The organism is Streptomyces sp. NPDC001502 (assembly GCF_042894785.1).
GTDB lineage: Bacteria > Actinomycetota > Actinomycetes > Streptomycetales > Streptomycetaceae > Streptomyces > Streptomyces kutzneri.
This window is the reverse complement of the sequence record NZ_JBIAVW010000029.1, coordinates 56,441-102,292: the sequence shown is the minus strand read 5'-3', so window position 1 is coordinate 102,292 and position 45,852 is coordinate 56,441. Positions and strand designations below refer to the sequence as shown.

Here is a 45,852-nt window from a genome sequence, read left to right as displayed (position 1 = left end):
GGTGAACGTCCTGTGGGCACTCATACGTGACGGACGGTGCTTCCAACGCGAACTCCGTGTCACAGTCGCAGCTTGACAACGTCATTAGGAGGTGGTGCTTGTCGACCAGGCGTGGGTTTCTAGGATCACAGGCGTGCGTCATTCCTTCCTTCACCGCGGCCGTCGTTTGTCCTACCTCGATTTCGGTGGGCCCGGCCGGCCCCTGCTCGCTCTGCACGGGCACTACAACGAGGCCACCGCGTTCGCTCCCCTGGCCGCCGCACTCTCCCCGGACTGGCGGGTGTTGGCGCTGGACCAGCGCGGGCACGGGGAATCCGACCGCGCCGACTCCTACGGCCGGGAAGACTACGTCGAGGACGTGGCCGCCTTCCACGACCACCTCGGGCTCGGCCCGCTGCCGGTGGTGGGACACTCCCTCGGCGGGGTCAACGCCTATCAGTACGCCGCCCGCCACCCCGAGCGCGTCACCCTCCTGGCCGTCGAGGACATCGGCGCCGTCGTCGACATCGACACCGCCTTCACCCGCCGCCTGCCCGGACCGCAGCCCACCCGGGAAGCCCTGACCCAAGCACTCGGAACCGCCGCCCCCTACCTGGAGTGTTCCTTCCGCAAGAAGGACGACGGGTGGGGATTCTCCTTCGACGCCGACGACACCATCGCCTCCCAACACGCCCTCACCGGCGACCACTGGGCCGACTGGACCAGCCTGACTTGTCCGACTCTCCTCGTCCACGGAACCGACAGCGACGAAATCACCCCCGACCACGCCCGCGAGATGCACGCCCGACATCCAGGCCCCGTCCACCGCGTCGAACTCGCGGCCGGACACGTCGTCCACCACGACGCCCCGGACGACTTCGCAAACGCCCTCCGCTCCTTCCTCACCACCTGACGCCCGTGCACGGCACCTGGGGTCGATGACAAGGACGAGGAATCCCGGCTGTCCCCGCTCAAGCACAAGAACGTGAACGTCCTGGGCCGCTACAACTTCACCGCCTCCCAGCCGGTCGACGGGCTGCGGCCGCTGCGTGACCCGGCCGCCGTCGACTCGACGATGACGACGGCGGCCGGGAGAGTGAGCCGGGCCCGGACAAGGCGGTGCCGGGGCCGAGTGCGGACACCCCAACGCCGGGTCAGGTGACGGGAATGACGTAGGCGCGGGCGAAGTGGGTGCCGATGACCGCCTCGTGGAGGTGTCCGGCGATGGAGCGGTCGCCTTCGACGCCCATGACGACGTGGAGGTGGACGGAGCCGTTGCGGATTTCTCCCGTGCCGGTCATCTCGCCGGGCAGGTCGTACTTGGTGATGGTGTCCTTGAGCGCGTCGCCTTCGGGCATGGTGGAGACGGTGAAGGAGTCGGCGGCCCCGATCAGGGAGACGACCGCCGCGTCGGTGATGCCGGCCTCGGCGGCCTGGCGGTTCAGCTCGTCGACGAGCTCACCCTGGAGGACTTCAAAGACGATCATGCGGGACTCCGTCCGATCATGGGGCTCAGCTCCCGCAGCATGACCGAGGAGCACCAGCGTGCGCCAGAGTCCTGGGGAGCGAGGGCCTGCTTGGCGAAGCGGGTGGCGAGGAAGTGATGGTTGCGATAGGTACGCCCTCGCTCATGGCGGTTGCCTTCGGAGGCGGGTGTCGCCGTCGAGGCCGGGATGGCCGCGCTGTTCCGGCCCGGCGAAGCAGCCGCGAAGGGCTTCCGCGACCGCTCGGGCGGCTTCCGGGGTGTGCGCGATGATCCGGACCTCGGCGTGCCCGAGCGACGGCAGTGTCTGGGTCTCGATGTACTTCACGTAGGCGTGTTCCCTTTCGGAGTGGGCGAGCGGCCGCGGAGCGGGGCGCCGTGGCGCCCCGCCCGCTGCCCCGGTCGGAGGAAGGTCTCTGTTCCTCACCGGCCGGCACCCGTGTGGTGGGCTCGACGACCGGTGTCGTCCGGTAGACGTGGAGGCCTCGGCAGGGGGTCACTGAAGCGGTAGGCCTCGATCCGCGCATCGTGCTGGGCGTTCAGCAGGTGGATCCAGCGCATTCCGATACCGGTTGCCAGGATGATCAGCGCGACGAGGACGACGGTCTCCATGTCGCTCGCCTCCAGCCGTTTCCGGGCAGCGGCAGGGCGGATCGGCCCATCGGCTCCCCGAAGGTGGGCATGCAGGCCCCGCCCTCGTCCTCCCAGGTGGCTTCCCGGCGGCGGGCGTCGCGGATGCCGCGCCCGATGACCATTTCGTTGGCCATCAGGACGCCTGCGGCCAGGACGCTGCCCGGGATCGCGGCGGCGGCCATCAGGCGGGCCGCGGCTGCGGGCTCGGTCTCGGGCGGGATCACCAGGAGGTCCCAGCGGCCGACGGTGTAGGAGAGCAGGATCAGCTTGTCGGGGTCCTGTTCGGTGAACCAGCCCACGTGGAGCACGCGCCCGGCCACGGCAACCGTGCGCGGGACGACCGGCCAGCGGCTGGGGTTCACGCTGACGCGCGTGATGCGCCCCCAGGTCTCGTCCAGAGCGGCGGCGAGAGCGGGGAGTCGGCTTCGAGGTCACGCGAGTAGGGCCACCAGGCACCGTCCAGCAGGCCGGCAAGGTTGCTCTTGGGGGAAGGGACAAGCGTGCCGGGAGCTCTGCGGCGAGGTCGCGGGGCGCGGTCCCCCGTGGGGGGTGTCCGGGTCCAGCCGGGTGCTCGGCGTGAACGGTTCAGCCCTGGAGGGCGGTGAGCCAGTCGGTCAGCAGGCGGTTGACCTCGTCGGGGCGTTCCTGCTGGATCCAGTGGCCGCAGCCTTCCAGCAGGTGGGAGGCGGACAGGGCCGGGAGGGTGGAGGGGTAGGCGTCGATGGCGTCGGCCATCCAGGTGGTGGAGGCGTCCAGGGTGCCGCCGATGAACAGGGACGGCTGCTTGATCGGGGCTCCGCGGTGGGGGGCGAGGTCCTGCCAGTCACGGTCCATGTTGCGGTAGCGGTTGAGGGCGCCGGTCAGGCCGGTGCGCTCGAACTCCGCGGCGTAGACGCCGAGGTCGTCCTCGCTCAGCCAGGAGGGGAGCTTGCCTGCGGGGAAGCGGTCGCGCAGTCGGCCGCCGTGGGCGACGAAGTGCGGGTCGGGCTCGCCCTGGGCGGGCATGGTGTCGGCGGACAGCGCCGCGTAGAAGCCGGCGAGCCAGCCCCGGACGTCGGGCTCGATCTCCGCTTCTGCGCGGCCGGGCTGCTGGAAGTAGGAGATGTAGAACTCCTGCTCAGGGCCGCCGATCTGACCGAAGACGTCGGTGGGGCGGGGGCCGCCGGGCGGCGCGTAGGGGACGCTCAGCAGTCCGACGGCGCGGAAGACCTCCGGATGGAGCAGGGCGGAGGAGGCGGCGATGCTGGATCCCCAGTCGTGGCCGACGACCACCGCGCTCTCCTCGCCGAGGGCGCGCACCGCGGCGACGTTGTCCTCCACCAGGTCGAGCATCCGGTAGGCGTCGGTCGCGGCGGGCTTGGAGGAGCGGCCGTAGCCGCGTACGTCGATCGCCACCGCCCGGTAGCCGGCGGCGGCGAGGGCGGGGAGCTGGCGGCGCCAGGAGTACCAGGACTCGGGGAAGCCGTGCACGAGCAGGACGAGCGGGCCGGTGCCCTGCTCGACCAGGTGCAGGCGCCCGGCCGGGGTCTCGATGGTGCGGTGGCGGAGCTCGGCGGTCGGCTCGGGTTGCATGGGCTTCTCCTCGGTTCGCGGGCGGACGCGGGTACCCGTCGATCATGCGGCGCGGCGGCCGCCCGACGCGATCAGCGTTGCCATTCTGGCAAGCTCGCAGGACAGGGCGGTGGATTGGTGCGTGTGGAAGGAGCGGGAACGGTGACAGGCGACGACCTGGACGGCACGCCGGCGGCGATGGGGCCCAGGCTGCGAGCAGCGCGCGAGCAACACGGCGCCACGCTCGCCGGTATCAGCTGTGCGACCGGCATCTCGCCGAGCACGCTGTCTCGGATCGAGACCGGTCGGCGCAAGCCCACCCTGGAAGTGGTACTGCAGCTGGCGAAGGAGTACGGCATCTCCCTGGACGAGCTGGCCGGTATCGCACCCGCCCCGGTGGCCGAGCCGCGCGCCTCGGCGCCGTTGAGCTTCGGCGACGACAAGGCGGTGCTGCCGCTCACCCGGTACGTCGGCGGCCTGCACGCCCACAAGCACGTACTGCCCGCCGTCGAGGATCCGCCCGCGCGGCCCCGGCAGGTCTCCCACGAGGGATACGAGTGGCTGTGCGTGCTGTACGGGCGGCTGTGGCTCGCGCTGGGCAGCCAGGATCTTGTCCTGGCCGCCGGGGATGTCGCCGAGTTCGACACCCGCACCCCGCACGGGGTGGCGAACGCCGGCCCAGGCGGGCCGGTCGAGTACCTGATCCTGTTCGGGCCGCAGGGCGAACGACTGCGGCCCCGGACCAAGCCGGCTCCCGGTCGCGAAACCCGGTAGCCCCCAGCCCCCGTGACCGATCCAGACCCGGTGCCGGCCGCACCCTCGCCGCACGGACAGCTCGGCGACGGCAGCACCACCAGCCCGTCAGCCCGTCAGCCCGTCAGCCACCACAGCCCTGCCGCCCGGCAGCGGCATCACCTTCGTAGCCGCAGCCGACCGCAGCAGCTACGACTGCCGACAGCACAGGCAAGGAGCCTCCCTCGGAAGACGGCCGGGCGGTCGCGCCCACCCGGAGCAGGCGTACCGCTCCCGGAAACGGCGGCGGCGGTCACCATTCCGGTGACCGCCGCCGTTCCCCGTCCGGGCTCCGGTCAGGCGGCCCGTTCGAGGGCGAGGTTCGCGTGCGGACAGCCGGCCGCGTACGACAGCGGCGCCTCCCGCTCGGCCTGATCCACCGCCAGACCCCACCGGTGCTTGGTCGCCACCCACTCACCGAGGTACCGGCAGTGCACCGCCGGCGCCGGCATCCGCGTCGCCGGGTCCTGGTCACTCATCTGACGGTTCGAGCGTGCCGTTGCGCCGACGAGGGTGACGTCCGAAGCCAGGTCGTTCGCGCACCGGCGACGCCGCTCCGTCGCCCAGCCGTAGCCACCAGAGTCGCGGACGCGAGGAATCCGAAGAAGCCGTCGCATCACTTCGGCTCGCACTGCGAAAGGCCATCCGCTCAGTCCCCCGTTCGTGATCAGCGTGCCGCGCTCGCCGGGCGCCGGTTGCACGAGTCCGACCAGGACCGCAAGGACAACACGCTGGACGTGTGGCTGCGCGAGGGGCCGTGGAAGCCCGATGTGGTGATCTCGCTGTCCCATCTCCACTCGGTCCGCCCTTGGGAACCCGGACTGGGCGTCTCCTTCATCGACGGGATCTCCCTCGTCCACCTGCCGAAGCTGCCGTTGCCTTGGCCCGCCGAGGCGGTTGGCCGACTCGATCGCTCCGAGGACCTGCCCGAACTGGTCTGGCTGAGGATCACTGGACCGATCGAAGTCGACGCTGTGGCCGCGATCGTGACCGTCTACCTGGCCCAGAGCGACGATGCAGCCTCCGTGCTCCGGTGACAGCCTGACCCGCTCGACAGCTCAGACCGTGGCCAAACATTCGATGAGACGGGTCAACATTCGGTGAGACGGGTCAGAAGCCCAGGCCCAGGCTCTCCGGCACCTCCACGACCCAGTCCATCACCAGAACACGATCTACTCGGCAACAGTGCCCGCAGCCCTGCATGCCGGAGCGATCCTCAGCGCCCCACGCACCGACACTGGCCTTCACAGCGACGAACACGGCCCGACGTATCCGCTGCGGGCATCCCTCCTGGAGTGGTTGGGGTCGATTGCCACCGAGGTCGGCACCGACGCGGAGGCGATGATGGCCCGACTGGGGCTCTCCCTGGAGGAGCACCGCGATTCCGTCGAGATGCCGTTGTCCAAGCAGCGGCCGTCGCCGCTGGGGTCACCCTCCTGGATGCACCAGAACTGCTCCGATACCGGGCCGACCGCGCCGGCCGCGCGGTGTGTCCCGCGACCGCGGCAGGCTCCGGCGCTGTTGAATCGAAGCATGACCAAGCGCGACGACTCGGCTCTGTTCGGCAACCGATTCCTGACGGTGCCCGCTCCCTCGGAGACCTTCCCCGAAGTAGGCATGGCCGCGACGGACGCGATGAGGCTCGTAGATGTGGATCTCGCCATGGAGGGCGACCCGCAGCGCAACCTCGCCACGTTTGTCACCACGTGGATGGAGCCGGAGGCTCAACGGCTGATCGCCGAGAACCTTCACCGCAATTTCATCGACCATGCGGAGTACCCGATTTCCGCCGAGATCGAGCAGCGCTGCGTGCGCATGCTCGCGGACCTCTTCCACGCGCCCGGCAGGACGACCGGATGCCGGACCCAGGGCTCGTCCGAGGCGATCATGCTCGGCGCGCTGTCGTTGAAGTGGAAGTGGCGCGAGCGCCGCCAGGCAGCCGGCCTTTCGATCGACCGGCCCAACCTGGTTTTCGGGGGTGACGTCCACGTCGTGTGGGAGAAGTTCTGCCGCTACTTCGACGTGGAGCCGCGGATCGTGCCGCTTGCCGAGGACAAGTACACGATCGGCCCGGAGGACGTGGAGCCCCACCTCGACGAGAACACGATCGGCGTCGTCGCCGTCCTCGGCACCACGTTCACCGGCCACAAGGACGATGTCGTCGGGATCGACAAGCTCCTGCGGGACGTTCGCAAAAAGCGGGACCTCGACATTCCGATCCATGTCGACGGCGCCAGCGGCGCGTTCGTCTGGCCCTTCCTCTACCCGGACTCGAAATGGGACTTCCGGCTTGAGCAGGTCCGTTCGATCAACGTCTCGGGACACAAATACGGACTGGTCTACCCCGGCATCGGATGGCTGGTCTTCCGCGAAGAGGCCGACCTCGCCAAGGACCTCGTCTTCTACGAGAACTACCTGGGCAAGACCGACGCGACGTTCACGCTGAACTTCTCCACCGGTGCGTCGATGGTGCTCGCGCAGTACTACAACTTCGTGCGGCTCGGTCGCCAGGGCTACACCTACGTCATGAAGGCGATGCAGGAGAACGCCCGCGCACTGGCGGACAACCTGCGCAGCAGCGGCCGCTTCGAAGTGATCGGGAGCGACCTTGAGCAGCTGCCGCTGGTCGCGTTCCGTCTCGCCGGCAAGCACGCCTACGACGAGTCCGACATCGCCTGGCAGCTCTCGGCCGAGCGGGGCTGGATGGTGCCGGCATACACCCTCCCGCCCAACGCGGAAGGGGTGAAGATCCTGCGCGCCCTGGTCAAGGAGACCCTGAGCCGCGAACAGATCGACCGCCTGACCCAGGACATCGCCGACGCGTGTCGCACGCTGGACGACAAGGGAGCGACCCACAGCATCGAGCGGACCCAGGTCAAGCGCGGCACCGGCTACTGACGCACTGTGCCGGAGTGGTCTTCCGAGCGACCGGCAATCGGCGACCCGGGCCGTTACCTGCCCTGCGCGGTCAGGGGCAGGACCAGGGCCTTGAAGCGGATGGTCCGGAGCGCGGTGGCCGGCGTATCGGCGGACATGCCGGCGGCGCGCGGCGCGGCCAGCGGTACGGGCAGCGGCGCGGGCAGCGGTACGGGCAGCGGCGCGGGCGGCGGCACGGCCGCATCGCGGACGACGGACAGGTGCGCCGTCCAGTCCGCGAGCGGTCCGGTGAGGCCGGCGTCCGCCTCGTGCGGAGGTTGGTCGCCGATCGTGTCCCAGTCCAGGCGGTACCGGGTGGCGGTGCGCCATCCGCACCGGCACTCGACGAAGGCGCCCGCCCGGTCCGTCGCCGTCCCCGCAGTGACCCGGCACGGCGAGGACGTCGGAAGGTGGTTCGCCGCCCAACCACGGGACTGGGGCCGGCTGAACGAGGAGCAGCAGCACCGGGCTCGGCGAACTCGGCCTGGAATGGGCCCAGTAGAAGGGCTGGTGCTGCGCGAGCTGGCGTCTGCGCAGTCGGCCGGCACGAGGAGCTGCGGTCTACCGACGGAACACCGCCCGTATGGCGAGGGCCCTTACAGGGCCGTCACTCTCAGATGTGGCGCAGTGCCAAGCACGCCCAGAGGATGGTGGCCACCGCCGTCACGACGGCCACCGTGCCGAGGGCGATCCCGGCCCGCGCCCGGATACGACTGGCTCCCTCGTCGCCGCGCACACGTCGCAGGGCGATGCCTCCCGAGACGACCGCCCAGATCCCCAAGGGCAGGATGAAGTAGACAGGGAGGTAGCGGAGCAGGTTCGGAACGAATCCCGGAAGCAGGGGGCAGCCGATGGCCGCGACAGCGGCGGTGCCCAGTATGAGGGACCAGGTTCCCGTCGGCTGCGGGAGAGCCTCTTCCCCGAACGAATCGATCTGCTGTACGGAACTCATGATCCGAAGGCTAGGGCGTGTTGTGAAAGTGCTGGTCACAACCACTCGTTGATGGCTGCGATCGGTACTGTCGCTTCGTAGCGGACGGCGAGTTTGTCGTATCGCGTTGCGACTGCACGGTGGCGCTTGAGGCGGTTGATCCCGCACCCCACAGCGTGGCGTTCGCGATAGTCGGTCTTGTCGAACTTTGGAGGCCGGCCACCATGGGAGCCGAGCTTCTGGCGGTTGCGAACGCGGTCCGCAGGAACCGGGATCGTTGCCTTGATTCCGCGTCTGCGCAGGTAGGCGCGGTTCCTGCGGGAGTCGTACGCCTTGTCGGCCCGTACCCGGTCCGGGCGCTTGCGCGGTCGGCCGAGTCCGATCCGGGGAACCCGAATCGCCTCCAAGACCTGCTCAAATTGAGGGGAATCACCCCGCTGGCCTGCCGTGATGACGACTGACAGGGGCTTCTGTCCCTGCTCGACCGCGAGGTGAATTTTGGTGGTCAGGCCGCCCCGGGAGCGTCCGAGCGCGTGATCGGTCGGCTCGACGAAGACCCCGCCGGGTGGCTCCTTCTGAAGATCCCCCTTTTCACCGCACCAGCGGCGTGCTGGTGAGCCCGGCAGACGGTCGAGTCGACGTTCACGGCCCAGGAAATGAGGACCTTCGCGTCTGCCTGAGCCTGAAGCTCGGTGACAATCCGGGTCCAGGAGCCGTCCCGCTGCCAGCGCCGGAACAGGTCATAGACCCGATGCCACGGCCCATATCGTTCCGGAACGTCTCGCCACGGGGCGCCGGTCCGGGTCCGCCACCGTATGCCGTCTATCAGCTGCCGCCGTGTCCAGACCTGCGGACGGCCCGGCTTGATGCCCTGCGGTAGCAGCGGCTCAAGCCGGGCCCAGTGGCCGTTCGTCAGATCTCGACACTCCACGACACGTGATCATTCACGGCCAGCATCCTCCCTCACCAGAGGCCCTAGCCCAGGTTCTCGATCTGCTCGACGATCCAGCCGCCGAGTTCCTCGGTCATCAGGGTGTGCGGCTGGTTCTCTGAGGCGAGCCGGAAGTCATCGAGCTCGCTCGTTTCCGGTGAGAGGCCGTCGATGTCGACGTAGAGGTCGGCGTTGGTGGTGACGTCGCGGATGGCGACGGCGCTGACGGAGGGCACGAACGAGTGGTGACGGATGGGGGCGTTGGTCTTGAGTCCGAGGACCGGGGGCTGTTCGTTGAGCTTGTCGGCCAGGATGCCGAAGCCCTCCAGGGTGCCGCCGGGGGCCCCGTCGATCTCGGGCAGGTCGTCGGTCGGTACTTCCTTGGCCGGCGGCGGGGTCACCAGCCGCAGCTTCGCGACGATCTGGTTGTCGCCGCTGCGCTGGGCGTAGAGGTGGGTGCCCACGATGGTCAGGCCCTTGCCCTCGATCGTGTGGTCCCCGGGCTTGATGCCGTTGCCCTGACCGTTTCCGACGCCGTTGGCGACGCCGATCTTCATCGGGATCGCGGGCCAGTTGCCCATCCGCTCCAGCTCGGCGAGGAGCTGTTCGCGGAGTTCGTCCACGCGGGGCTTGCCGTCCCACTCCTCGATGTGCCAGGCCAGCAGCTGCCGGGCGGCCGGGCTGTTGATCTGGTTGGAGAACCCGTCGTTGAGCTTCCGCGAGTAGTGCGCGAACGCCTGGAGGCCGATAGGGATCCAGGCGCCACGGTGCGGGGTGTCGTACGACCAGTAGAGGCCGGTCCGGTGGTCGACCCGCTGGGACTCCATCTTGGCGAGGGCGTACCGGGTGACGAGGCCGCCCATACTGAAACCGCCGACGGCGAGCCGGTGGTCACCCTGGCTCATGGAGCAGGCTCGGTGGACCGCTTCGATCACGGCGTCCGCGTTCTGCTGGATCGCGGCGCTGCGCTCGTGGAAGCCGACGACGATGACGTCGCGGCCGCGGCCGCGCAGCTCGCTGAAGAAGCCGTACTCCCCCCAGTCCAGGCCCTGCCACAGCATGTCGATGTTGCTCGGCCCCATGTTGAACCCGTCCGCGACGATCACGGGCCTGGTCAGCCCGGCACCGCCCTGGGCGTAGTAGACCCAGGCGGTACCGCCCGGCAGGTCCCAGACGTCGCTCGGGACAGGCGGGATCTGGGTGGGCGGTTCCTTGGGGCCGGGGGCCAGGATGATGGGCGCGGCGGCGGCCAGGGCTTCGCGGATCTGCTTCTCGGTAGCCTGCGGCTCGCTCATGGGCGGTCCCTTCCAGAATGATCACGATGAGTATCTGAATGAACACGGAGAGTATGCATCAATGTGATCACTGAGGTACAGCCTCACCTCGGACAGCGGAGCTGCCGGGTTCCTGGGACCGGCACTTTCACAACACGCCCTAGAGCCTGTCTCTTGGAAGTGCGGTGCGCATGGTGCTGCATGCCGGATCGAAATCCTGTGGCAGCAGCGCTCGCCCCGCAGCGGCTGATCGAGCGGGTCGTGGGCCTCGACGAGGCGGCAGCGCTGCTGCCCGGCTTCGACCGGGCCTCCCCCACCGGGATGACGATGATCGATCCGCTCCAGGGCTGAGTCCGCGGCGGACGCGGCCGGGGCGGCGGGCGTGTCGTCGGGATTTGGGCGGGTTGTCGGGTGATGATGGTCCGGTGCGACTTGATCACGTGTCCTATGCGGTGGCCCGCGACAGCTTCGTCTCGACCGTCCAGTGGATCGGATCGGCCCTCGGCGCCGGGTTCGTCGACGGGGGCGTGCACCCGCGATTCGGCACCCGCAATTTCATTCTCCCGCTGAGCGGCGGCACCTACGTCGAGGTCGTCACCACACTCGACCACCCCGCCGCCGACCGCGCACCCTTCGGCCAGGCGGTCGCGCGCCGCGCCGCCGAGGGCGGCGGCTGGCTCGGTTGGGTGGTCTCCGTCGAGGACATCGCCCCGGTCGAGGCCCGCCTCGGCCGCACCTCGGCCGAGGGCCACCGCGTCCGCCCCGACGGGTTCGACCTGAGGTGGAAGCAGATCGGCCTGCTGGAACTGCTGGAGGACGCGCAGCTGCCCTACTTCCTTCAGTGGTTGGTCCCCATCGAGGAGCGCCCGAGCGCCGACCCGCGCACCTCCACCACCATCCACGGGGTCTCCATCGCCGGCGACGCCCCCTCCATCGCCGAATTCCTCGGCGAACCGGCCGACCACCCCCTCGACCAGATCGACGTCACCTGGATCGAGGATGAGGAACCGGGCCTGGTCTCGGTCGAGTTCGCCACCGCCCACGGCCCGGTCACGATCTGACCAGGGCCCGACTGCCCCGCGGGAGCAGCCGGCCGGGGTCTCCTGGCTAACACGTGTCTCTTTGATGGGTTGGTCAGTTGATCGGATGTGTCTGCCCGACTCGTGATCACTGATGCGATGTGGGTCCGGATCGAGCCGCTGATGCCGGCCGATCCGATCCGTGGACGGCGGTGTGCTGATCACCGCCGAACGCCTGAGGCCGTTGCGTGGAAGTGTGGAAGTACCGCACCAACTCGCCCTGGCGGGACCTGCCCGACGAGCTCGGCCCGTTCCAGACCGCCCGCAAACGGCTGATCAGATGGGCCGTCGACGGTACCTGGCAGAACACCCTGACCGCCGTCGAAGCGGTCACGCCCCGCATCCGCGTGCCACGCAGCGGGCCCGGCAGGCCCCGAACCCGGCCGTTGGCCGTGCTCGCGGACCGGGCCCACTCCTCCCGTACCATCCGGTCCCACCTGCGACGACGCGGGATCCGCGCGGTCATCCCGCAGCCGTCCGACCAGATCGGCCACCGCCTGCGGCGAGGACGCCGAGATCTCATGGCAGCGGAACAGCGTCGAACGCTGCATCAACCGCCTCAAGCAGTGGCGGGGCCTGGCCACACGATGCGACAAACTCGCCATCGCCTGCCAGGCAGCACTCCACCTCGCCGCCGTCCTCATCTGGGCACGACACTGACCAAAGAGACGGCCTGGGCGACGGACCGTACGTTCCGCCTGAGTGCGGCTACCTGGACGAGCAGGGCGAGGCCGGGCGGCCAGGGGACGACCCTGACTCCGGACCCGGCCGGGTCTCCGTCGTCGGGGCCGGCCGGGGCATCCCCGTGCCACGTCCGTACGATGCGTGCACGCAATCACGTGAGCACGAAGGGCACCCTCTTGTCTGGCCCACTCCCCGCCCCCGAGCTGTCGAAGCCGCCGCGCCAACCGCAGAACTCGGCCCCGACCGGGTGGTGGCGGACGAATCCGGCCCGTATCGGGTTCATCGCCGCCGTGCCAATCTGCGGGCTGATCGCGCCCGGGCTGGGCCTGGTCGCGCTGGCAGCCGCCCTGGTCGCCCTGTGGCTGGACAATCCCTGGCCGAAGCAGGGCAAGGTGGTGGCGACGATCGCCGCCGGGGCTCTGCTGGGCGCGGTCGCCCCTGCTCCTGCGAAGAACGGGCCACAGGGTCACCCGGCAGCCCTGCAAGGCACTCCCGTCGCGGCGGCCCCCACGGTGTCCGCTGCACCCGTGGTGTCGAGAAGGCCGCTGCAGGACTTTCGGGGCCAGAGTCTGGAAGTCGCGTACAGCAGGATCACCAAGACCGGTGCCAGGGTTGTCTTCCACGACGCGTCCGACGGGGACGAGACCATCAAGTTCAGCTCCCGGGGGCTGTGGACGGTCTGCTTCCAGAAGGAGGCAGGGACCGGGATCGATGCGTACCCCACGGTCGAACTCGGCGCGGTACACCGGGGCGATCCGTGCCCGACCCAGGACGGCGGCCCTCTCCCCCTGCCCACCATGCCCGACTTGGTGGGGAAGACCTGGGCGCAGGCACACCCGGAGGTCGTCGCCCTCGGGGTGCCCGCCGAACGCGTCCGGGCCCGGACGGCCTACGTCAACGACACACTGCCCGACGAGGGAAAGTACGACGCCTGGCGCGTGTGCGCCCACGACCCGGCAGACGGCGAACCGATCCGCAACAACACGGATGTGACGCTCTACCTGTCTTCTCCCGCCAACGGCTGCCCGGAATCCCACCGCGGGACCGGCGCCTCAGCGATACTCCCCGACCGCGACGACGACGGCGACCCCGACTACCGCGACCCCTATCCCAGCGACCGCAACCGCAACCACACCTTCCCCGACGGCCTCCCCAAGGACTCGGGCGACTCGAACGATTCCGACGGTCACGGCTGGAACCCGTGCCGCCACACCCGCTGGTGCTGAGACGTGGGCTGGACATCCTCTCATCCGGCGAGTCTGCAGTAGCAGATACGGGGAGGCGGTGGAGGCCGAGCTGCCGCCCATCGGATCACGCCGCGCGTGGTTCGTGCTCGGCACCTGTGCCCTGTCACCCGCGGTCGTCGGGCAGCTGGTCGCCACCCGGCCCGACCTGGGGCCGGCGGCGGAGCTGAGGCAGGATCCGGACGAGGACGTGCGGATGCGTGCCCGCCTCCAGCCCTCCATCCGTACCTGGGCCGAATTCGAGGCGGTCCGGAGTGTGGTCGATCACGGTCGCGACTGCACCTGCCCGATCACGGAGCCGGCCGACGAGCTGTCGCCCGACTGGTACGCCACCTGCGCGGCGTCCGAGGAGCCGGTGCTTCGCCGGGTTGCGGCGAGCTGGCCCGGCCTGCCCGAACCTCCGCTGGAAGACCCCGCCGATGCAATACGCCGGGCAGCCCCCGCCAACCCGACCTGACACCGCAGACCCTGGGAACCCTCCTCACCGGCCTCCGCAGCGCAGAGGGCGCCGCCGGCGGCCCGACGCTGAGAGACGACACCCACGTAGCCATCACGGGACGAACCCGCCAAGGCACGCATGCGGACCCATCCGCCGCCGCGGTCTGTCCTGGTGGCGCTCCCGTCGGCGGAAGCTGGGGGGGTGCGTTGTCGGCCGAGCTCAGTCGGTGTGAGCGGGGCGCGAGTGTGAGGTCGAGGCCGGCGTGCCAGTCCTGGGGGCCGCGGAAGTCGATGTAGGCGCGGACGTGTCCGTTGCTGTCCGCTGCAGCACCAGGCTGCGGCGGCCCGCCTTGGCCGACATGGTGCCGCGACCCACCAGGTGAGCGAAATTCCGGGGTGGCGATGGTCGACGTCGTCGAAGTGAGCCTCCACCAACGTGACACCGGCGTAGGCGGGTGGGGCGGCGGAGAGCGCGGGGCGTGCCCGGGACCAGGCGCCACCGGCGCCGATGACCAGGTCGAAGTCTTCGCACGTGCTGTCGTGGTGGTGAAGGCGGGCGGTACCACGGGGTAATGGGGTCACGGCCTGTACGGAGTGGCCCAGCGGACCGTGCCGGGTGCCAGGGAGTCCAGCAGGAGCGCGCGCAGCCGGCCGCGGTCGATCTCGGGCCTGCTCAGGTCGTCCTCGCCTGCCTGGTCGTGGCATATCAGGGTCTCGTGGCGGTCGTACAGGCGCCGCTCCTGGCTCTCGGGCCGGGAGAGGCGGCGAACTGGTCGAACAGGCCGACTGCGCGCAGGGCTGCCTGGCCGGTGACTTCGTGGATGTCGAGTGTGCCGCCTTGCGAGCGGACCGCAGGCGAGCCGAGGGCAAGAGCCACAAGCGGGTAATCCTCGCCCTCGCCCGCCGCCGCCTCGACGTCCTATGGGCACTCATCCGCGACCAACGCCCATGGACAGCCCATCCACCAGTAACGGAACTGGCCACCGCATGAAGCGCACGCCTCCCTCACGGTGATGCGGATCCCGAATCTTCCCCGGGGCCGCTCGTCGTGCCGCGGTGGGGCTCGCGCTGACGTGCCTCGGTTGCCTGGTCACGCACGTAGGGGTCGGCGTCTGCTGCCAGCTGGTCGAGCACGGACGAGGTCGCGGGGTCTGCGGGCTCCAGGGCGGAAAAGCGGCCCAAGGCGATCGCGACCCAGGCTCGGACACGGGGGTTGTCGTCGTTCGCGAGCAGGCGGATCTTCCGCAGGGTTCTGGGTTGTTGGAGGAAGCCGAGAGAACTGAGCGCAGAGATGCGCACCTGCGGGGACGGATCGTCCAGCAGGTTCAACAGCAGGTCGATGGCTGCCGTCTCTGTTCCGTGACTGGCGAGTGTGCCCACGACCGCGCTGCGGATTTCTTCGTCCGAGTCCTGCGCAGCGTGGGCCAGCAGGTCGAGATCAGCGTGTTCGGGGACACATCCGAGCAGCCAGATCGCCGCCCTGCGAAGGTCCGCATCGTTGCCGACGGCGCACGGCAGGAGGATTTCGCGAGCGGCGGCCGGGTGATCCTGCACGAGTACATGGAGCGTCGTCGAGAGAGAGTCCTGGTCGTCACCCAGATCGCGGGAGTAGGCCCGCAACAGGGCGGCCAGGGACGTGTGGCCGGCCGTCTCGGCCAGAATCCGGGCGAGCACATGACGGCCGTACCAGTTGCCCGCGTCCACGGCTGCGGAGAGACGCGCCTCCACGTACGGAATCAGCTCCCGCCGCCGTGCGGCTACGAGCTCCTCCTCGATCTCTGCAAGGTCATCGAGGTCGCAGTCCGGGTCTGCGAGTCCGACCGCTAGCTCATCAAGGCGCAGGGTGAGGTCGCCCGCTGCCCGTTGATCTTCCAATCCGTCCTCCTGGTCATGTTTCAGACCGCACCGAGCTGCCCCAGCGGGCCTCCGGCGGGGCCCGAGCTTCTGCGGAACGGATTGTCCAACAGGCCTCTGACAAGAGCGCGCGGTGCGGCCGACTCACGCAGCCGCCCCGACCCTCCCTGCCCGCGCCCAGCTCACCGCGTAGTACAGCAGCCGCTCGTCCTCGCCGACCGAGAGCATTCCGGCTGAGGTCATGACGTGGCGCGAGGCCGTGTTCTCCCGGTCGGTGTCGCCCAGCACGGAGACTGCTCCGTGGGCCCGGGCGTGCTCCAGTAGGGCCCGCAGTGCCTCGGCGGCGTAACCCTGGCCCCGCGCGGCCGGCACCAGACCGTATCCAACGGCCACCCGGCCCTCCCCGTCGGCAGGGCCGTGGAATCCCGCGCCGCCGATCAGCAGCCCGTCGGAGCGGCGCTGGATCTCGAAGGCCCCGTACGGTGCGGGGTCGCCCGTGTCGGCCAGTACTCGCAGGTACCGTTCGGCCCCGGCACGGTCCCCGGCATCCGGGTATCCCTCGGCCCGGCGGTCGCCCGGACCGGGTTGTCCGGCGGCGAGCCGGCGGGCCCGGTCCGCGTCCAGCGGGAGAAGTACAAGGCGTCGGGTCGGCAGCGGCTCCATTCCCCAGGAGATACCAGCCCCGCCCCACGCGCCGCACCCGGATTTCCGCTGCCAGGGCCTGCGCCGTCTTCGGGGAAGGCCGGCCCGGAGCCTGTGCGACTGAACGCCTCAACCCACTGTGACTGCCCGCTGACTGGCGTACTCGTCACGGAAGAGCGGTCAGAACCCCGTAGTTGGCCCGTCTGGCCAACCACGCGCTCACTCGCGCGCCACGGAGGAGCTGGACTCTCGCCCAGCCCATGGCCTGGAGGCTCCTCAGATGCGGTACGCGCCTGCCGGCACACCTTGGACAACCCCGTACGGGGTCAGGGCGATGACGCCGACACCACGCGAGACGGTCTCCGGTCCGATGCCGAGAGGGCTGCCTCCAAGATGTTCGGCGATCTCCGGTGCGAGATGGAACGCGGCCCATTTCCATTCGTCCGCGTCGTCCTCGGACTCCAGCACGGGGTCCCATACGGGCTGGAGGCCGAGCTCTTCCCGGCGCGTCCGCTCGAACGGCAGGGGATCGCCCAGGGTCAGCAGTTCATCCTCGCCTTCGCCGGTCTCGCAGTAGCGGCGGATCACCTTGCCGTGTCCGGTGACCAGCCAAGCGGAGCCGTCGCCCTGAGCGCCGTAGTAGTAGGCCGCGGCGCGTCCGTAGCGTGAGCTGAGCAGAGTGCAGAGCCGCAGGACGTCCTCGCTCCTTTCCGCGTCGCAGGGGTCGCACCACGCGCCGAGCACGAAGGTCCAGCCGTCGAGTTCGGGGGTGACGAAGACCCTGGTGAAACCGTCGTGGCTACCTGGATCGGCGTCGTGTCCGTCAGAGTCCACGATGTCGTTGCCGAGCGCGAAGGTCACCGGTCTCGGATCAGTGAGTCCCAGGGTGTTCATGATCCGGGCCTGGTCCCCGCTCGGCACGGCGATCCAGTGGTTCCAACATGCCCACGACGCCGTCGGCCGATCATCTGCGAGCTTCACGCGGATGAGCCGCTCGACTACCGCAACGTCCTCGGCAGGCAGCAGGGTCTCACCGCCCAGCGCCGCGAGGACGGACAGCGCCCGTGCACGCTGCCGGCCGGGTCCCTCCCGCCGGATCCGCTGGAGGAGAGGAACAAGGCTCGCCTCGATCTCCTTGCCACGCATCATCAAGGTGTCCTGCGCCTCTCGGGCGACCTCGGGATCGGTGTCGCCGAGCAACGGCAGCAGAGCGGGGACGGTCGACAGGCCGGCCCCGTTGCAGTGCCGGACCCCGAGCACCGCCTGGCGGCGGACGAACGGCGAGGGATGCGAGAGCGCGGTGGCGTACTGGTCGAGGAACCCCGCACCCAACCGTGTGAACGTTTCTCGCATCTCCACGGTCGGCGCGTCGAGGAGCCCTTGGAGCAGGTAGTCGAACGCCGTGTCCCCGATGCGCTGGAGCACGGGAGCGGCCTCCCGCCATCCCACGGGCGACGATTCATCCGCCAGCTCACGCACAATGGCCTCCGCCGCCGCCTCCCCGCCCCTGGCCAGTGCTTCTGCCGCGGCAACGCGCCGATCCGGGCAGCCCAAGTCCCTCACCAAGCCCACACCCATCGAGCCCTCCCCGTGTTCTTCCACCCGATGACGGCATGGTCGCGCACGCGTACGACAACGCCCAACGTCGCGCGGCGTCACCCAGAGGTTTCACCACGCTTCGGAACGCCTCTCCGGCTTCAGGTCCTGTCCGGCAGATCTTGTGACTGCAATCGCTTCGCCGGACACCCCTGGTTGCCGCCTCACCCAGTAGATCCGCGAACAGGGCTGCCGCCCCGGCCTGACGGCCCGGGCTCAGGTCCGTGCGGCGGCGGATCCCGCCCCCGGCCGCCGGTCAGCGCGCGAGCGCCGACCAGGCACTCAGCCCTAGCTTGCCGGTGTCGCCCAGGTCCACGGGCGCGCTCAACCGCAGCGTCAGCCGGGGCGCTCCCGGCTTGGGGACGAGCTCCAGCACCCGCCCCTCGACGGCGGGCACGGACGAGTCGGTGACCAGGTTGCGCCACAGCAGTGCCGTCGTGGCGGCCTGTCCCGGCTGGAGCGTCACCGGCCGTGGTGGCGCGTCCCCGTCGGCGTCGGGCGTGGTCACGCCGTTCGTCCCGTGCCCGATGTCCACCTGGAGGGGCTGGTCCTCCCCGTCCAGCAGCCGGATCTCCGGGTAGCCCTCCACCTGGTACGCCGCCGAACCGCAGTTGACCAGCTGGAAGTCGGCCACCCGCAGCCCCATCGCCGCGTTCCCCTCGCCCTCGGCCAGCCGCACCCCGCCCTCTGGGCAGGGCTCCGCCCTACCCGTCGGCGGCGATTCCCCGATCGCCTCCATGACCGAGTCGCACCCCACCAGTACCCACGCCAGCGTCAGGGCGCCCGCCACCGCCACCGCACCGATCTGCTTCGCCCACCCCTGTCCACGCATCCCTCGACTCTATGTCTCACCTCTGCGGGGCTGGTTGCCGGTCGGTAGAGCCTGGAGGATGTTTCCACTGGTCAAGGCTGCATGAGTGTTCGGAAAGACGTCGTTTGCCGAACGGGGGCAGCCGTCCGTGGATCCCGGCAACTCATGTCCAGTGGATGCCGAGATCGGCGAGCGCGCCACCGCCGTCACCGTCTCGCCGTCTCGCCGTCTCGCCGTCTCGCCGTCTCGCCGTCTCGCCGTCTAAGCAGCGGGGGAAACCTACTGCGCCGGGTTGTCGGTGGCATCCCGGATCATGTCCGGATGACTCATCGAACGCAGGACCCTGCTCCCCTCGAACCCCTCGAACCCGAGACCGGGCTTACCTGGCTCGCGGCACCCCGCTGGATTCCTTTCGGCGGATACAACGTGGTGATGGCCCGAGGGGTGACCCCAGGCGAGCTGGTGGAGCGGCTCGCGGCGACGGCCTTCGAGGAGGTGCCCGCCGTTGTCCGCCGGGCGTCCGGCGAGCACACCGCCGAAGAGATCTCAAACCCTGATCTCTTCGATGACGAAGACGTGCACCTGCGGTACGGCGAGCACGCCGGCGTGTCGTTCGCGGTCATGTACGGCGCGTGGTGGGGCGAGTTCAACGAGCTGGCGCGGGTCTCGGCGGGCGGCGCGCACGTCTTCCAGGTGAAGTTCGAAGAGGACAACGGCAAGCCCGTGCCTCCGTTCTTCGAGTACTACCACGACAAAGTCCTTGCCTGTTCGTTCAATCTGCACCTGGACGGGTCATGGGGATACGACGGCATCGACGGGGACCCGACGGTGGCGGCGCGGGTGGCTGCGGCCATAGCGGAGTCCGGCCTGCCTGTCACCGGCCGAGAAGGCTACACAGGCGCAGAGGATGAACAGCAGATGCGGCGCACACTGCTGGGAATCCTGGGCCGCCTGTTCGACCTCTCCCTGCCCCGAGGTCGGATCCTTCAGGGGGCCCTCGCCACGGCCACGCTGACGACCTGATGCCGTAGCCCGGGGAGGGCCAGGCCGCCTTGGGGGGTGGGCTTCCGGAGCGTGCCCCCGCCCTCGTGACGCCTTCCCCCTGGCGCCATGGGTCAGGCCCGCCCGCACGACGGGCTGCCGCCCGGATCCGTACGGCACCCGGACACCCCCGGGTTCCCGGACACCCCCGGGTTCCCGGCCACCTCCCCGGCCGGGCCCCGGGGCCGCCCGGCAAGCCCTCGGCGTCGGCGCTCACACCGCCGCCGCCGGGCAACGGAACCCATCGCAAGATCAATGTCGATGAGTCCGGGGTTCTGGCACAGATCTTGGGGAGCCGTCGCGGAGCGTCGCCTCGGACCTCCAGCCGATCATGAACGCGGCGCGTCCCGTCTTCTGAGTGGGACGGCACTGCGGCGAGGGGCGAGGCCGTTCCCTGGCCGGCCTCCGAAAGGTCACCTCACCTCACCTCATGTCCACCCTGATGACCCGCGAGCGGAGTAGTCACATGTCAGGCGAGCACACCTCAGGCCCGCCAACGACAGCCCGCAGCTTTCCCACAAATTCCAGACAGGATCCGTAGCGGTTGTCAGGGTTCTTGGCCAGAGCAGTCCGCATCACGTCATCGACACGCGGCGTGATCCCGGGACGCCTCTGGGACAGGGGAGGCGGCTCATCGTGCTTGTGCGCCCACATCAGCGCCGTGTCTGCGTCGCGGGGGAAGACTGGATCGCCGGCGATGGCCTCGTAGACCACACAGGCCAGGGCGTAGAGGTCGGTGGCCCTGTTCGCCGAATGGCCGGATATCTGCTCCGGCGCCACACAGGGCCTCGGCGAAGTCGCGTGACGTCCGTTTCGTGATCACGTGAGCCCAAGGAGGACGAGCGGGCGGTCCGCGTTGCGGGCGTTGTGCCGCAGGGTGGTGGCGATGCTGGTCACGCCGGACAGTCGCAGAGCTCCCATGGCGAGGTAGCGCTAGGAGATCATCGCCTGGGGTGCGTTGCCTTCCGCGGTTGCGAGGCGTCCTCGGCGGACGGCGTGTCTCTGCCGGAGCCCTACGCGCGGGATGTGTCAGGCAGGTCCGTTGCCTCAGGTTGCCGTGCATCTCACCACGAGGTACCACGGGAGAAGGTGCCGCATCTCAGCCCTGACCGACCGATCCCAACTGCCACACGCGAGCCAGGCCAGCCTTGACTTTACCTGGATCGACGGCAGATGGCAGGAGCGAGCTGGCCAGGGCAACGGGGATTGGAGTCCTGATGACCTACGGAGAGAACAGCACTTATCGAGGGATCTCCTGGGCTGAGAACTTCGAATCCCGAGCCCTGTTCACCACCACGAGGCCGCTGCACAAGTACGACAAGAATGCGCGCAAGAAGGTGTGTGTGATCGGCGCAGGATTGGCAGGACTAGCTGCAGCCTACGAACTCTCCCTCCTGGGCCACAAGGTTTCCATTCTGGAGGCATCGAAGCGCGCGGGCGGGCGGGTCCATACGCATCACTTCATGGGTAGTGACGGTCACGAAATCGCCTATGGCGAGCTCGGAGCCATGCGCATACCAGATGACCACTCCCTGGTGCACGAGTACATCGGGGAGCTGGGGCTCACGAAGCGGCCTTTCATTTCCGATAATGCGCAGGCATTTCTGTACTTTGACGGAGGGCCATCATTTCGCCGTGGCGACTGGATGTCGCTCATGACCAGATGCCATAGGCGCGCAGGGATGCAGGGGGAACATCTGACCAAGTATCCGTGGTCAATCATGGGAGAAATGGCGAGCTTAGCCAAAGCAGCCCTGCCCGAGAAATTGCTCTGGGCCATGTTCTCCAGCGATTTCAGAACCGCAACACCAAACAGTCCGGAGATCCAGGCAGGCTTGGAAGTTCTGGCAGAATACGAGCGTCAGACATTGTGGCAGTACATGACCGATCACGGGGAGAACGGGGACCCCGGATCGCACCTTACGGAACTCGAATGGGAGATCATCGGCAGACTGACATTGGATCTTCCATTTGAGCGAGCCGCATTTACTCAGTGGCTAATCAATAATGTCGCGCTGCAGAATGCGGACAAGTGGGAAATCAAGGGCGGCATGGACTTACTGGTCAATGGACTGAAAAGCCGCTGCAGCGAGCCGATCAGCTTCAACAGCACGGTGATCAAGGTCGAGATGGCAGCCGAGGGCGACGTTCGAGGCGTTCGCGTAGCCTGGCGCGATGATACCCGAAATCCCCCGCAGGTGCTGGCCGGGTTGTTCGACTATGTAATATGCGCAGCCCCGGCGCCGGCAACTGCGCGAATCGATTTCCCGCAGATGGGACCGAATAAATTCGAGGCGCTTACCAACTTGAGCTACCTGCCATCGGCTAAGGCATTGATCCTGTGCAACAAACGCCATTGGGAGATTCAGGATGGCTTCGCGGGCGGGGCCAGTTTCACGGACTTGGGAACGCAACAGTCCTGGTATCCTTCGGACAATGCGAGGGAGGATGCCACCGTTAGCGGGGACTGCCCGGTAGCGGCACATGCGGAGACTGGCGAACCCGCCGATTTGATCGGCACCTGGTTGCCGAAGGATCTGGACAGGTCGAATGAACCGGGCGCTTTTCTGGCAGCGTACATGTACGGACCGACGGCACAGCACTTCGCATCCCTGGACCCAGGCGAGCGACGCCGCTTCGTGGTAAGTAATGTCTCGCGCTATCATAAGTGGCTCAAGGACGATGATGAAATAATTCTGGGCTTCGAGGCCTACTCATGGGACGACCACAGTTCTCCCGGCGGCGGGGCCTACGCATTCTTTTCGCCTGGTGAATACGGGCGCTATCAGCAACACCTTGAGGCGCCGTTGCCGGCAGATGATCCCAGAATCTTCTTCGCAGGAGAACACGTGGCGGTCTTCCACCAATGGATGCAGGCGGCAATTCAGAGCGGAGTCGCTGCCGCGCGCCGAGTGGCGGAAGCTCAACTTCCCAGAGGGGTGCAGCCATAATGTATATGCCTTACGACAGCCAGAAGCTCGCTGATTGGCCGGACAAGGTCGAAGCGGCTATCGAGGGGATAGTTGAACTGGTAGTCGCGGGCACGCTCGAAATGGGCCCTGATAATCCGGCAACAGAGCCGTGGCTTTCCGATAGCGTAGGCCTTGAACGGACTTATATCCGGCGAGCCCTGGCAGTGCTGTCTCGAGACAACATCGTAGGCCAGATTCCCGGAGAAGGTGCCTGGGTCTGGCCGGTACACGTCGCCGATCTCCAGCGGATGACTAAGCTTCGCCACCGAATTGAGATTCCTGCCGCCTGTTCTCTAGTGAGCCGCGACCCGATGCCCGACCTTTCCGTTCTAGACGCATGGTCCGAATATCTGATCCAGGTGACCAAGTCCGGCGCATCGTTCAGTGTCAATTCACTCATTTATGCCGACACTGGATTCCATTCCGCCCTGACTGCCGCCGGCGGCTACGCGCTCGGCAGCAAGGCCATCGAGACCTGGGGTCGCCGAGCACGCATGTACTTCAGCCGACCAGAACATCATGAGATTCTAGCCGGAGGCTATTCGGGAATAGTGGCGGCGACCGAGAAGATATTTGAGTGCATAAGCGAGCGGGACGCCGGAGTCTCGGAATTTTCAGAATGGTACTTTGAGGAGTGGCGCAGGCTCCTCGCCATTACACCTGCGAACGGGACCCTTTCTATTGAAGTCGACGACGGCTCGCCCATATTCGAACCGGCAAGATAGGAACAGCAGGCCTGACCCGGACATCTGACGGCCTGTGTCCAGCACCGCCCGGAGTATCGACTGAACTTGGCGTAGGCGTAGTCAGGACACCCGGTTCATGACGATCTGCCAGGTTGAGGCAGCCGGGGGACGAGACAGGCACGGCTTCCAAGATCATGGAGTCCTCCCCGTGACCCGCCCGACTGGAAGACCATGCCGGTCGACGCATCATTCCTCATCCCGCCTGCCCTTGATCAGCTCTGCGAGCCCGCCCAGGCCGCGCCCGGCGAGGTCCCGGGGCTGCTGGAGCGGCTGGCCGAGGTGCCAGATCCGAGTGACCCACGTGCGCCGTATCCGGGGCGAATTCGCTCCTCACGGTGGGCGAGTGGATCGCCGACGCCCCGGCCCACGTGGTGGAACAGCCCGGTGTCGCCCCGATCCGCTCAGGCCGAAACGACTCCTGCCCTCCGAGTCGACGGTCCGTCGGCTGGCCGAAGAGAGGAAGGATCAGCCAGCAACGCTCACGATGCAGGAAAGCGCCGGACAAGTTCAATCATGCCGCCCGCCAACACCTCATCTGTATTCGGGCCATTCCTGACGAAGAACTTTCCGTCATACATGACTGGGGATGACATGGCGGCCGGCTCCAACTTCCAGAGCAAGTAGTCGCGATACCGGAAAGGCGTCAATGTACTAGCGAGCGCTTCCGCAAATCGAGGCTCCAGCTTAGAGTTCTTGATCTTGTCGATCAGCCACCGGAAGAACTCGTCAACCGACTTGCCGAGCGCGTCAAGCTCATGCTGAGTACCCGTGATATGAAACTGGTCCAGCTGCTGGCTATCGACGCCTGCAAATCTCTTGATGGCCGCCGCGTCGCTGGCATCGTCGGCAACCCCGATGAAGATCACGCCCATGGCTTGAGCCCTAGTGTTCGCCATAGCACTAGCGATCTTCAGGATCTTATCAAAGCTGCCCTCGTCAAACTCCGACGGCTTATTAAGCTGACAGAATCCCTGCTTTAGCTCGAAAAGCGCTTCTTCAGTCAACGCCATGCGCAAGGTTGACTCGAATCTGAAGGCCTGCTCTTGAAGCTGCAGCTTATGCTCATCTTTGGTCGCTTCAAAATGGGGCCGCAAGTACCCCTTGACCGCGTCGATCAGAGACGTCTTCCGTGTGCCGCCCCAGTTCCCTCCCCCGGGGATACTCAGATCTCTATCCCAGAATCCCTTGAGTGCTGTAGAGAATTCCTTCTTACTCTTGGGTACCAGGTTCTCTTCATGGAGAAGCTGATCCACGGCTACGAATAGCGCGTGGAAGTGGCGCGGAATTCCACGTGGGTTCTGTTGCGTAACAGTCCAAGTGGAGTAGGGCGCCCCTGCAATTTCAAGAGTTTCCCTGATCAGGTCGAGGGTGTCCATGAAGCGACGCTCCACTTCGTTCGCCCCCATGGTCAGCAGCCTTGCACGGATTAGCCCTGATGACGTGGAGGAGGATGGACGATCCTCGGCATAGGCGGCGTTTCGGTACTCCAGCCCACTGGACGCAAGTGGGCGCAAAATTAGATCGAGGAGGATGTCAAGGACAAGTTCTTCATCACGGGACTCGCGCACGGAGTCATTCGAAAGAATCCCTTGCCTAATCCAGAAGATCTCTTCGTCAAAGATTCCGTAATTGAGATTCCTATTAGTGATACTGATCTTCGGCATGTCATTCAGGTTGACATAATCTGTCAGCGACGAGTCGCCTCGGATAGCCGCACTTATCCGTCGCACCAGGCCGGAGATTTCCATAGTCGATCCGGCCTGCCGGATCTCCTGGGGGCTCAGGTATCGCCCAGATGAGTTGATCCTGCGGAACACCTCATCCACGGATGACTCGCTCGCCGATCGATAGGTCGATACTGGGAGCTGATAGTTTGTGAAGTCTCGACACGTTGAGCGATCCCAGACGGGTTCCCGCTGAGCAAGCTTCCCTTCATCTTTGAGAAACTTGGTGTCCGCCAGGGTCTCAATATGAAAGAACTTGCCGTCAACGGGAAACTCATTCTCAATAAATGCGAACATGGCATTGAGGCGCTGAAGTCCGTCGATAACCTCAAGACGCGCCATATCCTCATGCTGACTCTCGGCGAGCAGGATGAGTGGAATCGGAAGCTTCTTGAGAACGGAGTCGATGAGCTTTTCCTTCTCTTCGACGGTCCATACAAGCTTCCGCTGGTACCGACGATTGATCAGGAATCGGTTCTTCCCGTAGTCGCTGTAGAGCTGCTGAAGACTCTCTCCCTTGACGGAGAGCTCTGTGCTGTCTGCCGCGGCCATTTCAGTCTCCTATAGATCGCCCGTGGTACCAGCTCACCGAAGGGCAAAATCCGGCGTGAGGGATCAATGCCGTGCCAGGCTAGCGCAGAGACCACCGGCCTTGAAGGAAATTGCCGCTCTGAATCGCAACTGCGGCCGTCGCGCCGCTGCCGGTTCGCTCAAGCTGAGTGAGCCAGCGGCCGGGCACGTTCGTACAGCTCGCGGGCGTATGGGTTCTTCAGGTGGGGCTTGATGGCGGCGATCATGACCCGGAAGCGGTCGTCGGCCCGGCCGGACTGCACGTGCGGGTAGTCGTCGAGGGCACCGTGCCATTCCCTGCAGGCTTCTTCCAGTCGTCCGGCTTGGAGCTTCCACTCGCCGAACATCGCGCGGTGGCGGACCCTGGCCCGCAGGGCTTCGGCGGAGTCGGCGGGCGTCCGTTTCGTGATCACTTGAGGCCGAGCAGGGCGAGCGGGCGGTCCGCGTTGCGGGCGTTGTGTCGCAGAGCGGCGGCAATATTGGTCGCGCCGGCCAGCCGCAGGGCGCCGATGGCGAGGTTGCGCCAGGTGGCCATCGCCCGGGGCGCGTTGCCGGTTCGCAGCTGTGAGGCGTCTTCGGCGAACGTGGTGTCCCTGACGTGGTGCAGGGCCTCGATCTGCCAGTGATCACGGATCAGGGTCGCCAGCTGGGCGGGGTTGGCTTGCTCAGCGGTGAGGCTGGTGACGGCGTAAACGGCTGGGCTGTAATGCGGACCGGTGTCGGTGTCCGACCTGTGTCTGAGGACTCACTTCGGTCTGACCGCGCTTCTTGATGCTGTTGGTGATCTTCACTCGGTGAGGTGAAGCCTGCTGACCGTGCCCGTGTTGATGTTCGGGAGCGGCGCGGTTTCGGCGGTTGGAAGAATGACTGCGGTGGCAACGGGATTGACGGGTGTTTCCGCCGGTTCGGATCGCACGGGCCAGCAACCAGCGGTTATCCATCCGCAGTGCAAGTGGTCGACCACGCCGCGTAAAGCCTGCGCTGCAGGCACAGGAAGCGAACTGCTGAGAAACGCGCCACCCTAGAGATAGGGAGTCTGCAGCTATGTCCCGGTGATCGGCGGTGATCCTATGGCAACAGAATCACGGAGCAGCCTGGAAATAGGTAAAGTGTTTATCTCGTACGCACACGATGACGATGAGCATAAAGAGCGAGTTCGGGACTTTTGGCTCTTCCTTCGTCGCATGGGCGTCGACGCTGTCATAGATTTGCCTGCCGCTGAGCGGCGGCAAGACTGGGCGTTGTGGATGAGTGACGCGGTGGAAGGTGCGCGCTACATCATCGTTGTTGCTTCACCCGCCTACAAGCAGCGTGCCGAAGGGAAATCTGCTCAGCGTACAGGGCTGGGTGTCCAATGGGAGGCTGCTCTGATCAGGAGTCGCGTCTACGCGGACCGCGAGGCTTCGCTCGACCGGATCATTCCCGTCGTGCTGCCTGGCTGTTCAGCTGACGACCTTCCTGATTGGCTCGGTGGCCTGGCTGTCACGCACTACGCAATCACGGAGTACTCAGTCTTCGGAGCCGACAGGTTGCTACGGCTGTTGACGGATCAGCCGTACGAGACAGTGCCGCCAATGGGCGAGATCCCCCTGCTTCTGCCCAGGGATCCTGCCCAGCCAGCCCCTGCCGCTTCGGTGCCCGGCTTGGTGACCGAGGTCTATGTGCGCATGACCCTGAGCGGAGGGCGGCTGACGTCCTCAGTGTCCGTTGCCGGCACCGTGCTGAGCGAGCAGACGTCGGATCTGGGAGCGGGCGGCCCTACACAGAGTGAGCCAACAGTTCGGGCCATCTTCGGCAGGGCTGAGCATCGCGTCGCCACAATGGTCCAGGAATTGACCCCCGGTAGTCGGATCGACCTGAACCTGGAAGGGGACCCGGCCCTACTCAAGATCCCCCTGGAACAGATCAGCTTGCGTGCGGCCAGCGGCGAGGGCACTGGCCCGTTGGGCCAGTGCCGCGGAGTTCAACTGCACCGCCACATAAGACCGCACCCAACGACACCCAAGCGCCCCCCTCGCTTGCGTGACTTGCTCTCCTCCGACCCGCTCACTGCTGTTCCCATGGCACACGAAATGGTTCGGTCCGAGCCGTCTGAGCCGATCGACTTCTCGTCCGTAGTCGACCAACCCATCGTCTGGGAAAGGACCATGACCCGCCGGGTACTGCGGTACGCCTTGGCAAGCGACCCTGAACGGTCAGCCGAACTACTGCTCGCACGTGTCGAGGCCGCCAATCAATGCTGGAACCTGGCACGGGCCGGGGATCTGTTCTCCACCGCACACCGTCCCTTTGCCCATGAGCGGTTGTCAGCGATGGCTACCGAGTGCGCACAGTTTGATGTGGCAAGGAGGGCGATCGATGGCCTTGGACGGATCGGGGCAACCAGTTCCGCCGCGCACATCGTCAAGTGCGCGGAGGAGGACCGTGACGCCTTCGAAAAGCTCTCCAACCACGCTGCCCCAGCGCTCGCCCGGATGTTCCACCGCCCAGGACCGGACCCCGAGTGGGTGAGCGGCCCGGTCTTGGACACGCTAGGCCGCTTCCTCACTAGGCATCAGAGCCAGGAGTCCCAGCTGGATCTGTTCACGATCTATGCCATCTTCCGACGGCTGGGCCCTGTCCACGCGGACTTCCTGATCCATCACTGGCTACCTGCGGAGAACGAGCGACTCGTTGACCTGGCAGCAACTGCGTTGGGGCACATGCGCCTCGATCGGAGCTGTCATCTGCTAGCTGACCGGGCCGCGCATGTCTCCGAAGAGACCGCCAGGACCATCTGCAAGGCGCTGGGGTACATCGGGACCTCCCAAGCAGTCGAACTGCTCATGGATCGGACCACCGCCCCCCTGAGCAATGCAGCCTACGAGGGACTGGCCATTTGCCTGGACCGAACAGCGGACCAAGACTTCAAACGGCTGGTCGAAAAACTGCTGCAACGCGAGCGACTCAAGGGCGACCGATGGCGCGTGTACCGCGCGATCGGCCTGCAACCTCTGCCCGACCTGCTGCGCTGTCTGCAAGTGGGCATCCACTCCGACAATTGGCTGGAACGCGCGGTAAGCGCCATAGCGATCGCCCGTACAGAAGGAGCGGCAGCCCAACCCCTGCTGCTCCGGGCCCAGCGAGAAGCATCCAACGCGATCGAAGGGATGTTTCTGCTCCTGGCCCGGCTCTGCAGCAGCCACGACGAGAACTTGGTGGCCGAACTCGCGCCGGAGCTTGGGAATCAGGGCTGGCAACTCGATGATGCACTCTTCGAGGACAGTGTTCAGATACTCCGGGAAGTTGGCAGCAATCGAGGGCGGAAACTGGCCGACTGCGTTACCTGGATCCGCGACGCAAGCTGAATCATGCCAACTCTGTGGCCAGACGACATTGCCTTACCTCGGTCTTGATCACGTCGAGTTGGAACACAGAACGAAGCTGGCTGCTGTTCGATATCCGCTTGCCCGCTTGGTGTAGATACTGAGGGGGCACGGGTATGGCGGGTGCTATCCGGCTTCCGGGCTTAAACGAGGACCTTGTTCATTCGGCCAGTTTGAGCGTCACAGTTGGCTCTGGCCCCCCGCTTCTGGCCCACGGTGCAGAGCAGCAACCGGAGTCATCCGTCCGTCGGTGCTACGAGCGCAGGGCTTCGGCGTAGTCGCCGGGCATCCGGCTCATGACAGTCCGCCAGGTTGGCTGGCCAGGGATAGCGGAACAGACAGCTTCCAAGATCATGGAGTTCTCGACGCCCGTGACCTGTCTGGAAGACCGTGCCTGCCGAAGCATCATCGCTGATCCCGCCTGCCCTTGACCAACTCCGCGAGCATCCAGAGGTCGCGCCGGAAGAAGTGCCCGGACTGCTGGGCCGCCTCGCCCAGGTGCCCGATCCGCGTGATCCCCGTGGAGTGCGCCACGCTCTGGTAGACGTCCTTGCCCTGGCCGCGTGCGCGGTGCTGGCGGGGGCAACGTCGCTGCTGGCGGTCGGCGAATGGATCACCGACGCTTCGCCCCACGTGCTGGAACACGTCGGCGTGCGACTCGACCCCCTGTTCCCCAAACGGTCCCTGCCTGCGGAAACGACGGTCCGACGACTGCTGGCCCGTGTCGACGGCGACGCACTGGACCTGGCGGTCGGCCGCTGGCTCGCCGACCGCCGCAACCGAACCCGGGGCCGGCTGCGCGGCCTGGCGGTCGACGGCAAGAGCCTTCGCGGAGCGGCCAGGGCCAACGGCCGCAAGATCCACCTGCTCGCAGCCCTGGACCACACCACCGGCCTGGTCCTGGCCCAGCTGGACGTCGGCGAGAAGACGAACGAGATCACCTGCTTCCAGCCGTTGCTGGAGACCATGGCCGACCTGGCCGGGGTGGTCGTCACCAGCGACGCCATGCACACCCAACGCGAGCACGCCGACTACCTTCTCGGCCGCGAAGCGCACTACATCGTGATCGTGAAGGGCAACCAGAAGAAGCTCCGCAAGCAGCTCAGATCCCTTCCGTGGGCAGAGATCCCGCTGCAGGGCCGCGTGAGGGGTATCGGCCACGGACGCTCGGAGATACGACGGATCAAGGTGGTCACGGTCAACAGCCTGCTCTTCCCCGAAGCCCGGCAGGCCGTCCAGATCAAGCGCCGCCGCACCGACCGCAAGACCGGCAAGACCACCATCAAGACCGTTTACGCCGTCACCAGCCTCACCGCTGAGCAAGCCAACCCCGCCCAGCTGGCGACCCTGATCCGTGATCACTGGCAGATCGAGGCCCTGCACCACGTCAGGGACACCACGTTCGCCGAAGACGCCTCACAGCTGCGAACCGGCAACGCGCCCCGGGCGATGGCCACCTGGCGCAACCTCGCCATCGGCGCCCTGCGGCTGGCCGGCGCGACCAATATTGCCGCCGCTCTGCGACACAACGCCCGCAACGCGGACCGCCCGCTCAGGGAAGCGACAATTAGTTCCGTGTTCATTGAATTGCGTCGGGTTGGGTCGAAGTGAAGGGCAAGCTGGAGATTCGGCGCATCGGAATCTCTGACTACCCGAGATTGTCGTCGGCGCAAACAGGTCTTGGGCTGAACGAAGGAGGCCGATCGGCGCGGCCGCTGACCGGGTGAGGTGCCGGCGCTGCATCCTCAGAGGACGCCCCCGTGCCGTTGCCCTTCACCCTGTCATCCCAGGTGCTGCCCCAGCCATGGACACCTCAGTTGTCTGAACACGCCGAACCGTTCTCCCGGCTAGCCGCCCCGCACGCCCGTTTCACCATGCGGCTCAACCATGCCCTGGAGCGAGTGGGGCTCACGCCGGCTCCCACCCGTCCGAGGGTGCCGTTCGCAGGACGTCCAGGGGGTGAGCGCCGAGGCCGAGATGGCCTCGCGGCCTCTGGGGTATCCCAGGTCGATCCGCGCGGCCTGGTCGAAGGAGAAGTCGACCTCGACAAGGCGCACGGCAGCAGCCAGTGCCGCAGGCAGCTCGGACACCAAAAGCGGCTGCGTTGGCACGCCGTATCGCGTGTAGCGATCGTCGTGCTCCTCGTCCCAGGTGAACAGATACGGCGCCCGTGCCAGCTCGAAGACGCAGTGCTGAGGACAGTCATCCTCCACGCACCCCACATCAAACCACTCCGGGTGCCGCGTCTTGGCCCAGGCCGTCGCCTCATCCAGGGTCTGTTCATGGGCGTTTGCCGCCGAGGGCACCGGGCCGAACGCGGAGTAGAACAATCCGACTCGGCCGAACGAATCTACCGCCCACCAGTGGAACTGAAGTCCCCACCGAGGATGCGCAAAGGTGCCCGATATCGCCATGGGACAAGCATATTGGAGGTGCCGTAACTCCTTCTGTGCCACCGACAGCGAGGAGGGCCGGCAGCGCGTCGCTACGGCGAAGGAGACGGCGCTCCGGGAAATGCACAGCCACCTGCACTCCGGACTCGGCTGGGAAGGCCGGCTCGGACCCAATCCCGGCGCAAAGGGGGCCTGGACCGGTGAGGCACTCGAACACTCCCGCGGCGGACTGAGCACCACAATCCACCTCGCCCGCGACGGGCAGGCGGTGCGGGCCAACACGGCCCCGCACCCAGCCCTGCGGCTGACCGGCGACGAGGGCTACTCGTCCCGCAAGATCCGCGCCTACCTGCGCAGACGAGGCATCGCCTGCACCGTTCCCGAGCGGATCGACCAGATCGACGGACGCCTGCGACGCGGCGAGAGCCTCTGCCGACTCGACCGCGCGGTCTACCGGCGACGCGACGTCGTGGAGCGCTGCTTCAACCGCCTCAAAGCAGAACAAGGCCCTCGCCACCCGCTACGACAAACGAGCACGCCACTACAAAGCCCTCGTCACCCTAGCCTGCCTGCGGCTATGGCTCCCCACCTGACATTACGGACACCCCTAGGCCGAGTGGAGTGGTGGGACGTTCCTCGCGATCGCGGCAGCCGGCAAGAGGATGCTGGGCTCGGCGCCGGGATCCTCGACCATGACGACGCCCGCGGCATGGATGTCGAAGCCCGTCGGCCAGATGGTGAGGTCGCTTGCCAGTGCGCCCTCCAGTTTAGCCCGTGTCAGGTCGGCGCCCGTGAGGTCGGTTCCTCGAAGGTCGGCCAGTCTCAGGTCCGCGCCGGCGAACTTGGTGCCGTGGCCCCGTGCCTTGCGCAGATTGGCCTCCCGCAGGTCGGCGCCGGTGAAGTCCGCGTCGCCGAGGTCGGCCCTGACCATGCGTGCGCCGCGCAGGTCGGCGTCGATGCAGCGGCTCTGGTGGAGAATCGACGTCCCGAGCTCCACGTGCCGCATGTTGGCCGCGATCAGCGACGCCCTGGTCAGGTTGACCTGGTAGATGCTCGCCGCTTCCAGACAGGCGCCGTCGAAGTTGACGTGGTGCAGCCACAGTCCGTCGCAGTCGGCCCGACGCAGGTCGGTAAAGCTGACGTTGAGCCAGTCGGGCCGGCGTTCCCGGCACAGGACTCCGAGACCGGTGAGCGCCACCTGGGCATCCGCGGCACGGGTCTCCAGCGGAGGCACGGAGTTGATGGCGGTATCCGCTGCTGGGGAGTCCTGCCCGTGCGGAGGCCATGGCAGGTGGGTCCGAAGGAACGCGGCCATGATCGATATGACCGCTTCACGGTCGTGAGGGGAATGGTCCGCGATTCGCCACAGCGCGTAGAGCGCACCGATCCGCACGTCCAGCTTCTCGCTGCCGAGCTGGTCGACTGCCCGGCTGAAGCGGTCAGTGATGTGCCCTTCTCGGGTGGCGTTCAATCCCTCCTGGCTCACCCTCAGCTGCCGCCAGGTGGCGTACGCCCCGAAGAAGAGGACAGCGCCACCGGCTGCCTGCAGAAGTGTCGTGCGCACACTGTTGACGGCTCCGAGCCGTTCAGCGGCCGTGATCCGGGCACCCGCCAGATCGCGGTCGACCACCAGCCCCGGCAGCACCACGACGACCACGGCCAGCACGGCCAGTACGGCCAGCACCGCCCCCGTGGCGAGGAGTGCGTTACCGGCCCGGCGATGTCGCGGGGCGCCCGGTATCCGGCGGCCATGAGTAGATCCCCCCGTATCCATGCGCACATGATCGCAGGGCCCCCGGAAGCCGGTGCACCCATCCGGTCGGAGCTTGGGCACGAGGGGCCGCTGGGCCAGCCGGGCTCGATGGCTCCCGGTCGGGCAGCAGGTCGACTGACCGGCGAGTTTCGACGTCCACAAGGACGGTGGACGGTGCCGTAGGGCGGACGTATTCGTCGACGCCGACCACACGCCGAGCCGAGAAAGCGGGCTTGCGCCCTTACTGGTGGTTTCAGAATGAGCTGCGACCGCTTGGGGACAGACGTGGCCTGACCTCCATGGTGGATGTGCAGCGTGTCGCCCTCAGGGTCGACTCCATGGCCACACCCAGGCGCGCTGTTCGCGCTGTCGCTGACACGTCACCGGTACTCGCTATCGTCCATGCCATGACCTCAAGTGATCATCTGCTTGACCTGATCCGGACCACCCCGGAGATCGATCTGCTGCTGCGGTCCTCGTTCGGTTTCGACATCCACCGGAAGCACAACGGCGAGGGTCTGAGACTTGCCTCGGGCGCCCCGCTGGAGACGATCGCCGGGGGGTTCGCCGGTGGGGCGTACTTCCTGTGCGCCGAGCGGAACGGCCGCCGACCGGTGGTGTTCGCAAGTTCCGAAGGGGAAGGCGGGCTGCTCGCCGATGATCTGGCGGAGGCTCTGGAGATCATGATCGGGCTGGAGTGGCGGGACTGCCTGTCGTTCTCGGGCGGTGGCGATGTGGAGGTCATGCAGATCTCCGCCCAACACCTCCAGCGGTCCCGTGACAAGAACAACCCGGGCATCGACGACGAAGCTGATCAGGTGGCCGCAGCCCTGTCGCTGAGTATCGTGCCTGTCGCCGACCTCGTCGTCCGGTTGCACGCAGCCGCTTCGAAGACTGAACCGGACTACGTCGTGGCCGACGGCGACGGGCAAGAGTTCGATCCACCGTTCGGCGAGTATGTGGAACCGCGGCACGGAGGCTGGCGCTGACCCCGACCGGCCGCTGCCGCCAGGCGTATCGACACCGGTAGCTCGGCCAGTGCCTGACAACACATCGGGCAGACTCTCCTACGTGTCTGCCGACCTTGTGAACTGCGAGCGGCGGGGCTCCTGGAGATGGACGACTCAGCGATCGACGGCTCGCACGTCAGGGCACTCAAAGGGGGGCTCACACCGGACCTTCGCCGGTCGACCGGGGCCGGCCGGGGCCGGCCGGGCAGCAAGCACCACCTGACCGTCGACCGGCACGGCACTCCGCTCGCCATCACGCTGACCGGCGGCAACCGCCATGACGTCACACAGCTCCTGCCGCTCCTGGCCGCAATCCCACCGATCCGGGGCCTGCGCGGACGCCCGCGCACACGGCCACGCGGGCTGTTCGCAGACCGCGGCTACGACTACGACAAATACCGCCGCCCGCTACGGAGGCGTGGGATCAAGCCGCTCATCGCCCGACGCGGCGTGGCCCACGGCTCTGGGCTGGGCAAGACCCGTTGGGTGGTCGAGCGGACCTTTGCCTGGCTCCACCGGTTCGAGCGCCCGCGAATCCGCTACGAGGTCGGGCGGACCTGCACCTCGGCCTGCTTCAACTCGCCTGCAGCATCATCTCCTTGAGACGACTCCGAACCTCATTCTGAAACGGTCAGTCAGTCAGCAGGGGCGGTAGGAGGAGATCTTGTTGTCGATCCACGAGGGGATCGTGGCCCACCACTCGCCGGGGCCGATCCGGAACTCGAGACCCCCGTAGTTCTTGTGCTCGTAGAAGCACAGGGAGAGGTTCGTGCTGTTGCCGATGGAGGAGGTGGTGTCCTTCGCAGGCCCCGTGAGTTCCGCGATCTGTACGGGGGCGCCGCTCGGATAGACCGGGATCGAGTAGTTGGGGTTGGCGTAGATGAACACGCCGGCGAAGGCGGCGGCCGGGGTGGCCGTGGCCGGACCGGCCGCCGTTGCGGTCAGGGCGCCCAACAGGGCGGCCACGGCCAGGCGCTGCTTGGTCTTCCGCAGGATCGGCATGAACCCTTCCTTCTCTTCAGGAGGAGGATCCCGGCCGCGGCACCTTGTGCCGCGGCCGGATTCACGTGATGTCGCGATGCCGTACACGAGCCGGCCGCAAGGGGACCCAGTGCTGTGACCGGCAAGGTTCGCCGGTCACAGCACTGGCGATTTCGTGGTGGCCGCGGGTGGGCCGCACCTTCTGCCCGACGGACACGCACAAAGCGGCGGAAGATCGCCTTCCGGACAGCGGGCCCGTCCGCGAGACTGGGGGATGCGATTCCCGATGGAAGGCTGAGGTGCGTGGTGCCGGAATCCGAGGATGCTCTCGTCATCGGCCATGTCACTGAGCGGCTGATGGAGGCACACCCTCAGCTGGACCCCGAGCTGGTGCAGGCATACGTGGAGACGGCCTACGAGGAGCTCCGCTACGCACGCGTCCGTACCTATCTGCCGGTGCTGATGGAGCGCCGGGCCAAGGACCTGCTGCACTCCGACGAGCAGCCGGGCTCCCCCTGAGCCCGTCGGAGGGGCCCGGTCGCGTGCGGGCTGTGGGTCAGTCCGTGGCTTCGGCGGCCCGCTCGATCAGCTTGGCGGTGATCTTCGGGTTACTGATCATGGCGACGTGCGAGGCGCCGGGGACTTCGACGACGGTGGCGCCGGCCCGCTGGTACTCGAAGCGTTCCAGCGCCGGCGGGATGGCTTTGTCGGCGCCCGCGACCAGGCCCCATGAGGGGATCGTGTGCCAGGCGGCCTGCTGGGTGGTGTCCTCGAAGGACTGGGCGCTGAAGGGGCGCTGGGTGACCTGCATGACGCGCGTGGTGGAGGCGGGGAGGTCGGCGGCGAAGACGGCGCGGAACTTGTCGGCCTTGAGGTAGAGGTCGGTTCCGGTGGTGCCGTCGGGGTTGGGGTAGGGCACGGGGTTGAGGGCGGCCTGGATTTCGCTGCCGGGGTACCTGTTGATGAGTTCGCCGAGTTTCTCGCCCTTGTCGGGGACGAAGGCCGCGACGTAGACGAGTGCCTTGACGTTGGGGTTGCCGGCGGCGGCGTTGGTGATGACCGCTCCGCCGTAGGAGTGGCCGACCAGCACGATCGGGCCCTTGACGGATGCGAGGACGCTGGCGAGGTAGGCGGAGTCGGTGGTCAGGCCGCGGAGCGGGTTGGCCGGCGCGAGGACCGGATATCCCTTGTCCTGGAGGCGTTCCACCACGCCGTTCCAGTTGGAGGCGTCGGCGAAGCCGCCGTGGACCAGGACCACGGTGGGCCTGGGCGTCGGACGCTTGTTGCCGCTGTCGTGTTCGATGGCAGTCGCGGCGGGTGTGACGGCGGTCGCGGCGACCACGGCGGCCAGGGCCGCGGCCCCGCCGAGGGCGCGGGGGCGGCGTCTGTGCGGGGGCTTCAAGGCAGTCTCCCGTCGGGTAGGGCGGGGGCGGCGGTTCAGCTGCGTGCTGCCTGTCGGATCAGGTCGGCGACGGCGTCGGGCTGCGAGACGTAGACGGAGTGGCTGGCGGCGACCTCGACGGTCTGGGCGCCGATCCGCTCGGACATGGCGTGCTGGGCCGGGGGCGGGATCATGCGGTCGTCGGTGGCGATCAGGTACCAGGCCCGCTTGGTCCGCCAGGCCGGCTGGGACACCGTGCCGCCCAGGGCGTCGACGCCCCAGGGGACCTGGGAGGCGGCCATGAAGTCGGCCTGGGCCCGGGGCAGGTCGCCGGCGAAGGACTCGGCGAACCTGTCGCGGTCCAGGAAGAGGAAGCCGTTGTCGGGCGGCAGGATCGGCGGGACGGGGGCGCCGGGGGGCGGGTCGGCGATCAGGGTGCTGACGGACTCGCCCTTGTCGGGGGCGAATGCGGCGATGTAGACGAGTGCGTTCACCTTGGGGTGGTTGCCGGCCTCGGTGATCACGACGCCGCCGTAGGAGTGGCCGACCAGGGTGACGGGTCCCGGAAGACGGTCGATGACCTGCTGGGTGGCTGCGACGTCGCCTTCGAGGGAGAGGGTGGGGTTCTGTACGACGGCCACGTCGTAGCCGTCGGCCGTCAGGGCGTCGTACACGCCCTGCCAGCCGGAGCCGTCCACGAATCCTCCGTGGACGAGCACGACGTTCCCGGCCGGTGCGTCGTCGGTCATCGGTTCCTCCTGTGGTGTGCGGGGTGTGGGCCCGGTCTGCTCGGGCCGTTCGGTGACGATACGAATGCGGCCGATTTCATCGCTTCCGTCATCTGACGTAGTTCCGGCCCGCTGGTGAGTGCACGGTCGGGTCACTGCTGGTCGAGGCGTTTGAGCGCGTCGCGGAGTCCGGCTCGGGAGGTCACTCCGACCTTGGGGAACAGCTGGTAGAGGTGGGTGGAGACGGTGCGCGGGGACAGGGCGAGCCTCTCGGCGATCCGCTTGTTGGTCAGGCCGGCGGCGGCCAGGGTTGCGATCTGCCTCTGCTGCGGGGTGAGGACCGCGGTGGCTGGGCGGGGAGCTGTTCGGGCGGGGGTGCCGCAGGCGCGCAGTTCCTGGTTCGCGCGGCCGGCCCACGGGGCCGCGCCGAGTTGCTCGAAGAGGTCCGCGGCGGTGCCCAGGTGGTGTCGGGCTTGTGCGCGTGCTCGGGTGCGGCGGAGTCGTTCGCCGTAGTGGAGGTGGATGCGGGCCAGGTCGAAGGGCCAGCGTTCGGCTCCTTCGACCGTGAGGGCGTCCTGGAAGCCGGGGTGGCGGTCGTCGTCGGCCGTGAGTGCGCCGGTGGCGTGGACCAGCATCTTCAGGCGTGGGGAGAGCGTGTCCAGTCCTGCGGTGCGGGCGGCCGTGGCGTGGTCTTGGGCCTGGGTGCGGCGGCCTGTTCTCATGGCTGCTTCCGCCAGGTCCATGACGGTCCAGATCGCGTGTGAGGCGAAGGGCGGCAGTGTTCCGGGGGGTGTGATGAGCGTTGCCTGCCGGTAGGCCTCCTCGAAGTTGCCCTGTCCCAGGGCGGACAGGGTCCTGGCGTGGGCGGCGTAGGCGCGTACGGTGTCGGCGCGCCGGGGGCCGGCCCAGTGGTTCATCTGGTCGCTCAGGGTGCGGGTCGTCTCGTGGTCGCCGCGGGCTGCGGCGGTGCATGCGAGAAGGTATTTCCCGACCCAGGCCTGCATGGGGTAGTGGTGCTGTTCGCACAGGTCCAGCCCTTCCCGGGCCGCCTGCTGCAGTTGCTGCCATTGTCCGGTCAGCCAGGCGTGGTTGCCGAGGAGGAACAGGGCGTCGATGGCGGGTGCGATGTGCTCGCCGCGGCGGCCGCCGGCCACGACACGGTGCAACGCCTCGGTGCATCCGTCGAGCCGGTCCAGGTATGCGCCGGTGATGGCGGTGCGGACGATGCGGCGGGGGTCCGGATCGTGGGTGAGGCCTGCGATGGTTTCGTCCAGCACGGCGAGGTCGGGCGGACCGGTGCGGGCGGGGTCGGCGAAGGTCCGGCGGGCCGTCGCCAGGAGGACCGGAGGCACGGGGTAGTTGGCCAGTGCGGCGTCGAACGGGGGCCACAGTTCGGGTCGGCCGCCGAAGAAGCAGACCAGGAGCAGGGTGTGGAGGGCATCGGCCAGTGCGGTGTCGGCGGGGTCGTAGGGTGCGGGCCGGGTGGTGAGGGCGCCGCACAGCAGCCTGTGTGCCGTGTCGATGTCGCCGGAGCCGTTGAGGAGGTAGGCCGCTCCGGCCACCGCCATGGCCGGCGAGTCCGCCCCGGGCGCTGTGCGACGCGCGGTGTCGAGCAGGTGGGGCACGTCCCGCAGGTCGCCGCTGATGTTCGCGCTGGTGCAGGCCGCCTCGGCGAGGCGGCGGGCCCGCTCGGGGGCTGAGGGGGTGAGGTCGGCGGCGCGCAGCAGCGCGGCCACCGCGGCGGGCCCGTCACCGCGACCGGAGATGACGCCGGCTGCCCGTTCCAGCAGTGCGGCCACCCGTTCGTCGGGGCCTTGGGCGGCCTGGGCCAGGTGCCAGGCCTGCCGCTCCGGAACCTCGTGCCAGGCCCGGGCCAGCGCGCGGTGGGCGCTGCGGCGCTGGTCGCTGGTCGCCAGCTCCACCACCGCGGAGCGGGTCAGCGGATGCCGGAAGTGCAGGCCGGCCGGTTCGTGTATGCGGATCAGCTGGGCCCGTTCGGCGGGAGCCAGGTGTTTGAGCCCGCACCGCCCGGTGGCGGCGCGGCGCACCACGTCCAGGTCGCCGGTGGCGTCCAGGGCTGCCAGGAGCAGCAGGTGGCGGGTGGCCGGGGGCAGGCCGGTGATGCGGGAGGCGAACGCCGACTGGAGCTTTCGGCTGAGTGGTAACCGTTCGGGGAGGGCGGTCGAGGTCCTGGGTGAGGCGTCGAGTGCGATCGGGAGTTCCAGGAGGGCGAGGGGGTTGCCCTGTGCCTCGGTGATCAGGCGGCGCCGTACCCGGGGGGCGAGCTCGGGAAAGGACCGCTCCAGCAGGTCGTGGGCGTCGGATTCGCCGAGGGGGCGCACGTCGTGGATCGGGAGCCCGCTGTGGTCGAAGAAGCTTTCGGTGCCCTCGCGGGCCGCGCACAGCATCCCGGCGGCGAAGCCCGTCATGCGCCGTGCGGCGTCGCCGAGGATCGTGGCGCTGGCCGGGTCCAGCCACTGGACGTCGTCCACGACGATCAGCGTCGGCCGGTGGCCGGCGAGCCGGGCGACCAGCGTCAGGACGTCGCGGGCCACCGCTGCGTGGTCGGGCGGCGGGCCGTCCCGGTGGCCGAGGGCCACGGAAAGGGCTTCTCCCAGGTCGGCAGGCGGCTGTGCTGCGACTGCCTCCCCGGTCAGCCGGCCGAGGCCGCTGTAGCTGAGATGGGCCCGGTACTCCGCGCCGGCCATCGCCACGACGTGCATGCCGCGGTGCTCGGCTCGGGCCGTGGTGGCGGCCAGGAGCGCGGTCTTGCCGACGCCTGGCTCGCCGAGCAGCAGCAGCGGGCCTCCGCCACCCGGCGTGCGGGCGATACCTTCGAGGAAGCGGTCGATCCGGGCGAGATCCGCCGTGCGCCCGACCAGAGGACCGTCCGCCTCGAACACCCGCAGACCGACCGGACCCGCCGCGCGGCCGTCTTCGGCGCCGCTGCCGCCGCCTGCCTGCTTCGATGGAGTTGGCATCGCACATACCTACCCGTTGTCGGCGAGGACGAAGGCGGCGACCTCGCGGGCGAGGCTCTCCGGCTCCTCGGCGTGGCCGAAGTGCCCACTGTGCTCAAGGACCAGCAGCCGCGAGCCGTGCAGCAGCTTGTGCAGTTCCTCCGCCCAGCGCATCCCGCACACCACGTCGTGGCGGCCCACCACCACCAACGCGGGCACCCGCAGCGCGCCCAGCGTCTCGCGGTCGTCGAACAGGTCGGGCACACCGCTCGCGTCCAGCCCGGAGATGCAGGTGGCCCGCAGGCCGTCCTGCAGGCGGTTCCAGCGAGCGGTGTCGCTCCAGTAGTCCGCGACGTACGCCGGCACGATTGCCTCGGCGGCCGCGAGCATGACCTCGTCGTCGGCGATCGCCGGGATCGCTGCAAACGCCTCCATCACCGCCCGCACCTGAGGCCGGTCTGCGTACCGGGCCGCGAACCCTTCCACGTTGCGCGCCATCTCCGCGCCGAATTCGGGCCCGGTGACCGGCGCGCTCTCGTAGGTCAGACGCTTCTCCAGCTCCGGGACGCGCAGGTACCGCCACGCGATGCCGGGCCCGCCGGGATGGGCGACGCACACCGGTCCGCTTCCGTGGACGTGGTACCGCAGGGTGAGACCGTCCACCGTGAAGGTGTGGGCGCCGTGGGCCAGAGGGCCGGTCTGAGGTGGCAGCATCAGTGCTCCCGATCGTGGAAGTGGGTCGATGACACCGACAAGATGCGCGCGTGGAGGGAAAGTTCAGACCCTTCGATGTGATGCGCGTCACGATAGGGGTGGGGTACGCGGTCGCGGCCGGAGCGGGGCCCGGTGCCCGATGTCCGTCGGCGGGTGCGGCGACAGCATCCGGGGCAGCGCAGCGGGGAGAGCGTGCTCCGGGGAGGCCCGGTCCGTCCATGCCTCGTGCACGGCGCGTTCACCGGCGTCGATCATGCTCCCGAGCGGGCCGGGCGAACCGATTCCGCCCGCCACCAGTCGCACCTGAACGGAACACGGCATGACCACCCCCCGGATGACCTCGGCCGCCCCTGGCCCTCGGCGCGCGCGGCGCGCCCTCCTCACCCTCACGGCCGCCGCCGCGGCATTCGTCTCCCTCGTTGCCGGAGCACCGTCCGCGACGGCCCGGAGCCAGGACTGCGGCTACCTCGCCACCAGCGCGAACAGCATCCCCGCACACACCCGGGCTTGAGCGGCGCACCTCCTCGTGGCCGGCCGGCCGGCCCGGGCAGGCCGCCGCAGTCCTGCGCCAGGGTCAGAGCACCCTGCTCCAGATCCCGAACCGCCAGGCGGCGGCAGGCTGCGAGGTCAGCCCCTTCCCCGGCTTCGGCTGAGCAGTCGCAGACCCACAGGCCGAACCGGAGTGAAGGGTGCAGTGCCGCTGTGCGGTGGCCTAGGACGGGGAGGGAAAGACGACCCGGAGGCGCTGGACGCGACCGTTTCGGCGGAACATGAGCCAGGTCAGGCCCGGTGGGCAGACGTGGACGGCACCGTCGTGGGTGACGGCCATCTCCCAGATGGCGATGTCCCTGCTCGCCACCACATGGCGCACATGCTGGCGCACCCCGTCTTCCAGGTACTGGCGCATGACCGGGACGGGATGGACGTGCTCGCCCGGCCGGCCGAGCCGGCCGACCATTTCGGACTCCGCCGGCCACAGCTCGGAGATCTCCCGCGGCAGGCTCCCGGTCTCCCACGCCTTCAGGGTCGCCACGGCCTCCTGCAGGCTTCCCCTGGTGAGGGCGGCAGCGTCGCCGTGCGCCTGTGCCTGCGCCGGTGCCTGCGCCTGTGCCTGCGCCTGCGCCTGTGCCTGCGTCGACATGAGCGCCCGGGCCATCCTGGCCCGGGCCTGGCTCAGCCGACTGCGCACCGTACCGATGGGTACGTCGCACGCGGCGGCGATCTCCCGGTAGGTGGTGATGCCGCTGAAGTGCCGCAGCATGACCACCAGCCGCATCTGCTGCGGAAGTTCCTCCACCGCGTCCCAGATCCAGTCACGCATCGCGTGCCGCTCGACGGCCCGTTCCGGGTACCAGGCATCCTGTCGGTGCACCAGCCGGTGATCGAGGCCGTCCAGGCCGGGCGTCTCCCTCGGGGCTCGAAGGCGCATCCGGCACGCGTTGCGCACGATCGCCCGCAGCCACGCGCCCACAGCCGCGGGGTCCCGCACATCGCCGATGCGACGCAGGGCTGTCAGCGCGGCGTCCTGCACCGCGTCGTCCGCCTCGGGGCCGTGACCGAGCAGGCTCAGAGCCACCGCGCGCATCGGTGCCTGATGCCGGGCCAGCAGCAACCCCAGAGCACCCACCTCGCCGGCTTGAGCGCTGCGAGTGAGTTCCTCGTCCGTCGGCCCCGCGGGTGTACGAGTGGGTGCCATGTCCGCAACACCTTCCTGTCGCCCCGTCACCAACCCTGTCACAAACGGGAGATGACACGATTGTCACACCCGAAGGCCGAGTGGACGCTGCCGCGCCGGACGGCCGCAGTGCTCGGCCCGGGCTCGGCCGGGCGGGGCTACGAGGGGCGTGTTGCGCCCGAGGGCCCAGTGGGTGCCGGACACGGGGCGAGCCGCACACGGGCGGTTCGGTGACACGGGGCGCGGAGCGCATGTCCGGCCGCGCATCGGCGCACAAAGCGGATGGGGCCGACGCACAGGGGCGGGGCCCCGGCCCCAGGAGAGGACGCTCGACCGGGGCTCCGGCGGCCGTGGTGCCGGGTGTTCGCAGCCGGCAGGCCTGCCCGGGCGGGCCCGAACACAAACGATGGGATGCAGCCCGGCCGACGTCGCCGGGGCGTGTTGCGCCCGTCAGGCGTCGAAGCGGTGGCGGGAGGCCTCGATGTGACCGAAGTACTGGTGGGTCCAGTCGCAGAGTCCGTCGATCGTCACGCGTAGCGCCTGGCCCGGCTCGGTGAGGGTGTACTCGACCCGCGGCGGCACAACGGGGTACACCCTCCGCTCGATCAGACCGTTGCGCTCCAGCATGCGCAGGTTCTGGGTGAGCATCTTGTGACTGATGCCCTCGACCTCGTTCCGCAGCTCACTGAAGCGCAGGGTGTTCTCCCCCAGGGCCTCGATGATCAGGAGCGCCCACTTGTTGGCGACGTCCGAGAAGATCTCCCGCCCGAGCGAGTCCGCACGCCGCAGGTCCGCCTCGTCGGCCGTGCCGCCGAGTTGCTTGGTCACCATCAGGTTCCCCAGTCACCGAAAAGTGCGTTCTTCCATGTCAGCGACCACTCTCCTACGGTTCCTGAGTAACCACAAGAGAGCGAGCGCGTTGTGGCTCGGAGGAAGCGGGTTCACGGGCGCTCGGAGCAATGGAGGCACCGGCATGGCCATCACCCTGTTCAACCCCGAAGGACTGCCGAAGATCGACGCCTACCGGCAGGTGTCGATCGCCACCGGGTCGAAGCTGGTCTTCATCGCCGGACAGGTCGCCTGGAACGCCGACGCTGTCACCGTGGGCGAAGGCGACCTCGCCGCCCAGGTCGAGCAGTGCTACGTCAACATCGCCACCGCCCTGGCCGGGGTCGGCGCCTCCTTCGACGACGTGGCGAAACTGACCGTCTACGTCGTCGACTGGACCCCCGACAAGATGCCCCTGCTGATGGAGGGGATCACCCGCGCGGCCGCGAAACTGGGTGCCGCACCGGTCCCGCCGGCCTCGCTGCTGGGCGTCGCGGCACTGGACGTACCCGAGCACCTGGTGGAGGTCGAGGCCACCGCCGTCATCGACTGAACCCCGTCGGCACCACCGACGACGGCCGCCTGCTTCGCCTCAGCGTCCACCTCCCACGCGCCTACCCGTGTTGTCGGTGGGTCCGGCCGGCGAGCGTGCGCAGGGCGTTCTCCGACGGCGAGCCGGGTTCGACGGTGTAGAGGCCGAGGGTCTGGTCGGGGTCGCCCATGGGGGTGAAGGCTTCGAAGCCGAGGGTGAGGTCTCCGGCGAGCGGGTGGTGGTAGCGCTTGGAGCCGTACTCGGGCTGGTACACGTCGTGTTCCGCCCACCACCGGCGGAAGTCCGGGTCGCTCACGGACAGTTCGCCGACCAGCTGCGCCAGCCGGGGATCGTGCGGATGGTGGCTGGCGTACAGGTGAAGCATGCCCACGTTTTCGCGGGCGGTCCCGGGCCAGTCGACGTAGAGGTCGCGGGCTTCGGGGGCGAGGAACATGTAGCGGGCCATGTTCGGCTCGCCGGCGGGCTGGCCCTCGAAGTCGCGGTAGAGGGTGCGGGCCAAGTCGTTGGTGGCCAGGATGTCCAGGCGGTGGCCCAGCAGCAGGGCCGGGACGTCGGTGATGTTCTCCAGGGCCCGCAGCAGCCCTGGGCGGGCGCGCTGGGCCGTGCCCGCATGGGGGCGCTGCCCGGTGGGGTTGGCCAGGGCGAACAGATGGTTACGTTCGGTGTCGTTGAGTTGCAGTGCGTGAGCGACGGCGTTCAGGACGGCGGCGGAGGCGCTCGTGGTGCGTCCGCGTTCGAGCCTGACGTAGTAGTCCACGCTGACTCCGGCCAGCTGGGCGACTTCCTCGCGCCGCAGACCGGGTACCCGGCGCACGCCAAGGTGCGGGGGAAGGCCGGCTTGTTCCGGGGTGATGCGGGCCCGGCGTGTGCGCAGGAAGTCCCGGATATCGGCCTCGGGGACGTGCTGGCTCATGTATTCAGGCTAGGCCGTCTCTTTCGGATCTTGCCGGTTGAGCCCGTGTCGTCTGGTGCTGGACGTACGGGATGAGGTGCGGTGCCAGGCGGCGCGAGCCAGGCGGGACTTTTAAAACACGCCCTAGTCCGGGCACACGGTGAGCGGGCCGCGCTTCTTGTCCGTGGGGGGGGTCTGCTGGACCCCCGGAAGGCCGGACCCGGGGCCGAAGGGAGCTCTACCTGGTGTTCCGGCCGGCTGGTGCTCTGGATGTGTCGCCCGGCCACAAGGGCCGGCACACCATCCGAGAAGGAAGCACCGTCATGAACCACACCGTCCCGTCCTCCGCCCGCAAGATCGTTCTGGTGACCGGAGCATCCGGTGGCATCGGCGAGGCGACCGCCCGCCACCTCGCCGCCGAGGGTCACCATGTCGTCCTCGGCGCCCGGCGCACGGACCGCCTGGACGCTCTGGTCGCCGAACTGACCGAGGCCGGCCACGGTGCCGAGTCCGCGCAGCTGGACGTGACCGATCGCGACAGCGTGGAGGCCTTCGTCTCCGGCGCGCTGAAGCGCCACGGTCGCGTCGATGTTCTGGTCAACAACGCCGGCATCATGCCGCTGGGCTTCATGCAGGAGCTGCGCGTCGACGAATGGGACCGGATGATCGACGTGAACCTGCGCGGTGTGCTGTACGGCATCGCGGCGGTCCTGCCGACCATGGGTGAG

At 68.1% G+C, this 45,852-nt stretch carries 44 protein-coding genes and 6 pseudogenes (1 of these 50 running past the window's edge); 22 read left to right on the top strand and 28 right to left on the bottom strand.

Annotated elements, in window-relative coordinates:
* Positions 1 to 133 precede the first annotated feature (133 nt).
* Positions 134 to 892 carry an alpha/beta fold hydrolase gene (locus tag ACFY0D_RS35415; RefSeq protein ID WP_390802023.1) on the top strand — a complete coding sequence of 253 codons (759 nt, stop codon included), beginning with the start codon at positions 134 to 136 and terminating at the stop codon, positions 890 to 892.
* A gap of 241 nt (positions 893 to 1,133) precedes the next feature.
* Here ACFY0D_RS35415 and ACFY0D_RS35410 read toward each other — a convergent pair whose 3' ends face one another.
* The 5 genes and pseudogenes from ACFY0D_RS35410 to ACFY0D_RS35390 form a co-directional block, all read right to left on the bottom strand.
* A complete protein-coding gene (locus tag ACFY0D_RS35410; protein WP_390802022.1) occupies positions 1,134 to 1,466 on the bottom strand; it encodes a PCC domain-containing protein in 333 nt (110 codons plus the stop codon).
* A 141-nt stretch (positions 1,467 to 1,607) separates the two neighbouring features.
* Positions 1,608 to 1,790, bottom strand: a complete 183-nt coding sequence (locus ACFY0D_RS35405) for a hypothetical protein (RefSeq protein ID WP_390802021.1) — start codon at positions 1,788 to 1,790, stop codon at positions 1,608 to 1,610.
* A gap of 95 nt (positions 1,791 to 1,885) precedes the next feature.
* Positions 1,886 to 2,074 carry a hypothetical protein gene (locus ACFY0D_RS35400; protein WP_390802020.1) on the bottom strand — a complete coding sequence of 63 codons (189 nt, stop codon included), beginning with the start codon at positions 2,072 to 2,074 and terminating at the stop codon, positions 1,886 to 1,888.
* Positions 2,047 to 2,593 (bottom strand): annotated as a pseudogene (locus ACFY0D_RS35395) (DUF5994 family protein). The gene ACFY0D_RS35400 and the pseudogene ACFY0D_RS35395 overlap by 28 nt, the downstream one beginning before the upstream one ends.
* Positions 2,594 to 2,680: 87 nt before the next feature.
* A complete protein-coding gene (locus ACFY0D_RS35390) occupies positions 2,681 to 3,667 on the bottom strand; it encodes an alpha/beta fold hydrolase (RefSeq protein ID WP_390802019.1) in 987 nt (328 codons plus the stop codon).
* A gap of 141 nt (positions 3,668 to 3,808) precedes the next feature.
* Here ACFY0D_RS35390 and ACFY0D_RS35385 point away from each other — a divergent pair, with 141 nt between their 5' ends.
* Complete coding sequence (locus ACFY0D_RS35385; protein ID WP_390802018.1) at positions 3,809 to 4,420, top strand: helix-turn-helix domain-containing protein; 612 nt, start codon at positions 3,809 to 3,811, stop codon at positions 4,418 to 4,420.
* A gap of 314 nt (positions 4,421 to 4,734) precedes the next feature.
* On the opposite strand, the gene ACFY0D_RS35380 is transcribed toward ACFY0D_RS35385, so the two are convergent.
* Positions 4,735 to 4,917 carry a hypothetical protein gene (locus ACFY0D_RS35380; RefSeq protein ID WP_390802017.1) on the bottom strand — a complete coding sequence of 61 codons (183 nt, stop codon included), beginning with the start codon at positions 4,915 to 4,917 and terminating at the stop codon, positions 4,735 to 4,737.
* Positions 4,918 to 5,133: 216 nt separating this feature from the next.
* Here ACFY0D_RS35380 and ACFY0D_RS35375 point away from each other — a divergent pair, with 216 nt between their 5' ends.
* Both ACFY0D_RS35375 and ACFY0D_RS35370 read left to right on the top strand, forming a co-directional pair.
* Positions 5,134 to 5,475, top strand: coding sequence for a hypothetical protein (locus tag ACFY0D_RS35375; RefSeq protein ID WP_390802016.1), 342 nt, complete (start codon positions 5,134 to 5,136; stop codon positions 5,473 to 5,475).
* Positions 5,476 to 5,971: 496 nt separating this feature from the next.
* Complete coding sequence (locus tag ACFY0D_RS35370; RefSeq protein ID WP_390802015.1) at positions 5,972 to 7,336, top strand: glutamate decarboxylase; 1,365 nt, start codon at positions 5,972 to 5,974, stop codon at positions 7,334 to 7,336.
* Between the two features lie 53 nt (positions 7,337 to 7,389).
* On the opposite strand, the gene ACFY0D_RS35365 is transcribed toward ACFY0D_RS35370, so the two are convergent.
* The 4 genes from ACFY0D_RS35365 to ACFY0D_RS35350 form a co-directional block, all read right to left on the bottom strand.
* On the bottom strand, positions 7,390 to 7,551 hold the full coding sequence (locus ACFY0D_RS35365; RefSeq protein WP_390802014.1) for a hypothetical protein: 162 nt from the start codon (positions 7,549 to 7,551) through the stop codon (positions 7,390 to 7,392).
* Positions 7,552 to 7,967: 416 nt separating this feature from the next.
* A complete protein-coding gene (locus ACFY0D_RS35360; RefSeq protein ID WP_390802013.1) occupies positions 7,968 to 8,306 on the bottom strand; it encodes a hypothetical protein in 339 nt (112 codons plus the stop codon).
* A gap of 35 nt (positions 8,307 to 8,341) precedes the next feature.
* A protein-coding gene (locus ACFY0D_RS35355; protein WP_390802012.1) for an IS5 family transposase occupies positions 8,342 to 9,216 on the bottom strand; the annotation gives its coding sequence in 2 pieces (ribosomal slippage) (positions 8,342 to 8,823 and positions 8,823 to 9,216; 876 coding nt in all).
* Between the two features lie 44 nt (positions 9,217 to 9,260).
* The gene (locus ACFY0D_RS35350; protein WP_390802011.1) at positions 9,261 to 10,511 is read right to left on the bottom strand and encodes an esterase/lipase family protein; all 1,251 of its coding nucleotides are present in this window, start codon (positions 10,509 to 10,511) and stop codon (positions 9,261 to 9,263) included.
* A gap of 198 nt (positions 10,512 to 10,709) precedes the next feature.
* Between ACFY0D_RS35350 and ACFY0D_RS35345 the strand changes: the two genes are divergently transcribed.
* The 6 genes and pseudogenes from ACFY0D_RS35345 to ACFY0D_RS35320 all read left to right on the top strand — a co-directional run bounded on the left by ACFY0D_RS35345 (position 10,710) and on the right by ACFY0D_RS35320 (position 13,954).
* Complete coding sequence (locus ACFY0D_RS35345) at positions 10,710 to 10,841, top strand: hypothetical protein (protein WP_390802010.1); 132 nt, start codon at positions 10,710 to 10,712, stop codon at positions 10,839 to 10,841.
* 74 nt (positions 10,842 to 10,915) lie between these two features.
* A complete protein-coding gene (locus ACFY0D_RS35340) occupies positions 10,916 to 11,551 on the top strand; it encodes a VOC family protein (RefSeq protein WP_390802009.1) in 636 nt (211 codons plus the stop codon).
* A gap of 206 nt (positions 11,552 to 11,757) precedes the next feature.
* Positions 11,758 to 11,823: pseudogene (locus tag ACFY0D_RS35335) on the top strand (hypothetical protein); the annotation flags it as partial.
* 84 nt (positions 11,824 to 11,907) lie between these two features.
* Positions 11,908 to 12,229, top strand: a pseudogene (locus tag ACFY0D_RS35330) (transposase); the annotation flags it as partial.
* Between the two features lie 200 nt (positions 12,230 to 12,429).
* A complete protein-coding gene (locus ACFY0D_RS35325) occupies positions 12,430 to 13,479 on the top strand; it encodes a PASTA domain-containing protein (RefSeq protein ID WP_390802008.1) in 1,050 nt (349 codons plus the stop codon).
* A gap of 58 nt (positions 13,480 to 13,537) precedes the next feature.
* Positions 13,538 to 13,954 (top strand): hypothetical protein, encoded by a 417-nt coding sequence (locus ACFY0D_RS35320; RefSeq protein WP_390802007.1) that lies wholly within the window; start codon positions 13,538 to 13,540, stop codon positions 13,952 to 13,954.
* Between the two features lie 986 nt (positions 13,955 to 14,940).
* Here the strand turns inward: ACFY0D_RS35320 and ACFY0D_RS35315 are convergent.
* The 4 genes from ACFY0D_RS35315 to ACFY0D_RS35300 all read right to left on the bottom strand — a co-directional run bounded on the left by ACFY0D_RS35315 (position 14,941) and on the right by ACFY0D_RS35300 (position 18,859).
* Positions 14,941 to 15,810, bottom strand: a complete 870-nt coding sequence (locus tag ACFY0D_RS35315; RefSeq protein WP_390802006.1) for a HEAT repeat domain-containing protein — start codon at positions 15,808 to 15,810, stop codon at positions 14,941 to 14,943.
* Positions 15,811 to 15,933: 123 nt separating this feature from the next.
* Positions 15,934 to 16,452, bottom strand: coding sequence for a GNAT family N-acetyltransferase (locus ACFY0D_RS35310; RefSeq protein WP_390802005.1), 519 nt, complete (start codon positions 16,450 to 16,452; stop codon positions 15,934 to 15,936).
* A gap of 255 nt (positions 16,453 to 16,707) precedes the next feature.
* Positions 16,708 to 17,856, bottom strand: a complete 1,149-nt coding sequence (locus tag ACFY0D_RS35305; protein ID WP_390802004.1) for a HEAT repeat domain-containing protein — start codon at positions 17,854 to 17,856, stop codon at positions 16,708 to 16,710.
* 427 nt (positions 17,857 to 18,283) lie between these two features.
* Positions 18,284 to 18,859, bottom strand: coding sequence for a DUF4232 domain-containing protein (locus tag ACFY0D_RS35300; RefSeq protein WP_390802003.1), 576 nt, complete (start codon positions 18,857 to 18,859; stop codon positions 18,284 to 18,286).
* 405 nt (positions 18,860 to 19,264) lie between these two features.
* Between ACFY0D_RS35300 and ACFY0D_RS35295 the strand changes: the two genes are divergently transcribed.
* The gene (locus ACFY0D_RS35295) at positions 19,265 to 19,861 is read left to right on the top strand and encodes a hypothetical protein (RefSeq protein WP_390802002.1); all 597 of its coding nucleotides are present in this window, start codon (positions 19,265 to 19,267) and stop codon (positions 19,859 to 19,861) included.
* Positions 19,862 to 20,341: 480 nt separating this feature from the next.
* Here ACFY0D_RS35295 and ACFY0D_RS35290 read toward each other — a convergent pair whose 3' ends face one another.
* Positions 20,342 to 20,659 (bottom strand): hypothetical protein, encoded by a 318-nt coding sequence (locus ACFY0D_RS35290; RefSeq protein WP_390802001.1) that lies wholly within the window; start codon positions 20,657 to 20,659, stop codon positions 20,342 to 20,344.
* Positions 20,660 to 21,096: 437 nt separating this feature from the next.
* On the opposite strand from ACFY0D_RS35290, the gene ACFY0D_RS35285 reads away from it, so the two are divergent.
* Both ACFY0D_RS35285 and ACFY0D_RS35280 read left to right on the top strand, forming a co-directional pair.
* Positions 21,097 to 22,830 carry a flavin monoamine oxidase family protein gene (locus ACFY0D_RS35285; RefSeq protein ID WP_390802000.1) on the top strand — a complete coding sequence of 578 codons (1,734 nt, stop codon included), beginning with the start codon at positions 21,097 to 21,099 and terminating at the stop codon, positions 22,828 to 22,830.
* Positions 22,831 to 22,835: 5 nt separating this feature from the next.
* Complete coding sequence (locus ACFY0D_RS35280) at positions 22,836 to 23,576, top strand: hypothetical protein (protein WP_390801999.1); 741 nt, start codon at positions 22,836 to 22,838, stop codon at positions 23,574 to 23,576.
* 500 nt (positions 23,577 to 24,076) lie between these two features.
* Here ACFY0D_RS35280 and ACFY0D_RS35275 read toward each other — a convergent pair whose 3' ends face one another.
* The 3 genes and pseudogenes from ACFY0D_RS35275 to ACFY0D_RS35265 all read right to left on the bottom strand — a co-directional run.
* Positions 24,077 to 25,873 (bottom strand): DUF262 domain-containing protein, encoded by a 1,797-nt coding sequence (locus ACFY0D_RS35275; RefSeq protein ID WP_390801998.1) that lies wholly within the window; start codon positions 25,871 to 25,873, stop codon positions 24,077 to 24,079.
* Positions 25,874 to 26,031: 158 nt separating this feature from the next.
* Entirely contained in the window at positions 26,032 to 26,304 is a 273-nt protein-coding gene (locus ACFY0D_RS35270; protein WP_390801997.1) for a hypothetical protein, read from the bottom strand.
* Positions 26,301 to 26,591: pseudogene (locus tag ACFY0D_RS35265) on the bottom strand (ISAs1 family transposase); the annotation flags it as partial. The pseudogene ACFY0D_RS35265 and the gene ACFY0D_RS35270, both read right to left, overlap by 4 nt.
* 370 nt (positions 26,592 to 26,961) lie before the next feature.
* Here ACFY0D_RS35265 and ACFY0D_RS35260 point away from each other — a divergent pair.
* Positions 26,962 to 29,238 carry a TIR domain-containing protein gene (locus tag ACFY0D_RS35260; protein ID WP_390801996.1) on the top strand — a complete coding sequence of 759 codons (2,277 nt, stop codon included), beginning with the start codon at positions 26,962 to 26,964 and terminating at the stop codon, positions 29,236 to 29,238.
* Positions 29,239 to 29,646: 408 nt separating this feature from the next.
* Positions 29,647 to 30,672 (top strand): annotated as a pseudogene (locus ACFY0D_RS35255) (ISAs1 family transposase); the annotation flags it as partial.
* Positions 30,673 to 31,103: 431 nt separating this feature from the next.
* Here ACFY0D_RS35255 and ACFY0D_RS35250 read toward each other — a convergent pair.
* Positions 31,104 to 31,670 carry a hypothetical protein gene (locus ACFY0D_RS35250; protein WP_390801995.1) on the bottom strand — a complete coding sequence of 189 codons (567 nt, stop codon included), beginning with the start codon at positions 31,668 to 31,670 and terminating at the stop codon, positions 31,104 to 31,106.
* A 172-nt stretch (positions 31,671 to 31,842) separates the two neighbouring features.
* Between ACFY0D_RS35250 and ACFY0D_RS35245 the strand changes: the two are divergent.
* Positions 31,843 to 32,242, top strand: a pseudogene (locus ACFY0D_RS35245) (transposase); the annotation flags it as partial.
* Between the two features lie 14 nt (positions 32,243 to 32,256).
* Here ACFY0D_RS35245 and ACFY0D_RS35240 read toward each other — a convergent pair.
* On the bottom strand, positions 32,257 to 33,333 hold the full coding sequence (locus ACFY0D_RS35240) for a pentapeptide repeat-containing protein (protein ID WP_390801994.1): 1,077 nt from the start codon (positions 33,331 to 33,333) through the stop codon (positions 32,257 to 32,259).
* A gap of 476 nt (positions 33,334 to 33,809) precedes the next feature.
* Between ACFY0D_RS35240 and ACFY0D_RS35235 the strand changes: the two genes are divergently transcribed.
* Positions 33,810 to 34,391 (top strand): hypothetical protein, encoded by a 582-nt coding sequence (locus ACFY0D_RS35235; RefSeq protein WP_390801993.1) that lies wholly within the window; start codon positions 33,810 to 33,812, stop codon positions 34,389 to 34,391.
* A gap of 126 nt (positions 34,392 to 34,517) precedes the next feature.
* Positions 34,518 to 35,015, top strand: coding sequence for an IS5 family transposase (locus ACFY0D_RS35230; RefSeq protein WP_390801992.1), 498 nt, complete (start codon positions 34,518 to 34,520; stop codon positions 35,013 to 35,015).
* A 36-nt stretch (positions 35,016 to 35,051) separates the two neighbouring features.
* Here ACFY0D_RS35230 and ACFY0D_RS35225 read toward each other — a convergent pair whose 3' ends face one another.
* Positions 35,052 to 35,414: a hypothetical protein gene (locus ACFY0D_RS35225; protein ID WP_390801991.1), complete on the bottom strand. Its 363-nt coding sequence runs from the start codon at positions 35,412 to 35,414 to the stop codon at positions 35,052 to 35,054.
* Positions 35,415 to 35,528: 114 nt separating this feature from the next.
* On the opposite strand from ACFY0D_RS35225, the gene ACFY0D_RS35220 reads away from it, so the two are divergent.
* Positions 35,529 to 35,912, top strand: coding sequence for a three-helix bundle dimerization domain-containing protein (locus ACFY0D_RS35220; RefSeq protein ID WP_390801990.1), 384 nt, complete (start codon positions 35,529 to 35,531; stop codon positions 35,910 to 35,912).
* Between the two features lie 37 nt (positions 35,913 to 35,949).
* Here the strand turns inward: ACFY0D_RS35220 and ACFY0D_RS35215 are convergent, their stop codons facing one another.
* From ACFY0D_RS35215 to ACFY0D_RS35200, 4 genes are all read right to left on the bottom strand, one after another.
* On the bottom strand, positions 35,950 to 36,795 hold the full coding sequence (locus ACFY0D_RS35215) for an alpha/beta fold hydrolase (RefSeq protein WP_390801989.1): 846 nt from the start codon (positions 36,793 to 36,795) through the stop codon (positions 35,950 to 35,952).
* A gap of 35 nt (positions 36,796 to 36,830) precedes the next feature.
* A complete protein-coding gene (locus ACFY0D_RS35210; RefSeq protein ID WP_390801988.1) occupies positions 36,831 to 37,523 on the bottom strand; it encodes an alpha/beta fold hydrolase in 693 nt (230 codons plus the stop codon).
* A gap of 131 nt (positions 37,524 to 37,654) precedes the next feature.
* Positions 37,655 to 40,483 (bottom strand): AAA family ATPase, encoded by a 2,829-nt coding sequence (locus ACFY0D_RS35205; RefSeq protein ID WP_390801987.1) that lies wholly within the window; start codon positions 40,481 to 40,483, stop codon positions 37,655 to 37,657.
* Between the two features lie 9 nt (positions 40,484 to 40,492).
* Complete coding sequence (locus ACFY0D_RS35200; protein ID WP_390801986.1) at positions 40,493 to 41,176, bottom strand: alpha/beta fold hydrolase; 684 nt, start codon at positions 41,174 to 41,176, stop codon at positions 40,493 to 40,495.
* A gap of 319 nt (positions 41,177 to 41,495) precedes the next feature.
* Between ACFY0D_RS35200 and ACFY0D_RS35195 the strand changes: the two genes are divergently transcribed.
* Entirely contained in the window at positions 41,496 to 41,687 is a 192-nt protein-coding gene (locus ACFY0D_RS35195) for a hypothetical protein (RefSeq protein WP_390801985.1), read from the top strand.
* Between the two features lie 201 nt (positions 41,688 to 41,888).
* Here the strand turns inward: ACFY0D_RS35195 and ACFY0D_RS35190 are convergent, their stop codons facing one another.
* Positions 41,889 to 42,872, bottom strand: a complete 984-nt coding sequence (locus tag ACFY0D_RS35190) for an RNA polymerase sigma factor (RefSeq protein ID WP_390801984.1) — start codon at positions 42,870 to 42,872, stop codon at positions 41,889 to 41,891.
* Positions 42,873 to 43,301: 429 nt separating this feature from the next.
* The gene (locus ACFY0D_RS35185; protein ID WP_390801983.1) at positions 43,302 to 43,682 is read right to left on the bottom strand and encodes a winged helix-turn-helix transcriptional regulator; all 381 of its coding nucleotides are present in this window, start codon (positions 43,680 to 43,682) and stop codon (positions 43,302 to 43,304) included.
* A 142-nt stretch (positions 43,683 to 43,824) separates the two neighbouring features.
* On the opposite strand from ACFY0D_RS35185, the gene ACFY0D_RS35180 reads away from it, so the two are divergent.
* On the top strand, positions 43,825 to 44,232 hold the full coding sequence (locus ACFY0D_RS35180) for a RidA family protein (RefSeq protein ID WP_390801982.1): 408 nt from the start codon (positions 43,825 to 43,827) through the stop codon (positions 44,230 to 44,232).
* A gap of 61 nt (positions 44,233 to 44,293) precedes the next feature.
* Here the strand turns inward: ACFY0D_RS35180 and ACFY0D_RS35175 are convergent, their stop codons facing one another.
* Positions 44,294 to 45,145 (bottom strand): helix-turn-helix domain-containing protein, encoded by an 852-nt coding sequence (locus tag ACFY0D_RS35175; protein WP_390801981.1) that lies wholly within the window; start codon positions 45,143 to 45,145, stop codon positions 44,294 to 44,296.
* Positions 45,146 to 45,447: 302 nt separating this feature from the next.
* On the opposite strand from ACFY0D_RS35175, the gene ACFY0D_RS35170 reads away from it, so the two are divergent.
* Positions 45,448 to 45,852: the 5' portion of an SDR family oxidoreductase gene (locus ACFY0D_RS35170; protein WP_390801980.1), read on the top strand. Its footprint extends 342 nt past the window's final position; the window shows 405 of its 747 coding nt (coding positions 1–405); its start codon is at positions 45,448 to 45,450; the stop codon falls past the right edge of the window.

Coding starts and splice junctions, on each gene's coding strand:
- ACFY0D_RS35410 (WP_390802022.1), bottom strand. CDS start 1,466: ATGATCGTCTTTGAAGTCCTCCAGGGTGAGCTCGTCGACGAGCTGAAC.
- ACFY0D_RS35400 (WP_390802020.1), bottom strand. CDS start 2,074: ATGGAGACCGTCGTCCTCGTCGCGCTGATCATCCTGGCAACCGGTATC.
- ACFY0D_RS35390 (WP_390802019.1), bottom strand. CDS start 3,667: ATGCAACCCGAGCCGACCGCCGAGCTCCGCCACCGCACCATCGAGACC.
- ACFY0D_RS35380 (WP_390802017.1), bottom strand. CDS start 4,917: ATGAGTGACCAGGACCCGGCGACGCGGATGCCGGCGCCGGCGGTGCAC.
- ACFY0D_RS35370 (WP_390802015.1), top strand. CDS start 5,972: ATGACCAAGCGCGACGACTCGGCTCTGTTCGGCAACCGATTCCTGACG.
- ACFY0D_RS35360 (WP_390802013.1), bottom strand. CDS start 8,306: ATGAGTTCCGTACAGCAGATCGATTCGTTCGGGGAAGAGGCTCTCCCG.
- ACFY0D_RS35350 (WP_390802011.1), bottom strand. CDS start 10,511: ATGAGCGAGCCGCAGGCTACCGAGAAGCAGATCCGCGAAGCCCTGGCC.
- ACFY0D_RS35310 (WP_390802005.1), bottom strand. CDS start 16,452: ATGGAGCCGCTGCCGACCCGACGCCTTGTACTTCTCCCGCTGGACGCG.
- ACFY0D_RS35300 (WP_390802003.1), bottom strand. CDS start 18,859: ATGCGTGGACAGGGGTGGGCGAAGCAGATCGGTGCGGTGGCGGTGGCG.
- ACFY0D_RS35285 (WP_390802000.1), top strand. CDS start 21,097: ATGACCTACGGAGAGAACAGCACTTATCGAGGGATCTCCTGGGCTGAG.
- ACFY0D_RS35280 (WP_390801999.1), top strand. CDS start 22,836: ATGCCTTACGACAGCCAGAAGCTCGCTGATTGGCCGGACAAGGTCGAA.
- ACFY0D_RS35275 (WP_390801998.1), bottom strand. CDS start 25,873: ATGGCCGCGGCAGACAGCACAGAGCTCTCCGTCAAGGGAGAGAGTCTT.
- ACFY0D_RS35260 (WP_390801996.1), top strand. CDS start 26,962: ATGGCAACAGAATCACGGAGCAGCCTGGAAATAGGTAAAGTGTTTATC.
- ACFY0D_RS35250 (WP_390801995.1), bottom strand. CDS start 31,670: ATGGCGATATCGGGCACCTTTGCGCATCCTCGGTGGGGACTTCAGTTC.
- ACFY0D_RS35235 (WP_390801993.1), top strand. CDS start 33,810: ATGACCTCAAGTGATCATCTGCTTGACCTGATCCGGACCACCCCGGAG.
- ACFY0D_RS35230 (WP_390801992.1), top strand. CDS start 34,518: ATGGACGACTCAGCGATCGACGGCTCGCACGTCAGGGCACTCAAAGGG.
- ACFY0D_RS35225 (WP_390801991.1), bottom strand. CDS start 35,414: ATGCCGATCCTGCGGAAGACCAAGCAGCGCCTGGCCGTGGCCGCCCTG.
- ACFY0D_RS35210 (WP_390801988.1), bottom strand. CDS start 37,523: ATGACCGACGACGCACCGGCCGGGAACGTCGTGCTCGTCCACGGAGGA.
- ACFY0D_RS35205 (WP_390801987.1), bottom strand. CDS start 40,483: ATGCCAACTCCATCGAAGCAGGCAGGCGGCGGCAGCGGCGCCGAAGAC.
- ACFY0D_RS35200 (WP_390801986.1), bottom strand. CDS start 41,176: ATGCTGCCACCTCAGACCGGCCCTCTGGCCCACGGCGCCCACACCTTC.
- ACFY0D_RS35195 (WP_390801985.1), top strand. CDS start 41,496: ATGACCACCCCCCGGATGACCTCGGCCGCCCCTGGCCCTCGGCGCGCG.
- ACFY0D_RS35190 (WP_390801984.1), bottom strand. CDS start 42,872: ATGGCACCCACTCGTACACCCGCGGGGCCGACGGACGAGGAACTCACT.
- ACFY0D_RS35185 (WP_390801983.1), bottom strand. CDS start 43,682: ATGGTGACCAAGCAACTCGGCGGCACGGCCGACGAGGCGGACCTGCGG.
- ACFY0D_RS35180 (WP_390801982.1), top strand. CDS start 43,825: ATGGCCATCACCCTGTTCAACCCCGAAGGACTGCCGAAGATCGACGCC.
- ACFY0D_RS35175 (WP_390801981.1), bottom strand. CDS start 45,145: ATGAGCCAGCACGTCCCCGAGGCCGATATCCGGGACTTCCTGCGCACA.